The sequence below is a fragment of the Bordetella tumulicola genome, assembly GCF_054779135.1.
The window spans coordinates 57,672-113,722 of the sequence record NZ_BAAGYU010000005.1; the positions used below are offsets into that span (position 1 = coordinate 57,672).

General features: G+C 59.0%; 54 protein-coding genes, 2 tRNA genes and 1 pseudogene (2 of these 57 cut by a window edge). 28 read left to right on the top strand and 29 right to left on the bottom strand.

The genetic code is table 11. From position 1 onward, the window contains the following. The 3 genes in view from ACYVDM_RS03530 to ACYVDM_RS03540 are tightly spaced (at most 16 nt apart) and all read right to left on the bottom strand, a layout consistent with a single transcriptional unit that may run on beyond the window. Positions 1-773, bottom strand: the 5' portion of a protein-coding gene (locus tag ACYVDM_RS03530; protein ID WP_415792188.1) for a DUF3526 domain-containing protein. The gene continues 643 nt to the left of window position 1, outside the view; 773 of the gene's 1,416 nt are visible here — the first part of the coding sequence; it begins with the start codon at positions 771-773; its stop codon lies off the left edge, out of view. Next, complete coding sequence (locus ACYVDM_RS03535) at positions 770-1,492, bottom strand: ABC transporter ATP-binding protein (protein WP_415792187.1); 723 nt, start codon at positions 1,490-1,492, stop codon at positions 770-772. The genes ACYVDM_RS03530 and ACYVDM_RS03535 overlap by 4 nt, the downstream gene beginning before the upstream one ends. Positions 1,493-1,508: 16 nt before the next feature. Then, positions 1,509-3,656, bottom strand: a complete 2,148-nt coding sequence (locus tag ACYVDM_RS03540) for a TonB-dependent receptor (protein ID WP_415792185.1) — start codon at positions 3,654-3,656, stop codon at positions 1,509-1,511. A 358-nt stretch (positions 3,657-4,014) separates the two neighbouring features. Here ACYVDM_RS03540 and nadC point away from each other — a divergent pair, with 358 nt between their 5' ends. From nadC to ACYVDM_RS03560, 4 genes are all read left to right on the top strand, one after another. Next, complete coding sequence (gene nadC / locus ACYVDM_RS03545; protein WP_415792184.1) at positions 4,015-4,878, top strand: carboxylating nicotinate-nucleotide diphosphorylase; 864 nt, start codon at positions 4,015-4,017, stop codon at positions 4,876-4,878. A 54-nt stretch (positions 4,879-4,932) separates the two neighbouring features. After that, complete coding sequence (locus tag ACYVDM_RS03550; protein ID WP_415792183.1) at positions 4,933-5,946, top strand: Bug family tripartite tricarboxylate transporter substrate binding protein; 1,014 nt, start codon at positions 4,933-4,935, stop codon at positions 5,944-5,946. 150 nt (positions 5,947-6,096) lie between these two features. Continuing rightward, positions 6,097-7,035, top strand: a complete 939-nt coding sequence (lhpI, locus tag ACYVDM_RS03555) for a bifunctional Delta(1)-pyrroline-2-carboxylate/Delta(1)-piperideine-2-carboxylate reductase (protein WP_415792182.1) — start codon at positions 6,097-6,099, stop codon at positions 7,033-7,035. A 107-nt stretch (positions 7,036-7,142) separates the two neighbouring features. Next, positions 7,143-7,721, top strand: coding sequence for a YceI family protein (locus tag ACYVDM_RS03560; RefSeq protein WP_415792181.1), 579 nt, complete (start codon positions 7,143-7,145; stop codon positions 7,719-7,721). A gap of 96 nt (positions 7,722-7,817) precedes the next feature. Here the strand turns inward: ACYVDM_RS03560 and ACYVDM_RS03565 are convergent, their stop codons facing one another. After that, the gene (locus ACYVDM_RS03565) at positions 7,818-8,483 is read right to left on the bottom strand and encodes a GntR family transcriptional regulator (protein ID WP_415792180.1); all 666 of its coding nucleotides are present in this window, start codon (positions 8,481-8,483) and stop codon (positions 7,818-7,820) included. 492 nt (positions 8,484-8,975) lie between these two features. Here ACYVDM_RS03565 and ACYVDM_RS03570 point away from each other — a divergent pair, with 492 nt between their 5' ends. The 3 genes from ACYVDM_RS03570 to ACYVDM_RS03580 are packed head-to-tail and all read left to right on the top strand — an operon-like array spanning position 8,976 to position 11,308. Then, on the top strand, positions 8,976-9,611 hold the full coding sequence (locus ACYVDM_RS03570; protein WP_415792179.1) for a hypothetical protein: 636 nt from the start codon (positions 8,976-8,978) through the stop codon (positions 9,609-9,611). Positions 9,612-9,668: 57 nt separating this feature from the next. Beyond that, positions 9,669-10,535 (top strand): cytochrome b/b6 domain-containing protein, encoded by an 867-nt coding sequence (locus ACYVDM_RS03575; protein ID WP_415792299.1) that lies wholly within the window; start codon positions 9,669-9,671, stop codon positions 10,533-10,535. Next, positions 10,532-11,308: a molybdopterin-binding protein gene (locus ACYVDM_RS03580; RefSeq protein WP_415792178.1), complete on the top strand. Its 777-nt coding sequence runs from the start codon at positions 10,532-10,534 to the stop codon at positions 11,306-11,308. The genes ACYVDM_RS03575 and ACYVDM_RS03580 overlap by 4 nt, the downstream gene beginning before the upstream one ends. Before the next feature lie 75 nt (positions 11,309-11,383). On the opposite strand, the gene ACYVDM_RS03585 is transcribed toward ACYVDM_RS03580, so the two are convergent. Next, positions 11,384-12,655 (bottom strand): putative Na+/H+ antiporter, encoded by a 1,272-nt coding sequence (locus ACYVDM_RS03585; protein WP_415792177.1) that lies wholly within the window; start codon positions 12,653-12,655, stop codon positions 11,384-11,386. 211 nt (positions 12,656-12,866) lie between these two features. Further along, positions 12,867-13,073, bottom strand: coding sequence for a hypothetical protein (locus ACYVDM_RS03590; protein WP_415792176.1), 207 nt, complete (start codon positions 13,071-13,073; stop codon positions 12,867-12,869). A 426-nt stretch (positions 13,074-13,499) separates the two neighbouring features. Between ACYVDM_RS03590 and ACYVDM_RS03595 the strand changes: the two genes are divergently transcribed. Both ACYVDM_RS03595 and ACYVDM_RS03600 read left to right on the top strand, forming a co-directional pair. Further along, complete coding sequence (locus ACYVDM_RS03595) at positions 13,500-14,222, top strand: hypothetical protein (protein WP_415792175.1); 723 nt, start codon at positions 13,500-13,502, stop codon at positions 14,220-14,222. A 171-nt stretch (positions 14,223-14,393) separates the two neighbouring features. Beyond that, positions 14,394-15,071 carry a hypothetical protein gene (locus tag ACYVDM_RS03600; protein ID WP_415792174.1) on the top strand — a complete coding sequence of 226 codons (678 nt, stop codon included), beginning with the start codon at positions 14,394-14,396 and terminating at the stop codon, positions 15,069-15,071. A gap of 72 nt (positions 15,072-15,143) precedes the next feature. Here ACYVDM_RS03600 and ACYVDM_RS03605 read toward each other — a convergent pair whose 3' ends face one another. The 7 genes from ACYVDM_RS03605 to ACYVDM_RS03635 all read right to left on the bottom strand — a co-directional run bounded on the left by ACYVDM_RS03605 (position 15,144) and on the right by ACYVDM_RS03635 (position 22,453). Next, positions 15,144-15,611 (bottom strand): hypothetical protein, encoded by a 468-nt coding sequence (locus tag ACYVDM_RS03605; protein ID WP_415792173.1) that lies wholly within the window; start codon positions 15,609-15,611, stop codon positions 15,144-15,146. Positions 15,612-15,674: 63 nt separating this feature from the next. Further along, positions 15,675-15,875: a hypothetical protein gene (locus tag ACYVDM_RS03610; RefSeq protein ID WP_415792172.1), complete on the bottom strand. Its 201-nt coding sequence runs from the start codon at positions 15,873-15,875 to the stop codon at positions 15,675-15,677. A 318-nt stretch (positions 15,876-16,193) separates the two neighbouring features. After that, positions 16,194-18,002 (bottom strand): IlvD/Edd family dehydratase, encoded by a 1,809-nt coding sequence (locus tag ACYVDM_RS03615; protein ID WP_415792171.1) that lies wholly within the window; start codon positions 18,000-18,002, stop codon positions 16,194-16,196. Next, positions 17,999-19,006: a 2-hydroxyacid dehydrogenase gene (locus ACYVDM_RS03620; protein WP_415792170.1), complete on the bottom strand. Its 1,008-nt coding sequence runs from the start codon at positions 19,004-19,006 to the stop codon at positions 17,999-18,001. Before ACYVDM_RS03620 ends, ACYVDM_RS03615 begins: the two co-directional genes overlap by 4 nt. 30 nt (positions 19,007-19,036) lie before the next feature. Beyond that, a complete protein-coding gene (locus ACYVDM_RS03625) occupies positions 19,037-20,374 on the bottom strand; it encodes an MFS transporter (RefSeq protein WP_415792169.1) in 1,338 nt (445 codons plus the stop codon). 69 nt (positions 20,375-20,443) lie between these two features. Further along, positions 20,444-21,235: an SDR family oxidoreductase gene (locus ACYVDM_RS03630; protein ID WP_415792168.1), complete on the bottom strand. Its 792-nt coding sequence runs from the start codon at positions 21,233-21,235 to the stop codon at positions 20,444-20,446. Positions 21,236-21,313: 78 nt separating this feature from the next. Next, positions 21,314-22,453 (bottom strand): iron-containing alcohol dehydrogenase, encoded by a 1,140-nt coding sequence (locus ACYVDM_RS03635; RefSeq protein WP_415792167.1) that lies wholly within the window; start codon positions 22,451-22,453, stop codon positions 21,314-21,316. Positions 22,454-22,634: 181 nt separating this feature from the next. Between ACYVDM_RS03635 and ACYVDM_RS03640 the strand changes: the two genes are divergently transcribed. Further along, positions 22,635-23,552: a LysR family transcriptional regulator gene (locus tag ACYVDM_RS03640; RefSeq protein ID WP_415792166.1), complete on the top strand. Its 918-nt coding sequence runs from the start codon at positions 22,635-22,637 to the stop codon at positions 23,550-23,552. A gap of 152 nt (positions 23,553-23,704) precedes the next feature. Here ACYVDM_RS03640 and ACYVDM_RS03645 read toward each other — a convergent pair. After that, positions 23,705-23,795 (bottom strand) — tRNA-Ser (locus ACYVDM_RS03645). 372 nt (positions 23,796-24,167) lie between these two features. Between ACYVDM_RS03645 and ACYVDM_RS03650 the strand changes: the two genes are divergently transcribed. Beyond that, positions 24,168-25,367, top strand: a complete 1,200-nt coding sequence (locus tag ACYVDM_RS03650; RefSeq protein WP_415792165.1) for a multidrug effflux MFS transporter — start codon at positions 24,168-24,170, stop codon at positions 25,365-25,367. Between the two features lie 63 nt (positions 25,368-25,430). Here the strand turns inward: ACYVDM_RS03650 and ACYVDM_RS03655 are convergent. Continuing rightward, positions 25,431-25,589, bottom strand: a pseudogene (locus ACYVDM_RS03655) (response regulator transcription factor); the annotation flags it as partial. Between the two features lie 258 nt (positions 25,590-25,847). Between ACYVDM_RS03655 and ACYVDM_RS03660 the strand changes: the two are divergent. The 5 genes from ACYVDM_RS03660 (at position 25,848) to ACYVDM_RS03680 (ending at position 30,047) form a co-directional block, all read left to right on the top strand. Next, complete coding sequence (locus ACYVDM_RS03660) at positions 25,848-26,375, top strand: 2,4'-dihydroxyacetophenone dioxygenase family protein (protein WP_415792164.1); 528 nt, start codon at positions 25,848-25,850, stop codon at positions 26,373-26,375. Between the two features lie 106 nt (positions 26,376-26,481). Then, positions 26,482-27,456, top strand: a complete 975-nt coding sequence (locus ACYVDM_RS03665; protein WP_415792163.1) for a Bug family tripartite tricarboxylate transporter substrate binding protein — start codon at positions 26,482-26,484, stop codon at positions 27,454-27,456. 40 nt (positions 27,457-27,496) lie between these two features. Continuing rightward, entirely contained in the window at positions 27,497-28,288 is a 792-nt protein-coding gene (locus tag ACYVDM_RS03670) for an SDR family oxidoreductase (RefSeq protein WP_415792162.1), read from the top strand. Between the two features lie 10 nt (positions 28,289-28,298). Beyond that, complete coding sequence (locus ACYVDM_RS03675; protein ID WP_415792161.1) at positions 28,299-29,018, top strand: SDR family NAD(P)-dependent oxidoreductase; 720 nt, start codon at positions 28,299-28,301, stop codon at positions 29,016-29,018. A 198-nt stretch (positions 29,019-29,216) separates the two neighbouring features. Continuing rightward, positions 29,217-30,047 carry an IclR family transcriptional regulator gene (locus tag ACYVDM_RS03680; RefSeq protein WP_415792298.1) on the top strand — a complete coding sequence of 277 codons (831 nt, stop codon included), beginning with the start codon at positions 29,217-29,219 and terminating at the stop codon, positions 30,045-30,047. A 235-nt stretch (positions 30,048-30,282) separates the two neighbouring features. On the opposite strand, the gene ACYVDM_RS03685 is transcribed toward ACYVDM_RS03680, so the two are convergent. Then, positions 30,283-30,996 (bottom strand): tellurite resistance TerB family protein, encoded by a 714-nt coding sequence (locus tag ACYVDM_RS03685; RefSeq protein ID WP_415792160.1) that lies wholly within the window; start codon positions 30,994-30,996, stop codon positions 30,283-30,285. A 174-nt stretch (positions 30,997-31,170) separates the two neighbouring features. Here ACYVDM_RS03685 and ACYVDM_RS03690 point away from each other — a divergent pair, with 174 nt between their 5' ends. Beyond that, positions 31,171-31,569, top strand: coding sequence for an OsmC family protein (locus ACYVDM_RS03690; RefSeq protein WP_415792297.1), 399 nt, complete (start codon positions 31,171-31,173; stop codon positions 31,567-31,569). 130 nt (positions 31,570-31,699) lie between these two features. On the opposite strand, the gene fabI is transcribed toward ACYVDM_RS03690, so the two are convergent. The 3 genes from fabI to gloB are packed head-to-tail and all read right to left on the bottom strand — an operon-like array spanning position 31,700 to position 34,730. Beyond that, positions 31,700-32,482 carry an enoyl-ACP reductase FabI gene (gene fabI, locus ACYVDM_RS03695; RefSeq protein ID WP_415792159.1) on the bottom strand — a complete coding sequence of 261 codons (783 nt, stop codon included), beginning with the start codon at positions 32,480-32,482 and terminating at the stop codon, positions 31,700-31,702. 54 nt (positions 32,483-32,536) lie between these two features. Then, positions 32,537-33,907, bottom strand: a complete 1,371-nt coding sequence (locus ACYVDM_RS03700) for a transglycosylase SLT domain-containing protein (RefSeq protein ID WP_415792158.1) — start codon at positions 33,905-33,907, stop codon at positions 32,537-32,539. A gap of 10 nt (positions 33,908-33,917) precedes the next feature. Beyond that, on the bottom strand, positions 33,918-34,730 hold the full coding sequence (gene gloB / locus ACYVDM_RS03705; protein ID WP_415792296.1) for a hydroxyacylglutathione hydrolase: 813 nt from the start codon (positions 34,728-34,730) through the stop codon (positions 33,918-33,920). An 18-nt stretch (positions 34,731-34,748) separates the two neighbouring features. On the opposite strand from gloB, the gene ACYVDM_RS03710 reads away from it, so the two are divergent. From ACYVDM_RS03710 to ACYVDM_RS03740, 7 genes are all read left to right on the top strand, one after another. After that, on the top strand, positions 34,749-35,522 hold the full coding sequence (locus tag ACYVDM_RS03710) for a class I SAM-dependent methyltransferase (protein ID WP_415792157.1): 774 nt from the start codon (positions 34,749-34,751) through the stop codon (positions 35,520-35,522). 65 nt (positions 35,523-35,587) lie between these two features. Beyond that, positions 35,588-36,049 (top strand): ribonuclease HI, encoded by a 462-nt coding sequence (gene rnhA / locus ACYVDM_RS03715; protein ID WP_415792156.1) that lies wholly within the window; start codon positions 35,588-35,590, stop codon positions 36,047-36,049. Between the two features lie 276 nt (positions 36,050-36,325). Then, a complete protein-coding gene (locus ACYVDM_RS03720; RefSeq protein WP_415792155.1) occupies positions 36,326-37,474 on the top strand; it encodes an efflux RND transporter periplasmic adaptor subunit in 1,149 nt (382 codons plus the stop codon). Further along, complete coding sequence (locus ACYVDM_RS03725; RefSeq protein ID WP_415792154.1) at positions 37,471-40,566, top strand: efflux RND transporter permease subunit; 3,096 nt, start codon at positions 37,471-37,473, stop codon at positions 40,564-40,566. The genes ACYVDM_RS03720 and ACYVDM_RS03725 overlap by 4 nt, the downstream gene beginning before the upstream one ends. Before the next feature lie 5 nt (positions 40,567-40,571). Then, entirely contained in the window at positions 40,572-41,288 is a 717-nt protein-coding gene (gene dnaQ, locus ACYVDM_RS03730; protein WP_415792153.1) for a DNA polymerase III subunit epsilon, read from the top strand. A 46-nt stretch (positions 41,289-41,334) separates the two neighbouring features. Next, positions 41,335-41,409, top strand: a tRNA-Val gene (locus tag ACYVDM_RS03735). A gap of 123 nt (positions 41,410-41,532) precedes the next feature. Continuing rightward, complete coding sequence (locus ACYVDM_RS03740; RefSeq protein WP_415792152.1) at positions 41,533-42,438, top strand: ChbG/HpnK family deacetylase; 906 nt, start codon at positions 41,533-41,535, stop codon at positions 42,436-42,438. Here ACYVDM_RS03740 and ACYVDM_RS03745 read toward each other — a convergent pair. The 7 genes from ACYVDM_RS03745 to ACYVDM_RS03775 all read right to left on the bottom strand — a co-directional run bounded on the left by ACYVDM_RS03745 (position 42,435) and on the right by ACYVDM_RS03775 (position 49,695). Then, the gene (locus ACYVDM_RS03745) at positions 42,435-43,205 is read right to left on the bottom strand and encodes an enoyl-CoA hydratase/isomerase family protein (protein ID WP_415792151.1); all 771 of its coding nucleotides are present in this window, start codon (positions 43,203-43,205) and stop codon (positions 42,435-42,437) included. The genes ACYVDM_RS03740 and ACYVDM_RS03745 overlap by 4 nt on opposite strands. Next, positions 43,198-44,346, bottom strand: a complete 1,149-nt coding sequence (locus ACYVDM_RS03750; RefSeq protein ID WP_415792150.1) for a type 2 periplasmic-binding domain-containing protein — start codon at positions 44,344-44,346, stop codon at positions 43,198-43,200. Before ACYVDM_RS03750 ends, ACYVDM_RS03745 begins: the two co-directional genes overlap by 8 nt. Next, positions 44,343-45,539, bottom strand: coding sequence for a CaiB/BaiF CoA transferase family protein (locus ACYVDM_RS03755; RefSeq protein WP_415792149.1), 1,197 nt, complete (start codon positions 45,537-45,539; stop codon positions 44,343-44,345). Before ACYVDM_RS03755 ends, ACYVDM_RS03750 begins: the two co-directional genes overlap by 4 nt. A gap of 11 nt (positions 45,540-45,550) precedes the next feature. Next, complete coding sequence (locus ACYVDM_RS03760) at positions 45,551-46,321, bottom strand: SDR family NAD(P)-dependent oxidoreductase (protein WP_415792148.1); 771 nt, start codon at positions 46,319-46,321, stop codon at positions 45,551-45,553. Between the two features lie 2 nt (positions 46,322-46,323). Next, the gene (locus ACYVDM_RS03765; protein WP_415792147.1) at positions 46,324-47,517 is read right to left on the bottom strand and encodes an aldose 1-epimerase family protein; all 1,194 of its coding nucleotides are present in this window, start codon (positions 47,515-47,517) and stop codon (positions 46,324-46,326) included. A 70-nt stretch (positions 47,518-47,587) separates the two neighbouring features. After that, positions 47,588-48,502, bottom strand: coding sequence for a sugar phosphate isomerase/epimerase family protein (locus ACYVDM_RS03770; RefSeq protein WP_415792146.1), 915 nt, complete (start codon positions 48,500-48,502; stop codon positions 47,588-47,590). A gap of 80 nt (positions 48,503-48,582) precedes the next feature. Further along, positions 48,583-49,695: a Gfo/Idh/MocA family protein gene (locus ACYVDM_RS03775; protein WP_415792145.1), complete on the bottom strand. Its 1,113-nt coding sequence runs from the start codon at positions 49,693-49,695 to the stop codon at positions 48,583-48,585. A 359-nt stretch (positions 49,696-50,054) separates the two neighbouring features. Between ACYVDM_RS03775 and ACYVDM_RS03780 the strand changes: the two genes are divergently transcribed. Then, positions 50,055-51,065 (top strand): LacI family DNA-binding transcriptional regulator, encoded by a 1,011-nt coding sequence (locus ACYVDM_RS03780; protein WP_415792144.1) that lies wholly within the window; start codon positions 50,055-50,057, stop codon positions 51,063-51,065. 25 nt (positions 51,066-51,090) lie between these two features. Here the strand turns inward: ACYVDM_RS03780 and ACYVDM_RS03785 are convergent, their stop codons facing one another. From ACYVDM_RS03785 to ACYVDM_RS03795, 3 genes are all read right to left on the bottom strand, one after another. Next, positions 51,091-52,005, bottom strand: a complete 915-nt coding sequence (locus ACYVDM_RS03785; RefSeq protein WP_415792143.1) for an alpha/beta hydrolase — start codon at positions 52,003-52,005, stop codon at positions 51,091-51,093. Between the two features lie 125 nt (positions 52,006-52,130). Beyond that, the gene (locus ACYVDM_RS03790) at positions 52,131-52,766 is read right to left on the bottom strand and encodes a LysE family translocator (RefSeq protein WP_415792142.1); all 636 of its coding nucleotides are present in this window, start codon (positions 52,764-52,766) and stop codon (positions 52,131-52,133) included. Positions 52,767-52,783: 17 nt separating this feature from the next. Then, on the bottom strand, positions 52,784-53,704 hold the full coding sequence (locus ACYVDM_RS03795; RefSeq protein WP_415792141.1) for a DMT family transporter: 921 nt from the start codon (positions 53,702-53,704) through the stop codon (positions 52,784-52,786). Positions 53,705-53,864: 160 nt separating this feature from the next. Between ACYVDM_RS03795 and ACYVDM_RS03800 the strand changes: the two genes are divergently transcribed. The 3 genes from ACYVDM_RS03800 to ACYVDM_RS03810 form a co-directional block, all read left to right on the top strand. Further along, positions 53,865-55,304: an aminotransferase-like domain-containing protein gene (locus tag ACYVDM_RS03800; RefSeq protein WP_415792140.1), complete on the top strand. Its 1,440-nt coding sequence runs from the start codon at positions 53,865-53,867 to the stop codon at positions 55,302-55,304. Positions 55,305-55,403: 99 nt separating this feature from the next. Beyond that, entirely contained in the window at positions 55,404-55,751 is a 348-nt protein-coding gene (locus tag ACYVDM_RS03805) for a protein tyrosine phosphatase family protein (protein WP_415792139.1), read from the top strand. Positions 55,752-55,841: 90 nt separating this feature from the next. Further along, positions 55,842-56,051, top strand: partial view of a universal stress protein gene (locus tag ACYVDM_RS03810; protein WP_415792138.1) — the start only. It continues 258 nt past the right edge of the window; the window shows 210 of its 468 coding nt (coding positions 1-210); its start codon is at positions 55,842-55,844; its stop codon lies off the right edge, out of view.

Sequence of the window (56,051 nt, forward strand, 5' to 3'; positions counted from 1 at the left end):
CGCGGCGCCGCGAGTACGAAGACCGCCCACACCACGACCAGTACGAACAGCGCGCTGCGCCCGCCCGTGCTGAGCGCGCCGACGGCCAGACCGAGCGCCGCGGTGATGAGGTAGTAGAGTAGGTAGACCGCGGCCAATCCGGCGATGCGGGGCAGCAGGGCGGCCGACGCCGGATCCCGGATGGCGCCGACGGCCAGCAAGGCAAATACCGGCAGGAATACCGCCACCAGGCAGGCAGCGATGGCCAGCAGCTTGCCCGCAAGAAGTGCGCGATTCGAAACTCCCATGCTTTGCAGCATGCGCAGGCTGCCTTGCTCACGTTCCTGCGTGGCCTGGCTGAAAGCCAGCGCCATGATCAGCAAGGGAAAAAGACTGGCCAAGAGAAAGGCCGGGGTGATATAGCCGAAGCGGGAGCCGGGCCCGCCGTCGGCGGTCGGATTGAAGCGGGCCATGTTGCGGCGATGGGGTTCCAACCAGAGGGCTTGTCCCACATGCGGTTCAATGCCTGGGTCAAAGGCCGACAAGGACACGTCGGGTCGGAACACGTACATGCCGAAATGCGCGCCGCGGTGTGGATGCTTGATGCCCTGCTTGTCCCATTGCGCACGGGTAGTTTCCCCGATTTCCGTGCGCTCGGCCTGCTGGCGCTGTTGCTGCCCCAGCGCGGCCACGTACAGCATGGCCCACATGGCAAGCAGGCCCAGCCCCAGGATCAATACACGTCGGTCGCGACAAAGCGCGAGCAATTCTTTGCGGACAATGATGGCAATCATGGCATGCCCCGGGCGTGGGCCAGATACGTCGCTTCCAGTTCTGCATGGCTGACGCGATGTGCGTCGAACTCTTCCAGCAGGCGGCCGGCCCGCATGATGCCGATGCGATCGGCCACCTGGAGTGCGTTGAACAAATCATGCGTGGCCATGAGAATGCCCAGACCATCGCGCGCGGCGCGCTGCAGTTGTGTCGAGAAATCGTTGGTGGCGGCGGGATCCAGGCCCGAAGTGGGTTCGTCCAGCAGCATGGCGACGGCGCCTTTCGCATAGGCAATCGCCAGCCCGACTTTTTGTCGCATGCCTTTGGAATAGCGCTGCACCCGCACGCCATGCGCATCGAGTTGCAGGCCGGCTTGGGCCAACCGCGCCGCCGCTTCGTTGGCGGACAAGCGCAGCCCGGCCAGTGCGCAGAAGTAGCGTAGGTTTTCCAGGCCAGTCAGGTATGGGTACAGTGCGACATTTTCAGGCAGATAAGACACACGGTCCCGAGCGGCTTCCGGTTGCTGGTCGACACGCCGCCCGCCGACATAGATTTCGCCGGCGGCGGGTCGTACGAAGCCCAGGAAGACGCTCAACGTCGTGGTCTTGCCCGCACCATTGCCGCCCAGCAAGGCATAGATGCAGCCGGCGGGCACGGTCAGGCAGAGACGGTCGATGGCCCGTTTTGCGCCGAAGTTCACGGTCAAGTCGTGCGTTTGCAGTGCAGCGGGTATCGTCATGTTTCGCTGCGCCACGTCAGAAGAAATAACGCATATTCACGCCAACCAGATGCTTGGGTTGCGGCGCGATCCACAGGCCCGCGCTAGTGGCGTAGGCGGCTTCGCTCGCGTAGCGATGCGGCTGCAAGATCCAGTAGGCCGACAGTTGATAGTCCTGGTAGTCGTAGGTGGCCCGAAAGTCGTAGCGAGTGTAGGTGGGCATGGTTTTTTCAGCCAGTGGCGACCCGCTGTAGTACGGAATGTCACGCGTCAGGTAAGCATCGGCGTTCAGGGTGATCCGGCCACCCGCCAGCGGCGTGCCGTATTCCAGGCCAGCCTTGATGATGTCTTTGGGCACGGATAGTCGCGCCCCGGTGCCTGGCAACGGATTCTTGATCTCGGCCTCGATGATGCGGCCGTAGCTGGCATATACGCTGAAGCCCGGATTGAAGCGGTAGCGCGCTTCCAGTTCGAAACCTTTGCGGGTGGTCTCGCCCACCGATGAATACGTATCGGGCGCGGTCAGCACGATCTCGTCTTCATTCTCGGTGTAGTACACGGCGCCGGCAATGGCCCAGTTCTCGCTTGGTGATGCGGTAAATCCCAGATCGTACGATCGGACCTTGGAAGGCGCGATCGAGGTATTGGCCACCCCGCCCGGTGCGCCTAGCGGCCCCAGCGTGCCGCTAGGGCTGATTTGCTGCGCCGCTGGTGAGCGAAAGCCTTCTGCCATGTTTGCATAGATATCCAGGGCGGGTAACGCGCTCCACACAAAACCGAGTTTCGGTGTCACGACGGAGTCGCGATAGCGGGTCGACGCGTCGGGTAGCTTGCGGTTTTCGATGTCATAGTCGAACGCGTCGTAGCGCAGGCCCGCCAGCAGTTTCAGGTTCTCCATTGGTTTGTACTGCCCTTGGGCAAATAAGCCGTACGTGACCAGGTCCATGTTCAAGTTGACCAGGTAGTTGTCGGTAGGATCGCCGTTCGCATAGCGCTGGCGAATGCCATCGCCTTTGTCGCGGCGGAAATCGGCGCCTACGAACAACGCCGCCTTGTCGCCAAAGACGAAGTTGTTGGCGATGCGACCGCCCGCGAAATACCGGTCGTCGCTGCCTACGTTGTGCTGGTCCACCCCGGATGCGGCGCCACGCTCGCGCTTCAGTTGCTGCGCGTACAAAGTGGTATAGAAGCCGGCCTCGCTATTGAGCGGACTGCGATTGAACACGAGGCCAGTCTGCGTATTCTTGCCGAACGCCGGCGTGTCGTACTGCACGTCGCGGAAACCGGCCGCTCCGGACTTCAGATCCGAATACAGCAAATAGCCCGCGGCGTGGTAGCGTGCATGGTAGTGGTTGACGCTCAGACTGTAGCGCCCGCCTTCATAAGGCATCGACAGTTTCCAGAAAAAATTCTGACGCTCGGTGTTGGCGTCATCGCGGTAGCTGTCGGCGCGATAGACATCGGCCACGAAAAGGGATTGGATGTCTTTGTACTGGCCCGAATGGACCAACGTCGCGCGCTGCCCGCCATAGCTTTCAACCGTCGCGCCGATGCTGGACGGAACCTCGTCCCAAGGCGAACTGATGTCGATCGCGCCAGCACGATTCTGGTCGCCGTACAGGGCCGATACAGGGCCTTTGATCACGGTGATATTGCCGATCATGTCGGGAGTCAACCATTCCAGATAGGCCGGCCCGTGCCCCGCTCCGGCTTCGCTGGAAGGCAGGTTTTGCGGTACGCCGTCCACGTACACCGCGGTGTCCGCCCCATGCGTGCCCTGGGTAGCGAAGCCGCGCATCCTGAAGCCGTTGCCGGTATCACCCTGATCGATGTTGTTGGCCACCACCCCGGGCACGCGCCGGAATACGTTCGAGATGTCACGGCCCACATTGATGGTTTGGAGTTCGGACGGCGTAATGACTGTCATGGCCGCGGGCAAACCGGTGCTGTCCACTGTCACGCGATCTCTGGCACCCAACAATTCACGAGACACGTCTTCGCCGCTGACTTCGATAGGGGCGAGCGTCGTCGTCGCGGGCGGTGGCTCATTGGACGGCGCGCCTGAGATTCCCTCGGTTGCGTTCGCTTCGCCAGATGTCAAGCCGGCAGCCACGGCGAAGGCGGCAAAGGCGGGACGCCAAGGAGCGCTGCGAGCAGGAGTGATACTGAGAGGAGGCGTAGACATATTGTTCGGTTTGGTTCGAGCCCAGAGGGGATATATAGAAAAGAAATGTTATATCATAACAATATTGATGAAAAACCCGCCCCGCTTCGCCGTGAAACACCTCCCGCATCCGCCCTGAAACGTTCCACGCGAAAGAAACTAACAAAGAACCACACTGGCGGTTCTTTTCGCATATTCGGGAAAACCGAAGCAATGACTGTTGAGCGACCTTGTTGCTCTCCTGGCCAGGTAACGCCATCGCACCGCGATGGCGTGTCGCAGCGCACCATCGAAAGTGCTTGACACTTACTTATGCTCAAAACTAGCATAATTACTTCTTGCCTGTTTGGCGCTTTTTTTGGTTTCATAAATACTCAAAATGAGCATATTTAACTTTCCCTCCGTTCCTTCGTTGCCGGCCGTTCTTTTGGAACCGCTGGTTCGCAATGCGCTGATCGAAGATCTCGGGCGCGCGGGTGACATCACGACTGACGCCATCGTGCCTGCCGATGCCATAGCAGAAACGCGACTTGTCGCCCGTCAGGAGGGTGTGCTGGCGGGCCTGGATCTGGCGCGCATTGCCTTTGAGTTGGTGGATCCACGGATTCAATTTCAGGCCCGCCTCAATGACGGCGCCGTCTTAAGCCCCGGGGTTGAAATTGCCGTCATTAGCGGACCAGCGCGGGGCATGCTGACCGCAGAGCGCGTGGCGCTGAACTTTCTGTGTCACTTGAGCGGTGTGGCCTCGGCGACCGCGTCGATCGTGCAATCGATACGCGACTATCGCGCTCGCGTGACCTGCACCCGCAAGACTATGCCGGGCCTGCGCGCCGTTCAGAAATACGCGGTGCGAGTCGGAGGTGGCAGCAATCACCGTTTTGGTCTGGACGACGCCGTCCTGATCAAGGACAACCACATCGCGATTGCTGGCGGGGTACATCAGGCCGTTGAGCGTGCTCGCGCCGCCATCGGGCATCTGGTCAAGATCGAACTGGAGGTCGACACGCTGGCGCAACTGAGCACCGCACTGGAGGTGGGGGTAGAGGTGGTCCTGCTGGACAACATGGGACCCGAGATGCTGCGTGAGGCCGTGCGCATGGTCGATGGCCGCGCAATTACCGAGGCCTCGGGCCGCATCACCCCCGAGACCGCGCCGGCGCTGGCCGCGACGGGCGTGGATTTGATGGCCATCGGCTGGCTGACTCACAGCGCGCGCGTGCTGGACATCGGCCTGGATAGTTAACTTCAATTCCTACTTGTCTGGCGCCGTCAATCACGCGCCAAGGACGTTAAGATCATGAATCTCCCGCGACGTATCGTCATTCCTCTGCTGTCCATATTGACGGGGCTGGCAACTGCGCTGGGCCTGACGGGCTGGCTATCGGCCACCGGTCTCAACGCCCACGCTGCCGAGGTTTTCCCCAATCGCCCCATCACCATCATCGTCACGTTCCCTCCCGGCGGCGGCACGGATCTGTTGGCGCGCAAACTGGGAGCGCTGATGCAGGAGCGCCTGGGTCAATCCGTCGTGGTCGAGAACCGGCCGGGCGCCAGTGGCAACATCGGTGCGCGTGCCGTCGCCGATGCGCCGGCCGACGGATACACCTTGCTGATGGTGAACAGTTCGTTTGCGATCAACCCGGGGGTGTATGGTCATCTGGGCTTCGACCCCAAGGCGGATTTTCGCGCCGTGATCAACGTGGCATTTGTGCCATCCGTGCTGGCAGTACTGCCTGACTCTCCGTATCACACGTTGGCCGACTGGATGGCCGCGGGCCGCAAGCCACAAGCGATACTGCCGTTCGCATCCTGCGGTAACGGTACTCCTCAGCATCTGGCTGGGGAAATGCTGAAGATGAAAGCGCACCTGCCCGTGCTGCACGTGCCCTATCGCGGCTGCGGTCCGGCGTTGAATGACGTTTTGGCGGGGCAGGTGCCAATGGGTATCGTGACGGCTTCCAGCGCATCTCCGTTCTTGCAGGCCGGCCGGCTGCGCGCCTTGGCGGTGACATCGCCCGAGCGTTCCGTGTTGATGTCCGATGTGGCTACCGTGGCAGAGCAGGGCATGCCGGGTTATGAGCTGGATCAATGGCATGGACTGCTGGTACCGGCAGGCACACCCGAGGATGTCGTCGCCAAACTCAATCGCACCGTCGCGCAGATCATGAAGCGATCCGACGTACGGCGCGATTTGCTGACATTGGGATTTAGCCCGACGACCAGCACGTCTGGGGAGTTCCAGTCGCTGATCAGCCAGGATATCGACCGGTTTGCTTCGTTGACGCAGAAAATAGGTCTCAGGGCTGACTAGCGCGTTGGCGCGTGTACCGCCGCCCGCATTTACCTTGATAGGGTCGCGGCTGGAGGGCGGCGAATTTTCCGATTGATGCCCACGCCGGGCGGCGATTGAGGTAGTCTCGTCAGTTGAATTCGCAAAAATAGCTGACCCTACAGGACCGCCATGCAAATTTTTGACAGTCGCCAGACCGCTGCGGGATTGCCGTTTGATGCCTTGATCACTGCGCTGGAGCGCGTCTTCATCGAAGGCTGCAATGTGCCGCGACGGCACATTCATTCGATTCAGAGTCAGGATGGCGAGGCGACGTTGCTGCTCATGCCGGCCTGGCAGGAAAACGGCTTGCTGGGTATCAAGCATGTCACGATCTACCCCCAAAACGGTAAGCGCGGGCTGCCCGGTCTGCATTCGACCTATACGCTGTTTGATGCGTCCAATGGTGTGCCCGTCGCGGTGCTGGACGGTGATCAAATTACCGTGCGCCGTACGGCTGCGGCATCGGCGCTGGCCGCGAGATATCTCGCGCGTGCAGAGGCATCTCGCTTGCTGATCGTGGGGGCTGGCAATGTGGCCGCCGCCATCGCGCCCGCTTACGCCGCCGTGCGGGATTTGCGGCGAGTCGACGTTTGGAACATTAACCCCGATAGAGCCAAGCAATTGGTGTCCCGCCTGCGTGATGAGGGATTTCAGGCAGAGGTCGCCATCGACCTGGAGCAAGCTGTCGCCCAAGCCGATATCGTAAGCTGCGCGACGCTGTCGACCCAGCCGCTGGTGTTGCGCAAATGGTTGCGGCCCGGGACTCATCTCGACTTGATCGGCAGTTTCAAGCCGGATATGAGAGAGTCTGACGATGCGACATTCTCGGGCACCTCCGTCTTTATCGATACCGAAGAGGCCCTGGATAAATCGGGTGACCTGCTTGCGCCGATTGCGGCAGGGCTATTTGCGCGCGATCGCGTGTTGGGCACGTTGGCGGACTTGTGCCATCAACGTCATCCCGGTCGAACGTCCGACGACGAGATCACGGTGTACAAGGCGGTAGGCGCTGCCTCCGAGGATCTCGCCGCCGCGGCCCTGGTCTATCAAGGCCAGTCCGGCCAGTGACCCGCTATCGGCCCAGTTCGAAGGCGGCTTCGACCAACGGCTTTGCCCAATCTGGCGTCGCGCGCTTGATGCCCCGACTTTACGACTTCACCCACTAGGATATGTGCATGAAACCTACTCAAATTTCCGCGATCGCCCTGGCTTTCTCTGCTCTCGTTGCAGGTTCGGCTATCGCCGCGCCGCAAACCTATGTGGTAGATCCCTCCCATACGTTTCCTCATTTTTCGTATACCCACATGGGGATGTCCAAACAGACGCTCAGCTTCAAAAAGACGTCCGGGACGGTCGTGCTGGACAAAGATACCCGCGAGGCTAAGGTCGACGTCACCATCGACATGAAGTCGGTGAATACGGGTGTCGACGACTTTGATGATCACATTCGGGACGCCGATTTTTTTGACACAGCCAAGTTCCCGACGGCCACTTTCAAATCAACAAAAGTGGTCTTCGATGGTGATCGTCCGGCCAGTATCGAAGGCGATCTGACGATTAAAGGCATTACCAAGCCGATCACGCTGACCGTGACGTCCTTTTACAGCGGTGAGCATCCCATGCTGAAAAAGCCGGCGATTGGCGCTAACGCGACGGCCGTGATCAAACGCACCGAATTTAACGCGGGCAAGTATGCGCCTGCCGTGAGTGATGAAGTGACGCTGAATATCGCACTCGAAGCCGTCACCGAGTAACGCCACCGAACGGTGGCAACAACCTAAGGCGCCCTGCTATGAGTGGGTGCTGTATTCAAGGCCAATCTGACGTAGCGTGATGGTGTTCATACGTATTCAGGACGCCAGTACTTCGCCCAAGCGCTCCAGCAAGTTGCTGCGCGCCCGGACCGTGTGCTGCTCCGTCAGTTGCACCGCACGTTCGGCATTGCGGGCATTGATGGCGTCGGCAATGTCCGCGTGTTCTTGCCAGATGGAGTCGCGCTGCGCCGACGATTGCAGCACGGCGCCCATCACGCGGCGCAAATGTACCCAGTGCAGGTGGGCGCTTTCGGCGATCAGCGGATTACCGCAGGCCCGATAAACGGCGTTGTGAAAGGCAATATCCGCATCAATCATGGCCTTGATGTCGTTGCCGCGCGAAGCCTCTCGGCCCTGGGCAATCAGGCTGCTATCTATCGTGCTGCCTCGTTGCGCGGCCAGCCTGGCCGCCAGCGCATCCAGCGCACCACGGACTTCGTACAAATTGCCTATCCATTCGATATCCAATGGCGCTACCAGCACGCCACGGCCTGGCGCATCTTGTACCAGACCATCTTTTTTCAAAAGGCGAAGTGCCTGCAGGACGGGAGAGCGGGACACGGCAAACTGTTCGGCGATTTCCTCTTGTGTGAGGCGCGTACCGGGGGCGAGCGAGCCATCGCTGATTGCGTCGAGCAAGACCCCGTAGACCTCGTCCACATAGTCGGGACGAACCTGAACTTTGTCGAATTTAAGCGCCATGAAGGTCACCGTTTGTACTTTGGATTCAGAGTATAGGGGTGGTGGGGTGGCGTCAATTTAGACATGTCGTGGGCCAAGAGTGAGCGGCATGTATTGGATTTGTCGCCAGCGCTGGGTTGAGTCCGATCCTGCGAAGCTGAACGTTAACGGCACCGAAAATTCTGGATTCAACAAGGCTTGACATTCAATCAACCAACTAGTAGATTGACAGCCATTGCAGAGGCAAAGCACAGCACGGTCTTATGGATCTGCTGATCGATTAGCCGATTGAACGCAGCGAGTCCCTTGATAGCAAGGGCAGGCCTCGCGTTTTTTTGAGTTAATTAAACGATCAACTAGTTGGTTGTTTATCGAGGGCGACACTGTCGCTCCTCCGGAACTATCTGCTTTGTTGGTCCTTTCGAAAGTTGATTTGGCGCGGCTTTCGATAGTTTTTCACCCGTGCGCCATGTCGTTGCAGTGCGATGGTTGCATCGCCCAAGGAAATTCAACATGTTTATTTCTCAAATTCGAAAGCTTGCTGTCTGCGGCCTGACCGGTCTGGCAATGACTGCCGGGGGCCTGGCCACCGTGTATGCCGCAGGTCCGGCGGATCAGATGGTTCGTGTACGGGGGGCGGTGACCTCGCTCGCCGGGGATCAACTTCAGGTGATGTCGCGTGAAGGTAAAAACGTCACCATTACACTCAAGGAAGGCTGGAGAGCATCGGCGGTGCAAAAGGCGAGCATCAGCGATATCAAGCAGGGTGATTTTGTGGGCATTGCTTCACTTCCCAAATCGGATGGCGGCGACGGCGCACTGGAGGTCCTGATCTTCCCGCCCGCGTTGAAAGGGACGGGAGAGGGTAGTTACGGCTGGGACTTGAAGCCCAACAGCACGATGACCAACGCGACCGTGGGCGATGCCGTCAAATCGGTGGACGGCAGCGTCGTGACCGTGAATTACCACGGCAAAGACAAGAAAATCTCTATTCCCAAGGGCACACCGGTTGTCACCTTGGCTCCTGCGACCGTTGACGACGTAAAGCCCGGCGCTGCCGTATTTATCCCCGCCGAGAAAGGCATTGACGGCATGTTGTCCACCGCTCAGTTGATCGTTGGCAAGAACGGCGTCGTTCCCCCGATGTAATGCGGTCAACCCGCCATGCCGGCTGGCGGTATCGGCCAGCCGGCGCGAGGATTTTTTGTGAAGACTCCTGATTCAAAGCATCCGTCAGCGGTGTCCATCCAGCCCGCCGAACGTCAGTTTATTCGTCGGCATTCAGTGATCGTGCGAATCACTCACTGGGTCAACGTGATGTGTCTGTCTATTCTGTTGCTGAGCGGACTGCAGATTTTCAACGCTCATCCACGGTTGTATTGGGGCAAGTATGGCGCGGATGCGGACCAGGCCTTTATCGTCGTCGGCGCTCAAAAACAGGACGATGGGCTACACGGTTTTTTCCAGGTGGGTCCGCTACGCGTCGATACGACGGGCATTCTGGGCGCCTCGGCCGAGAATGGTGTCGTTACCGCACGGGCGTTTCCCGATTGGCTCACGATCCCTTCTTATCATGACCTCGGCGCCGGCAGGAACTGGCACTTTTTATTTGCCTGGTTGCTCGTCATCAATGGCTTGATTTACCTCATGCACGGCTTTCTTCGGGGGCATATTCGTCGTGATTTGGCCCCGAACCGGGACCAGTTGCGGCCACGGCACCTGTGGCATGAAGTGGTCGATCATGTGCGATTGCGCTTCGCCAAAGGCGACGAGGCGCGGCGCTACAACGCCTTGCAGAAAATCACCTATCTGCTTGTCGCGCTGGGGCTGCTGCCGTTGATGGTGCTGACCGGCTTGACGATGTCCCCGGGTCTTAACGCGGTTTTTCCCTTCTTGCCTGACCTGTTTGGCGGACGTCCCTCCGCGCGCACGTTGCACTTCATCACCGCATCCATGCTCGTGCTGTTTGTCGTGGTCCATGTGCTGATGGTGGTCCTGTCAGGGTTCTGGAACAACATTCGATCGATGATCACCGGCCGCTACGCTATCGATCACTCAGGAGACGAAAAATGAAACCTAGTTCCTCACGTCGGCGAATATTGGCCGGACTGCTGTCCGGTGTGGGCGTCTCGTTGCTAGCAGGGTGCGATCGACTGACGCAAAGCAACGAGATGGGCGCCGTGCTGCGCAATACCGAGAAACTCACGATGCGCGCGCAGCGGCTATTACTCGATCGCCAGGCCTTGGCGCCGGAATATAGTCTGGCTGACCTTTCGCCCGTGTTCCGCGCCAATGGGTCGCAAATGCCCGATTCTGACGAGTATGCGCGCCTGCTCGAGAATCAATTCGCGGATTGGAAACTGCAGGTGGACGGGCTCGTGCAGCAGCCGCTCAGCTTGTCGCTTTCGGACTTAAAGCGTCTGCCATCTCGCACGCAGATCACCCGGCATGATTGTGTCGAAGGCTGGAGCGCCATCGGGCAATGGCAGGGTGTGGCACTGGGGCGCGTGCTCGATCTCGCCCGCCTGAAACCGGGCGCACGCTATGTCGTCTTTCATTGCGCCGACGAGTTGGAACTGACGCTCGACGGCAGCGGTCGCTATTATGAAAGCATCGACTTGCTCGACGCCTATCATCCCCAAACCCTGCTTGCCTATGCCATGAATGGCAAAGACTTGCCGGTGGCACACGGCGCGCCATTGCGCCTGCGGGTTGAACGACAGCTGGGCTATAAGCACGCCAAGTACGTAATGCGCATCGAAGTCGTATCCGCCTATGACACGTTGTGGGGCGGCCGAGGCGGCTACTGGGAAGACCGCGGCTACGAATGGTATGCGGGCATTTGAAACGCTGCGTTTGCGATCAGCGTATCGCGATTGACGACGTCAATTGAGCGACATGCTGCACGCGGCAGGGCAAAATCACAAAAATAACAGGGCGGCCGCCGCGATCGTCGTTGGCGCCAGTGCGCCCAGCAGCAAGCCGCCAATGCTGATGGTCTCGTCGGAAAAACCACGCTTGAGCAACGCCACGCCTGCCGGATTGGGCGCATTGGCGATGACGGTCAACCCGCCGCCGGCCACAGCACCGGCAACCAACATGTACTTTGACTCGTCGGATATTCCGTCGATCAACGAGCCGAGATAGGTCAACGCAGCGTTATCCGTGATCGCCGTCAGCCCCAGCGCCCCGAAGAACAAGGCAATAGGCTCCAGGCTGGAAACAATCGGTTGTAGCCACCAGGCCTGCATTCCGCCCAGAACGACAAGACCGGCAAGAAAGAACCCCACCAATAGCGCTTCTTTAATGATCAACGGATCTTGATGGCGTTCATAAGCCTGCGTAAATCCCAGGAACAACAAGAAAAGGCCGATGAATGCTACCGGGTGGTGGGCAAGTATCACAACGCCCGCCAGCACCGCGAGATGCACGGCGACGACCGTGACCGAAACAGGGGTGTTATTCGATGCGGGCGAGTCATCGGTGGATGAGGCGTTCAAATGCTTGCGCAGCATAAACGTCGCAATTGTTGCGTTTACGACGACGGCCAATGCGGCCTTCCAGCCGAAGGTGGCCAGCATGAAAGCGGAGTCCCACTGCCATGTCGTGGCCACCATCAACACGGGCGGCGCGGCATAGGCGGTCAATGTCCCGCCGATCGATATATTGACGAACAGCACACCCAACGCCAGATACTTTGGAATAACGGGTACGTCGGGCCTGAATATCTGTGGTGCCAGCATCAATGCCGCAATCGTCATGGCCGCTGGCTCCGTGATCAGAGATCCCAAAAGCGGAACCGCAGCGAGACCTAACCATGCAGTGGCGGTCGCTGTGGGCAGAGGGACGACCCGCGCGATGAGACTCACCGTCGTCATGACTGTTTGGAGCACTGGCCTGGACGCGGCAACCACCATCACGACAAACACAAATAACGGTTCGGTGTAGTTGCGTGACTCCGCATAGGCGAGCGCTTCCTTGCCGCCCGCCCCAATGGCCATGACGACAAGCAGTATGGAGGCCCAGAAGCCAAAGACGATCTCCACCTCGCCGAGCAGGTGGAACAGGCCCGCGTGGCGGGGGAATCGATGCGACATTCGCTCAAACTGCTTGGCGGCGAATGTGTGGATGAGGGCCAACGCAAAGATCGTGGCGGCGGCTACTTCGATGGCAGAGCCGAAGCTGGGGTGCATAGTCGCGATTGCTCCGCGTGGCGGCCCGACCAGCGCATAACCTGCCAGGCAAGAAAAAAGGCTGCCTGACACCCAACTAAAAATTGTACCAAACTATCGAACCGCGTCGGGCGCCGAAAATGCGTACTTAGGGGCGAGCGCTAACGAGGGCATCTTGGTCCGCCATGTTCCCGCCGCCCGCCCAAGGCGGGCGGCTTCGGTGTACGCAGGGTCACCGGCTACCGCCTGAGGCGGGATACTCGGGGCTTGGCGTGTTGCTATTGCCGTCAGGCATGCTGGCAGGGGGCGGCGCAGGGGTCGTGCTTTGCGTCTGTGGGGGATCATAGGTAGAGCCGCTGTCGTGGTTGCGGTGGCCACCACAACCTCCCAAAATCAGGCTGGCAGCGACGACGGGCAGGGCAAACATGCTTAGTTTCATAAGAACCTCCTGTTAAGTAGGTGTAGTGTCAGCAGCACGTAGCGTGCCAGCGTCCGGGCGCGTCTTTGGGCTGGGAGGAGCGCCCGATTGATCGGTAGCAATTGCCGGGCTTGTAAGTTTGGCCTTTGCGTCACCGGACTTCATTCCAGGCAAGATCGAGAAACGTCAGCAGCAAATCGAGCAGAGCATTCAACGTTATCTGGATGCCCTAGAGACGATTGATCGTACGCAGCTGCGCAAGATGGCCAAATTCAGCAGGGCATGTACCTGGGGGCATCGAGATGAGCTTCTGACGCAACGCGCTTGCTATCATCATAGAATTGTCCGCATCTTTTGCCTGACTGAGCGGGCGAAGTTCTTCCTGATCGGAGTGCGACGACGAAGATGGAAATTTTGACATGACCGCTGCTAAACCGATGGTGCAGCATGCCTGATCGTTTGAAATCCCACGAAGTGCAAGCGCTCCGGGAAAAACTTCGCCAGGCAGGTACGTTCAGGCTGGTAAATGCTGTTCCCTTTGTTGTTTTATTTAGTGGCGCTGCCCTGCTAGTGGGTGGCTACGGGTTTCATCGGCTGCTATTGTGGCTGATTCGCACAGGTAGCTCTGGGGTCGTCGTTGAAAATTCAGTTGCCTCGGGCGTGGCAATGTGCACTTTGCTTAGCGTGGTGGGTTTAGGCGGGTGCCTTGCTCTCATCGTCTTGTTGGATTCCAGTCCGACCGCGCGAGGGGCCAGAATCTTTCTTGGCAGCCTCATATTCTTCTGCGTGGTGATCTACGCATGGTCGTTGCGACCGCATTATCGCGTTCATCCCGATCGGCTCGATGTCGTGTCCTGGCTCTCCAGTCGGTCCTTGCACTTTGCCAGCATCGATGGCGCGCTTGTCACGTCCGGCCTCAGCAAATACAACACGCGATCCTATGTGCTGAGACTCACGTCCGAGGGCCGCGAGATCGAGTCATTGTCAATCACGCCATCTGAGCTGACGATCGTTCTTGCACAATTACCCCAAGATATTGATTGCCAAATTGACAGAAAATCTGAAAACCGAGGTGACATACAACGAGAACTCGGGCAGGCCTTTGCTGAAGGAAAGGACGCAAAAGATCTTCGGTTGCCCCCTGCCTGCCATGCCGCGTTGTCGCTGTGAGCACAACAAGAACAATGCATATATCTGCCGAAACGAGGGCGCTGCGTGCCTGATTTTTTGCTCTCCCTTGCTGCCCTGGCCGGACTTGCTTGCCTGATCCTGCCCCCTCGTTGGGGGATACGTATCTGGTTGACAGGATGCTGCTTCGTGGCCTGCTGGTATCTCAGTAGAATGCAAAACGACTTTGGCGAGGGGTTGATCGATAGTGTTGGCGGTGGCTGGGTCTCGGTCTTTACCATCTGGGGGCTTCTAGGCGGTTTTGCGGGGCTGATGCTACGGGCGGGAATTGGCGCGGTACTTATCGGCGACGGAGGTTTTCGAGCACCTCCCGGACGTTTTCGTGACGGCATCGATAGCGCTCTTGCCGCTGTTGCCATGTTGCCTATTGGCAGCTTCATCATCAGCACGGGCAGTCTGTTGCTGGCCGGTAGCGGGCATCCGTTGATCTGGCATTTTGGCCTCCTGGTTTTGTTAGTCTTGTGGGGAGCGCTAGCGCTGTTCAGGCTTCGGGGCCTGTGGCAGGGCATCACTGTGGGTCTGCTGGTTTCGACGCTTTGGGCCACGGTCGATTCCATGCACTTTGAGCAGGAAATTCTTGCCAACATGAATAGCTGGTATGACAGGCCAGGCGTGGCGAAATGTCTGGGAACGGGGGCAGAAGGCCGTTCGCTGACTGATCAGCGTCCGCTGATGAAGCTGACAGTTGAGCGACCGGTGATGCTGCGCGTGCTCGATGAGACAGAACTTGGCGCGCAATACTGGTCATTCGGGGACCGGGCTTTCGTCGGCCTGAATCCGCCACCATCGATGCCCGAATGCCAGCCGTCGGAAACACCGATCCTACCTTAGCAGATGCGTGAACCCTTTCGTCATCTCATCAGGATGCTTTGCCTTCACGTGCGCCCAGATTTCGCGACCTGATTAGTCACCCGCCTGCATCATACTGCCGTGACAATATCTTCGATAAATCGGTGAAGGATTTCGCGCGCGCTCTTTGATGTCGGCTAGGAGCTGGGGTGGTGGTTCGTTCGACCAACCCCATCCGCAGATGGCATCGAATTGCCGCAGGAGGGCCGACATATCCTCCTCGCTCAGAAGATTGTAGGGAAGGCCGAAAACGACATGCGTATCGGGTCGCAGGCAGATCATAAAATGCCGATCGGATGGGTCGAGAAGATACAGATCGACGCCAGCGTGCTCGACAGCGTCGAGATGCCAAAGCCAGCCAGGTTGCCCATTCTGCGGAACATGTCGCTCGGTCAAAGGCGTCAAAACTTCCGAGTGCGAATTCGGGCGTAGCGTAAATCGGGTAACGAATGCCTCAAGTCTTTCGCCAATCCCTCGGCAAAGGAAAAAGAAGTCCGAATCGTCAAAAAAGCTGTCACTCATGATCGACTGCTGTGCGAATGCGTCGAACGCCCGGCGCCCGTACTGACGTGGCACCGGGCCGGCTCACTCGTTCAACGCCTGCCGTGCGGCCTCTTCCGGCGTTAACCCATCATAGAACAGGTCGGTAAACCATTCGGCCTGTTCTTCGATATGATCCTGTGCCTGGCGCAACGTGGCACCGGCGGCCACTAGAAAACCCTCGACCTCGGTGCACCACTGGATCAAGGCTTCGACTTCAGGGTCCGGGGTATTTTTCTTGGCCATTTTCGTCTTCCTGTTAGAACAACCGCATCATAGCGCCAAGAATGGCCTCCGTCTGTGTCCTACGCTGCAAAATGGCTCTACCTCATAAACGGGGGACACCGACATTCATTAGACTTGTTTTTGCGAAGAACACGTTTAATGGAGGCAATGCCGATGTCCCCAATCGATTCTATCTTAGGGATCAGAGATTTAGTAGTTCAGCGCGTCGAGCGGCGCCGAGACATTCACGTCTGGGCCAAGCCCGCCACGCGGCCTGTGTGCGAGTACTGTGCGCATGAGGTTGTGCGTATCAAAGCGACACATCAGCGTACTCTCAAGTCAATGATTATGACGCGACTCACCCCGTGTCTCCAAGATGTTCACATAAAGCGTGGCTGGCTCCAGGCATGCGCCGCTGCCGTGCTGCCCCACGAGGCTGCGGTAAATCTCCTCCCACGGAGTCTGGTGCTGCAACGTGGGGGCGACCCACGCATCGCGCCTGCGGGCGAACTCATCCTCCGGCAATATCACGTCCACCTTGCGCGATTTCAGATCAATGCGAATCTTGTCGCCCGTTTTGAGCAACGCAATGCCACCGCCGACAGCCGCCTCCGGCGACACGTTTAGGATCGATGGACTCGCCGAAGTGCCGCTCTGTCTGCCATCGCCTATGGTCGGTAACGTCTTGACTCCGCGCTTAAGTAATTCGGCGGGCGGCTGCATATTGACGACTTCCGCGCCGCCCGGATAACCGACGGGCCCGCAGTTACGGATGATAAGAATGGAGCGCTCGTCGATGCTAAATTCCGGATCATCGATGTGCGCATGATAATCCTCTGGCCCCTCGAATACGACAGCCCTACCCTCGAACACATCTGGATTGTCTGGGTCGGACAGAAACTGTTTGCGGAAAGTGGAATCGATAACGCTAATCTTCATCACGGCGCTGTCGAAAAAGTTGCCCGACATGACGACGTAACCTGCCGCCTCCTTCAACGGATTGTCGAAGGCGCGAATGACCGTACGGTCTGGTTCTTGGACAGCTGCCAAGTCTTCGGCGAGTGTACGCCCCGTGACCGTCCTGACCTCCGTATGAAGACGTCCAGCTAACATCAGTTCCTTCATGACCGCCGCTACACCTCCCGCACGGTGAAACGCCTCGCCAAGAAACCGGCCGGCCGGCTGACAGTCGACGAGTAGCGGAATCTCCGGCCCAAGGCGCTGCCAATCGTCGAGCGTGTGGTTGACACCCATGTGCCTTGCGATTGCGACCACATGAATCGGACAGTTCGACGATGCGCCGAGTGCCGCTGCGGCGACGACCGCATTCTCGAACGCGGTCTGGGTCATGATGTCGGACGGCCGCAGATTCTCGGCGACCATCTCGACGATCCGTTCCCCGGTGCGATACGCCATCCAGCCACGCTCGCGATAAGGCGCGGGAATCGCGGCGCACCCGGGCAGTGACATGCCAAGGACCTCGGAGAGCGAGTTCATCGAAAGCGCGGTGCCCATCGTATTGCAGTGCCCCGCCGACGGGGCAGACGACGCCACCATGTTCATAAAAGCGTCATAGTCGATTTCGCCCGTGGCGAACCGCTTGCGCGCATCCCACACGACAGTGCCAGAGCCCGCCAGGCGCCCCTGGTACCAACCATCGAGCATCGGTCCACCCGAAAGAACGATCGATGGAATATTCACGGTGGCCGCCGCCATCAGACAGGCCGGCGTGGTCTTGTCGCAGCCGGTAGTGAGCACCACGCCGTCGATGGGATAGCCGTGCAGAATCTCCACGAGGCCAAGATACGCGAGGTTGCGGTCGATCGCGGCCGTCGGGCGCTTACCGGTTTCCTGGATCGGATGAACCGGAAATTCGAGAGGAATTCCACCTGCATCGCGGATGCCGTCCCTGACGCGCTTGGCCAGGTCGAGGTGATGCCTATTGCACGGCGCAAGGTCCGAACCGGTTTGCGCGATGCCAATGATTGGTTTGCCCGACTGCAGTTCGTTGCGCGTGATACCGAAGTTCATGTATCGCTCGATATACAGAGCGGTCATGCCCGGGTCGGAGGGATCGTCAAACCAGCGGCGGCTGCGCAGGCGGGGGCGATCCCCCGTTGCCACCGAGGGGTGCTTTTCTGTCGTCATTGCGCACATGTTCCTAATGGAGTCTCAGTCGCGCGAGTTGGGGCGCGACGCCCAATGGTTGGCCCAGGAAATTCCGTCAGCAACGGCCGACCAGCGAAGTAAGCGCTCAGATTGTCGCGCACGAGAGCCCCCATGGCGGCGCGCGTTTCCCTCGTTGCACTCGCTTGATGGGGCTGCAGAATGACATTGTCGAGTTCGCTGAACTCCTGTGCGATATCGGGCTCATTGTGAAAGACGTCAAGCGCGGCTCCAGCGATCAGGCGCTCGCGCAAGTACGTTAGCAAGACAGGTTCGTCAACGATCGCACCCCGGCCAACATTCACTAACATTCCATCGTGTCCCAATGCGTCGAGCACAGGTTTGCCGATCAGGCCGCGCGTGTCAGTATCAGCGGACGCGCAGATCACGAAGAAGTCGACTTCAGCAGCTAACGCGACCACGTCGTCGAAATACCGATAGTGCACATCGTCGAAGCGGCATCGATCGTGGTATGCGACTTCAAGCTTGAATGCTTCTGCACGCGTGGCCACCGCGCGCCCCACGCGGCCGAGTCCCAATATGCCGACACGCTTGCCCCATACGCGTGTTGTCAGGCCCGGGCCTCCCTCGGGCCAGCGCCCCTGCCTCACGTAGCTATCACACTGCGGAATACGGCGAGCGCACGCGAGCAGCAAGCCGAACGCCATGTCTGCGACATCCTCTGTTAGCACATCTGGCGTGTGGGTCACGCGGATATTTCGGTGCCGTGCGTGCGCGAGGTCGATTGCGTCGAGTCCTACACCAAAGCTCGCGATGAGCTCGAGGTCCGGGAGCAAATCCATCGTCGCTGCGTCGGCGCCGTACTCACCGTCAGTCGCCAGCACGCGCACACCTGACCCAAATGTCCGAAGGAAGCTTACCTTGTCGGGTGCCTCCCACAAACGGTGAACGTCATATGTTTGTTCGAGAATCGCCATATCGGTCGGCGTATATGGCCGAACAAGAATCAAGGGTTGCTTGCTCATAAGGTCGTAATCAGTAGAAGACGTGGGTATTTATCGTCGCTGCGCGCCGACATCGCGGAAGCGAATGTTTCGCGGTATCGCATAGGCGATGAGTAAAGCCGTTACTGCGCAGGTCAGTGCGATCGTGTAGAGACCCATTGATGCGCTGCCGGTCACCTCCTTGACCTTGCCCACCATATACGGTGCGATGAGCCCGCCGATCTGCCCGATCGAGTTAATGAGCGCCACACCCGCAGCGGCCGCCGCCCCCGTCAATACGCGCGCGGGGAAAATCCAGAAAATGCCAAACGATGCGATCACGCCGGTCGCCGCGATCATCATGCCAATGACGAGAATTACCGTGTTATTTCCGTACGCCGCGCTGAGCACATAGCCGATTGCCGCCGCCAATGCGCAACCCGTCAGGTGCCAGCGGCGCTCACCGGTACGGTCCGACGTCCTGCCCAGCAAAATCGTGCCAATCAACGCCACGATGTACGGCAGTGACGTAAGCAGGCCGATCATGAACGGATCGGTGGTGCCGGCTGTCTTGATCAATTGCGGCATCCAGAACAGAAAGCCGTAGATGCCCATGCACAGTCCGAAATAAATGAGCGAGAACAGATACGTGATTGGCAGCTTCAGCGCCGCAGCGAACGAATGTGTATTGCCCACTTGGGAGTCGCGCGCAAGGATCTCGCTCAGGCGCCGCTTCTCGTCTTGCGTGAGCCATTTCGCATCCTTGACGTGATCGTCGAGCACCAGCAGCACGACCACGCCCAGCAAGATCGACGGCACGCCTTCCAGCAGAAACAGCCACTGCCATCCTGGCAAGCCGTGCGCGCCGTCGAAGAACTTGAGAATCCCGCCTGAAACCGGCCCTGCGATAATGCCGCACAGCGCGATGCTGCCGAAAAATAGATTATTGATCCGTCCACGGCGCTCGGCCGGAAACCACCGTGTGAAGTAATAGAGCACACCCGGCACGAAACCCGCTTCCAGTACACCGAGCAGGAAACGCAAAAAGTAGAACATATTTTCCGAGCGCACGAACATCATCCCAGCCGAGACGAGGCCCCACGTAATCATGATCCGTGCGATCCAGAGGCGCGGACCCACCTTCACCAAAATGGCATTACTCGGAATTTCGAATAGTAGGTAGCCGATAAAAAAAGCACTGGCGCCGAGACCATAGGCGGCGTCGCTCAGGCCGATATCCGACTGCATCTGCAGTTTGGCGAAGCTGACATTTACCCGGTCCAAGTAAGCGACGACGAAACAGGCGAGGATTAAAGGAACAATACGCCAACTAACCTTGTTAAGAATTCTGGCCTCGTCGAGCAGATCGGCAGGCTGTTCGCTTGCCACCAATGATGCTTGCGCTTGCATTTTGTGTCTCCAATTTGTTTTGTAGTGCTGCTTAAAACAACCCACGTCTAACGGCTACACCTGCTCGCGCTAACCACGTCCTATAAAAGGCATCGCGGTCGCCATGACGGTCATGAACTGGACGTTCGCTTCCAGCGGCAGGCTCGCCATGTAGGCGACTGAACGCGCCGCGTGCGACACGTCCATGACCGGCTCAAGCGCAAGTTCGCCATTCGCCTGAAGCGTGCCTGCCCCCATCTTCGCCGTCATGTCAGTCTGCGCGTTGCCGAAATCGATCTGGCAAACCGCTATGCCGTATTGGCGTCCGTCCAACGCGCAAGCCTTAGTCAAGCCACTGACCGCGTGTTTGCTTGCGGTGTAATCGGCAGAATGCAACCGTGGAACGTGTGCGGAGAGCGAGCCGTTATTGATGATGCGCCCGCCTCTAGGGCTCTGTGCGCGCATCTGTCGGAACGCGGCCTGCGTGCAAAGCAGCGTCCCCGTCACGTTGACGTCCATCAATTGCTTCCACCGATCGATGGACAATGCCTCTACCGACACCCCTTCCACGCCAAGGCCAGCATTATTAAAGAGCAGGTCAAGGCGCCCGAACGCCTCCCGAGTCACGTCAAACAGTTGCTGCACCGACGCCGGATCGGACACGTCAGTGGGTACCGCGATCGCGCGGGCCCGATCGCCCCTCGCTTCACAATATGCATGCACCACTTCATTGAGCGCATCCACGCGTCGGCTGGCCAGTGCAACGCACCAGCCATCATCGAGCAACGCACGTGTAGTGGCTCGGCCAATTCCGGTGCTCGCCCCGGTCACGATTGCTACCCGGCTAGCCTTCGTACCTTCGGTTGTTGTTCCTTGCTCCATGTCATACCCTCCTCTTGTTGGCAGGCGCGCGACGGCAAGCCCGCGCTGCGCGTCCCGGCCATGCTCCACCCGCGCGCCTCAAAGCGACGCTTCAAGCATGGCGCGGTAATCCGCCTCGGACGCCTCGCGCGGATTGGTCTTGTGGCTATGGTCCTTGAGCGCGCCCGTGATGATGTCCGGAAACATCGCGGGCGTGACGCCCAGCTGTGCGAGCCCGGTGGGCAAGCCGAGCCGCTGTGTCATAGTGCGCACCGACGAAGCCACCTCATTGCCATTGCTCATACCCATTGCCATTGCGATGCGGTCAAGCTTGTTCTCGTTGCGCACGGAAGGTGCTTCCTGATTAAAAGCGAGCACAGCCGGCAGAAAGATCGCGTTTAGCGTGCCGTGATGAAGTCGCGGATTGATGCCGCCGAGCGAATGGCTCAGGCTGTGCACACAACCGAGGCCCTTCTGGAATGCGAGTGCGCCCTGCATCGACGCGCTCATCATGTTCATGCGCGCGACGCGGTCACTGGGCTCGCGCGTCGCGCGCTCGATATGGCGCCACGCGCGCCACAATCCGTCGAGCGCGATGCCGTCTGCAGGCGGGTTAAAAGCGGGAGCAAGGAACGTTTCGATGCAGTGTGCGACGGCATCCATGCCCGTTGCCGCCGTCAATGAGCTCGGCAAGCCTAATGTCAGTTCGGGATCGCAGATCGCAACACGAGGCACTACGAAGGGCGAGATGACGCCGACTTTGCGGCCATCGTCAAGAATCAGGATTGCGCCGCGGCCCACTTCGCTACCGGTCCCGGCCGTCGTCGGCACTGCGATGACCGGCGCGGTTTTCACGGTGATGTTTGCCACGCCTCCTTCGATCACAGCGAAGCGCTGCAGCGGACCATCGTGCGTTGCGCAAACGGCCACGCCCTTGGCCAGGTCAATGGAGGACCCGCCGCCTACGGCGATGATGCCGTCGCACGCGCCGGCCCCATAAACCGCTACGGCTTCGCGCACGGCGGCCTCGTTCGGATTCGGCGGCGTGCCGTCATAGATCGTTGCCGGCACGGCGCCCGCAAGCGCCTCGAGCACGGTATCGATAATGCCTGCAGCGCGCACCCCCTTATCGGTGACAATCAATGGTCGGAGTATGCCCACGCGTTCGCATTCACTCTTGAGCAAACGGACGGCACCAAAGTCGAACTGAATCTGCGTGATGTAGTTGATGAGAGGCATGGCAATAAGCTTTAGTTATAATGAATGAATCAATGAAAGCAGTGCTGTGGCGTAAGATGCCGACCGTCTGGACTCATGTTGCGCTGTGACGCCTAAAAAGCCTGCGTGGATCCAGTATAGGAAAAAGGTTGCTGCGCAGTAATTGAGAAGATCTGATACGGGTATAACTTTTCTTCAACCCATGATTCCACCGCTCAATTCCATCGTTTCCCGATTGCACTTGAAGCAATTGCGGCTTTTGATCGCGCTCGGCGACCACGGATCACTGCTTAAAGCCGCGCAGCAGGTCGCGCTTACGCAGCCGGGCGCCAGCAAGGCATTGCAGGAAATCGAAACCACCTTCGACACGCCGCTATTCAAGCGCACCAATCGCGGGCTCGAACCCAATGAGGCCGGGCATTGCGCGATCCGTTATGCGCGCGTGATCTACACAGAGCTTTCGCAGATGCGCGAGGAAATGGTGGGGATCCAGGGTGGGCGCGTGTCGGTTGGCGTCATCATGGGCGCGGTGCCGCTCCTTACCGATGCGATCACAGCGCTCAACCCGGATCTGTCGGTCGAGATCGTGGAAGACACAAGCGCAGCCCTGCTGAGCCTGATCGATGTGGGTCGGCTCGATCTCGCGATCTGTCGTACGACAATCAGCCAAACGCCACAAATTTACGATTCGCTCAAGCTGCAGGACGAAACACTCGCGGTGGTTGCCAACGTGCAGCATCCACTCAGGGGGGAGAAGCGGCTCACGCTACATGATCTCGCGGAATATCGTTGGGTGGTGTATCGCGCAAACATGCCGATGCGCCTGCTTCTCGAGCGCGAGTTCCGGGACGCCGAAATCCGCTTTCCGAGACATCTGCTCGAAACGACCTCCGTGTTCGCCACCCTCGCGATTCTGCGAAGTAATCCGTCATTCGTCGCGCTCGTGTCCATCGACGTCGCGCAGTTTTTTGCCCGTCACGAGATGACCTGCATTCTTTCGCTGGATCTAGCCTCCCGCAGTGAACCCTACGAACTCGTTACGCGAAAAGGCGCGCCGCTCTCACACGGAGCAAAACTGCTAATCGAAGCGCTGAGCCGCGACCATGGGATTAAAAAATGAAGCGGGGCGCGAACGAGGCCGACAGCGGGACTACGTGACGTATCCGAGCCAGTGTTCATCCCCCGAAAATGGGGTAGAGCCCGACAACAAAAAACCCCGTAGAGCTTTGTTTCTACGAGGTTTTTATCGTGTCTCGGACTATATGAGAGTAATGGCGGACAGAGGGGGATTCGAACCCCCGATACGTTTATCACGTATACACGCTTTCCAGGCGTGCGCCTTCAACCGCTCGGCCACCTGTCCTGATCTGGATGCTGATGCAGCAAAACCGGGCCATACCGGCATCGTGCAAATGCGAATCAGCGATTCTAGCAGAATTGGATGACGGGCGCTGGTTATGGCGACCTTCTTGCGCATGAGCCGGGGCTGGATCGGTGCAGATTTGGCGACGGATCCGCCGCCGGGCGGCCGCAATAGCGGAAACAGGTTTGCCTATCAGCGCCGAACGACCATTCCTGGGGCCGGGTTGTTACTTTTGCGACGGCTACAATGGCCGCGACCCTGGCCCGCCCTGTGTCGCAGTTCCCCTATTGCTTTGTCCTCATGCCCTATGCTTGATGGCATGGTGTTTCCGTTGCTCTATTAGGGGCGTCTTTTACTAGTATGAGTTGATTGATGACCCCACTTCGCACCTTGACGATCATCCTGGCCTGTCTGGCCATGTTGGGTCCTTTTGCGACTGACGCTTATTTGCCCTCTTTTTTGAGCATTGGTGACGAGTTCGGCGCCAGTCAAGCCATGGTGCAGCAGACGCTCAGTCTTTACCTGACGGGTTTCGCGGTCATGAGCCTGTTCTGGGGAACCTTGTCGGACAGTTTTGGGCGTCGTCCGGTCATCATCGCTTCCCTGGTGCTGTTTGGTATCGGCTCAGTAGGCTCCGCGCTGGCGCCATCCTTTGGTTGGCTGCTGTTCTTTCGCACCATGCAAGGCTGTTCGGCGGGGGCGGGGCGCGTGGTGGGCCAGGCGCTGGTACGTGATCGCTTTCACGGGGCTGATGCGCAGCGGCTGTTTGCGAATATCACGATGGTCTTCAGCCTGGCACCCGCCATTGCGCCGGTGATCGGGGGGTATCTGAATAACTACGCCGGGTGGAGATCGACGTTTGGCCTGTTGGTCATCCTGACGATGGTGCTGCTATGGGTATGCGTGCGCAAGCTGCCTGAAAGTCTGCCGCCCGAAGCCCGTCAACCCTTTAAGCTGGGCTCGATTCTGCGCAATTATCTCAAGGCGTTGCGTAGCCTCCAGTTCGTTCTGGCCATCCTGGGCGTTGGCTTTGCCTTTGCCGGATTCTCGCTCTATATCTCCTCGGCGGCCAGCTTCATTATGGGCATCCTGAAACTGCCCGAGACGGCATTCGGCTGGCTGTTTATCCCATTCATCACGGGTATGGTGGGCGGCGCCATGATCAATTCCCGGTTGGCGGGGCGGGTACGAGCTGACGTGATGATCCGGGTGGGTATGTTGATTATGGCGACCGGTGGCGTGATCAACGTGCTCTATAACCTGATTTGGCAAGCCGAGGTGCCCTGGGCGGTCATTCCAATTTTCGTCTACGCGCTGGGTATGTCCATCGTCTTGCCCAGCATGACGGTGATGGTGCTTGGCATCTTTCCGCAGATGCGAGGCTTGGCCTCGTCGTTGCAAAGTTCCGTGCAGATGACGATCTTTGCCTCGGTGTCGGGGCTGGTGGCGCCGTTGTTGTTCGATAGCCCCTTATTGCTCGCGTTGGGCATGGCTACCAGTTCGGCATTGTGCATTGGGTTCTGGACCGCGAGCCAGGCGGTTGCGCTGCGGCGCAAACCCTCCGAGGCTTGATTTATCCGGGCACGCCCCACTTGGTGAACTGAGGCCTCGAGGCACGAGGCTTTTGTCGCCGGCCTAGACGTGGTGCATATGCTTCATCGTCAGCGCGGTCGCCGCCGCGCGCGTTTCGACACCGAGCTTCACAAAGATATGCTCTAGGTGCTTGTTGACGGTGCGTGGCGCGATTCCCAGAGTCTCGCCGATATCGCGATTGGTCTTGCCCTTGGTCATCCAGCGTGACGACGGCGGTATCCAGGCGTTCCAGGGCGGTGTGATACTGCGCATGATGTTTGAGGGTGCGCTTTGATACTGGCCGAGTTGAAAGTTCTGGGTTGGCAGCTGGCGAACGCGAACTGCCGCTCAGCAGAACCCGTAGAAATCTTCCCACTCTTGAACCCGGGTAAACCCTTGGCTTGTGCATCGCAGAGCTATGTCTATAATTGTCCATAAAATAAACAATAAGACCATATTATGGACAATTACGGAGATGATATGCCTATCGATAAGCCTGATGCCGAGCCGTTGACGCCCTATCAGCATCCCAATCCACCCGACGCGTTGCCGGAGATAGTGATTCCACATGCGATCCCGACAGATGAGCGCCTATGGGTGCCTCAGGCCGAGAATGTCTGGTTTCGCCCGCTCTGTTTGAACGCCAGCCAGGGCTACTGGATGAACCTGTTGCGGGTGCGCAAGTCTGGGGTGTTGAGCCGCCACCGCCATCCGCAGGCCGTGCACGGTTTTGTGCTGAAAGGTCGTTGGCGCTATCTGGAGCATGACTGGGAGGCGACTGAGGGCAGCTACGTGTTTGAGCCGCCGGGCGAAACGCACACGCTGTACGTCCCGCCCGATGTGGAGGAAATGATCACGTACTTTCAGGTGAACGGAGTCATGTACTACACGGATCCGTGGGGCAAGGGTATGGGGTACGAGGACGTCTTTACCAAGATCGATATGTGCCGCAAGCATTTCACCGGGGTGGGTTTGGGTGAAGACTATGTGCAGCAATTTATTCGCTAAACAAATAGCCGCATCAATGCGGTGATCCAGCGTCCATGAGTATCGAGGGACGCCCCTTGAACTCAAGGTGATGCGGCATAACTAAAACTTCATGTGGAGAGAGGCTATGAAACGCCGTGCATTTAATCGCTGTATCGTTTCTGCCTTGCTAGGCGGCGCTGCGGCGCTGGCTGCGATTCCGGTCGCGCAAGCACAGAATTTCCCTAGTCGTCCGGTTGAATTGGTGGTGACGTTTGCTGCAGGTGGCGGTACCGATGCTTTGGCGAGAGCCATGGCAGATGCGTCGCGCAAGCATTTTCCCCAGACGATTGTGGTGTTGAACAAGCCTGGAGCAGCAGGGGGAATTGGTTTGACCGATGTCGCCCATAGCAAGCCCGATGGCTACAAGCTCGCGTTGGTGACGGCAGATATGGTGATCATTCCCCATCTGGGGTTAACCAAGACCACCTACGAAAATTTCACGCCTATCATCCAGCTTAATGCTGATCCCTCGGCCATCACGGTTGCTGCTAATTCGCCGTACAACACGATCGAAGAGTTTCTGGACGCGGCGCGTGCAAAGCCAGAGATGATGCAGGTGGGGAACGCGGGTGTGGGATCGATCTGGCATTTGGCAGCCGCAGCGCTGGAGGACAAGACCGGTACTAAATTCAATCACATTCCTTTTAATGGCGGAAATCCGGCAGTATTAGCACTGTTGGGGGGGCACATTGATGCGGTAGCCGTCAGTCCGGCCGAAGTCATTCAGTATGTGAAAGCCGGCAAACTGAAGACACTCGCGGTGATGGCCGACAAGCGTGTGGAAGGCTTTGAAAATGTGCCGACGCTGAAAGAGCGCAACATTGATCTGTCCATTGGGACGTGGCGAGGGATTGCAGCACCAAAAGGTACACCTCAGCCCGTGTTGGACACTTTGGGCGATGCTTTCCGCAAGGCCGCTGCAGAAGACAGCCTGAAGAAATTCATGGCCGAGCAGAATCTGGGTTATGTCGTGGCGGATCAGAAAAATTTTACAGAGCAGATCGAGCGTGACAATGCTACGTTTAAGGCTTTGATCGAAAAATTCAATATGCGACCGTGAGTCTGTTGTCGGTCGACTTTTTTAGTGACGAGGAATAAACATGGATCTGGGAATCTCGGGCAAAACTGCCCTAGTCGGTGGGGCAAGCAAGGGTTTGGGCTACGGCTGCGCGCTGGCGTTGGTGCGTGCGGGCGTTAACGTGGTGATTGTGGCGCGTGGTGCCGATGCATTAAACCTGGCACAGCAACAGCTATTGCAGGAGCGCTCGAATAGCGAGAGTTTTGTCAAAGCGGTCGCCGTTGATATCACGACGCCACAAGGCCGCGAGGCCGTGTTCGCGGAACGTGGGGATTACGACATTGTCGTGACGAATGCGGGGGGACCACCGCCGGGTGATTTTCGTGATTGGGACCGAGATCAGTGGATTAAGGCCGTTGACGCAAACATGTTGACGCCGATTGAGCTAATCAAGGCGACGGTGGATGGCATGGCGCAGCGTGGCTTTGGGCGCATCGTCAATATCACCTCCAGTTCGGTGAAAGCGCCTATTGACGTGCTGGGTTTGTCCAATGGTGCGCGTAGTGGTCTGAGTGGCTTTGTGGCAGGCGTCGCACGCAGTGGTATCGCTGCGCACGGCGTGACGATCAATAACTTGTTGCCCGGTGCGTTTGAGACCGATCGATTGAAGTCGACCATGGCGGCTTCAGCGGCCAAAACGGGCAAAGATGTGGACGCATTGCGGGCTGCGCGTTTGGCGGGAATTCCTGCTAAACGTTTCGGCCAGGCCGAAGAGTTTGGTGCCATCTGCGCGTTTCTGTGCAGTGTGCAAGCAGGCTATATGACAGGGCAAAACGTGTTGGCCGACGGCGGCGCTTACCCGGGGACTTTCTGAGTGTGAGGATATGACGTATCAGGCTGATTTATTTGCGGGGAAAACTGTCTTAGTGACTGGCGCGACACAGGGGATTGGTGCCGCCATTGCCAATCGCCTGGCGTCGCTGGGCGCACGCACGATCGCAGCGGGGTTGAGCTCTGACTCGACCGATCTGAGTTCGGATATCGAGGTGCGTATCGGGGATGTCAGCAAAGCGGAGGATGTCGAGACTTTGCTGGTCGGTCTGGATGCGTTAGATATTGTGGTGAACTGCGCCGGCATTATTCGACGTGGCGCAGAGCATGATCCCGCCGTGTTTGAGCAGGTGCTGGCAGTGAATCTGACAGGCACGATGCGTGTTTGCAGTGCGGCACGTGAACGTTTGGCACGGCGCAGGGGGTGCATTGTGAACACCGCTTCCATGCTGAGTTTTTTTGGCGGATCCCTGGTGCCGGCTTATGCCGCCAGTAAAGGGGGCGTGGCACAATTGACGAAGTCGCTTGCGCTGGCTTATGCAGAGGATGGCATCCGTGTGAATGCGATTGCGCCGGGTTGGATTGCGACACCGTTGACACGGGCGTTGCAGGAAGATCCGGTGCGGTCGGCACCGATTCTGTCGCGTACTCCGCTGGGTCGCTGGGGCACGCCGCAGGACGTGGCCGAAGGAGCGGTATTTTTGTGCACGCCGGCTGCGGCCTTTATGACGGGTGTGATTCTGCCCGTGGATGGGGGGTATCTGGTGGCCTAACACCGATGGCGGCACCCGTCGATGAGAGACCTGGATGACTATGAGCAGAGAGCCTCGAGTCGGCAATGGGTTGTCTGACGGACGCTGTGCTGCATGGCGTAGATTAATCCGGGGATAATGCTGTTGTTGGTGCACCCCGGTGTGCTTGCGCGTGGCAAGCCTCTTGCCGCCTTTCTTTTGATTTACTCATTCGTTGCGATGTCAGCCTCTACATCCGTTGCTTCTCCCCCGACTGCTCAGGTAGCCGGCACCGCTGCGTTTTCGAAGTTCATGCATGTGCTGCAGTTGGTAGCGGATACGGCAGAGCCCATGACGATTGCCGAGCTCAGCAAGCTCAGCGGTTATCCGCGTCCCACCGTGTACCGTACGGTCGCGGCGTTGCTCGCCGAGCGCTTGTTGGCCGAGCATCCTCACTCCGGAAAACTGACCCTGGGGCCTCGTTTGATCCAATTGGCCAGCCGTAGCTGGGGGCGTTCTGAGTTGCGCCTGGCAGCCGTTGAAGAACTCAAGCAGCTACGTGATCTGACCGGCGAAACGGTGCATCTGGCGGTGCCGAACGGCCAGCACATGGTCTATATCGAAAAGCTGGAAAGCCCTAGCGCGGTGCAAATGCATTCGCGCATCGGGACCAATGTTTCCCTGCATTCGACGTCGGTGGGCAAGGCCTATCTCGCGCTGCTAGACGAGGTCGCGCAGCGGACGGCGCTGGATGCTTTGCCGCAACCGCTGCCGCACTATATGCCTAACACGGTGAAAGATCTGCAGGCTTTGCGTGCGCAACTTAAACAAGTGCGTCAGCGCGGATGGGCCGTAGATGACGAGGAAAACGAGGCGGGTATTTATTGCTTCGGCGCGCCTATATTTGGACGCAATGGTATTCCGGTCGCCGCCATCAGTGTCAGTACCTTGCGCTTTCGGCAAAAGCCCGACCCAGAGGCGGCCTATGTCGCACCGTTGTTGCAAGCCTGCCGGGCGATTACGCAGCGTTTGGCCGAGACGCCAGCACTGTCGTCGGCGGACATGTTGTAGGTCGCGCCGCGGTTCCCTTTTTTACTTGATTTGACAGCTATCAGGTGGCCAGTACGGCACCAATGATGGCGTTGCAGTAAACCGAAACACCATTTTTGCCAGAAATGGCCTACCGCCGGATAGGCGGAAAGTGACGCCTGTGGAGATATAAGTAGCGCGGTAAGGCGCCCAGCCCAGGAGACCCACCGAAGCGACAGCGCAAATCACCGCGTAGCGCCGTAGGAATCCCCGTCCTTCAGGAAGGGGGGGATGTCATTTGGCTTTCCAATTGGGCCTTCAGATCGGGCGCCAACTTCAGTTGGCGTGCCAGCTCGTCCAGATAGGCGCGTTCCATATAGCTTTCTTCGTCGACCACAATCAAACTTGCCAGATACATTTCCGCACCCATTTCGGGGCTCTGCGCGGCAGTGGCAATGGCGGAGGGGTCCAGCGGACGGGCCAGTTCGGCCTCGAGCCACTGGCGATCGGCGGGGTCGGAGGATAGCTTACCCAGTTCGGTTTCCAGGAGTTGACGCTCGTCGGGGCCAATGTGGCCGTCGGCTTTGGCGGCGCCGATCATGGCGGTCAGGACGGCCGTGCTGTGCTGCTCGAGCTGGGCGGCGGGCAGGGACTGGAACGTCTCGGCCGTCAAGGCTGGGGGCGTTGTCGCAGCAGGAGCGCCGGCAGGTTGGGCTGCCTGTTTTTTCTGCCAGTCGCCATACGTGCGATAGGCAAGTGCGCCCAGGGCGGCCAACCCGCCGTACATGGCGACCTTGCCGCCGACTTTGCGGACCTTTTTGCTACCGAGCAACATGCCTAATGCGCCGGCGCCCAATGCGCCGCCGCCCAGACCGGTCAGAAAGGACGACGTATTGCCGCCGGATGTCGCGGATTGCACGCGTGCGCTGGCGTCGCGGGCCAAGCCCTGGCCTGATTGCAGAAGTTGTTCGAGTAACTGGCGGGCGCTCATAAAAAGGGTTCCTGTCGAGAATGCAGAACAAAGTCAGACTATCGTAATCGCTAAAAGTTCAGCAATTTGTCAGTATTCTGCGTGATTCAACGATGAGACGATATGCTGGAAATGCTACAAAGAGCAAAGTGGCCCGCCGGGCCGCATATTGCACCGCACAGCAGGAGATCATCGATGACGATTCGTATCCGCCAAAATGCACCGACGACTTTGGAGTTTACGGCTAATGCCGAGGGCCATACTTTGCCGCTTGCCCTGCCCCAGCCGCAAGGGGATGGGCCCGATCCGCATGATTACTTCGATACCGCATTGGGCGGATGCAAAGCATTGACGGTGATGATCTACGCGCAGCGCAAGGAAATCCCGCTGCAATGGGTCGATGTCGATGTGGTGCGCGACGCGGGCGAAGAACGCAAGGGGATTTATCGTCTGACAGCGAAGCTGACGCTACACGGTGAGCTCAGCGATCCGCAGATTGATGAGTTGCTGGCGGTTGCCGAGAAATGCCCTGTACATAAGCTGATGACTGCGGTGGACGTGCAGGTGTCAACCTTGATTGTGCGGCCGGAATAGCTCAGGAGCAGCCCGACGCAGGTCGGCATCGCCGTAGCAAAACCCGCAGCAAAACGCCATCGCAGTAAAGCAAAGGGGTGGTTCATGTGAGCACATGAACCACCCCTTTGCGCGGTCTGGATCGGAGGACTTATTCCATGCCGGGGGTGACGGTCGAGAAACCGGCGTCGACGTGGGTGATTTCCCCGGTAACACCCGCCGCCAGATCCGACATCAGGAAAGCCGCGACGTTGCCGACTTCCTCGATGGTCACGTTGCGACGCAGCGGCGCATGGGCTTCGACGAATTTCAGGATCGACGAGAAATCCTTAATGCCGCTGGCGGCCAGGGTCTTGATCGGGCCGGCCGAGATGCCGTTGGCACGGATGCCGCGCGGGCCGAGCGCCGTGGCCAGGTAGCGCACGCTGGCCTCTAGCGAGGCCTTGGCCAAACCCATGGTGTTGTAGTTGGGGACCACGCGTTCGGCGCCCAGATACGTCAGGGTCAGCACGGATGCCTTGCGGCCCTCCATGAGGGGCAGCGCGGCTTTGGCGAGTGCGGGAAAGCTGTAGGCCGAGATGTCGTGTGCGATGCGAAAGCCCTCGCGTGACAGTCCACCGAGGAAATCACCGGCGATGGCCTCGCGGGGGGCAAAACCAATCGAGTGCACCAGCCCGTCCAGGCCATCCCAGCGCTGGCCGAGTTCGGCGAAGGCCGCCTCAATCTGGCTGTCTTCGGCCACGTCGCAGGGCAGCACGATATTACTGCCAAACTGCGTGGCAAATTCGCTGACACGGTCTTTGAAGCGGTCGCCGACATAGGTGAATGCCAGTTCCGCACCTTGTTGGTGACAGGCTTGTGCGATGCCGTAGGCGATGGAACGGTTGGAGAGCACTCCGGTGACCAGAATGCGTTTGCCGGCGAGAAAGCCCATGAGTCTTGTCCTTAGAATTCCGTGCGGAAAGGCAGCTATTTTAAAGCGTAACGATTAGCCGCGTGTCCCGGTGCCGGGCACGCGCAGTTGTGCGCCGACTTTCAGGTTACTGCCTTTCAGGTTGTTCAGGGCGCGCAGGGCGTTGACCGAGGTGCCATAGCGCCGGGCCAAGCTGCTCAAGGTGTCGCCCGGCCGCACTTTGTGCGTACGCACGTTCAGACGGGCGCTGCGGCGATTGGTCGCGCGAGAAGGGGGCGCGATGGCACCGGCCGGGGCTTCGAGCGAGGCCAGTTGCACACCCGGCTGGCTGCTGGTGGGTACCAGCAGCGCGACGCCACTGGCTGATTTGCTGCGGCGAGAGACCCCGTTAGCGCCGCGCAGCGCCGCTTCGGTGACGCCAAAGCGTTTGGCAATCGAGGCGTAAGACTCGCCGCGGCGAGGTTGATAGACCTTCCAGGAGGTCAAGTCACCTTTGTAGGCCAGCAAGTTGGCGTTAAAGGTTGCGACGCGATTGGTGGGCAACAGCAAGGTAGGCTGGTGTTCGCCACGAATCAGGGGACGGTTGAATGAGGGGTTGAGCGCCTTGAATTCCTCAAGCGGCATCTCTGCCAGTTGGGCGGCGATCTCGAGGTCAATGTCGCGATCCTTGCGCACCATGGCGAAATACGGCGAGTTCTCGACGTGAGGCAGAGCGATGGCATATTTGCCGGGATTGGCGATCAGGTTCTTGATGGCCTGAAGCTTGGGAACGTAGTTGCGCGTTTCCTCGGGCAGATTGAGCGACAGGTAGTCGGTGGGTAGGCTGGCGGCTTCGTTTCGGGCCATGGCGCGCTGGATGGAGCCTTCGCCCCAGTTGTACGAGGCCAGGGCCAGATACCAGTCGCCCTGCATTTCAAATAACTTTTCGAGATAGTCCAGGGCCGCGTAGGTCGAGGCGATGGGGTCGCGCCGCTCGTCACGCCACCAGTCTTGTTTGAGATTGAAGTATTGGCCGGTCGTGGGAACAAACTGCCAGAGGCCCGCGGCTTTTGAGCGAGACAGGGCGGTCGGGTTGTAGGCGCTTTCCACAAAGGGCAGCAGCGCAAGCTCTGTCGGCAGGCCGCGACGATTGACCTCGTCGACAATGAAATACAGGTATTTGCCGGCACGCTCGGCCATGCGCTGAACGGCTTCGGGGTGCGCCGCGTAGTAGTCTGTCCATTCACGGGACAGATCGGTGTTCAGGTTGGGGATGGCGAAACCGCGGCGGATGCGATCCCAGGCATCGGCGGGCGGATTGGTGAGGTCGACAGTACGCGAAGTATCCTGGGCGACATACTGCTGCTTGTTGTTGGGGGGGCTCGTCGTCGCTGACTGGCGGGGAGTGCCGGCGCAGCCGGCAAGTATGGCGAGAACAACAGGTAGCAGAAGTCTTGTCAGGGTCATCGGGTCATTGTCACTTGAAATCGTTTTTCCATTCACGCAAAGCGGCAAAAGTGGCTACAGGCGTATCCAGCGTCTGACCTGACTGCTGGCGCACGGCCTGAATCACATCGGCTTGGCGGGTTCGCAAGAACGGATTGGTGTCCAGCTCCAGTGCCAACGTTGTTGGCACGGTAGGACAGCCTTTTGCACGTACTTCTTGGGCCCGCTGATACCACTGCTGCAGAGCATTATTGGCTGGTTCAACAGCCATGGCCCAGCGTAAGTTCGCTAGAGTGTACTCGTGCGCACAGCAAACCAGTGTATCGGCGGGTAAGGACTTGAATTTTGCCAGAGACGCGTGCATTTGTGCGGGCGTCCCCTCGAAAAGTCGCCCGCAGCCACCCGCAAACAGTGTGTCGCCACAGAAGAGCACCGGCGCGGGATGACCGGCGGCCCTGCCATGGTAAGCAATGTGACCAGAGGTATGGCCGGGCACGTCCAGTACGGTCATGTCCAGATCCACGTCGGGCAGGGTGACACGATCGCCTTCGACCAGGCGTACGTCACAATGAGGCAAGCGCTCGTGTGCGGGGCCGTACACGGGGACAGAGGCATGGCGCAGTAATTCCATCACTCCCCCGACGTGGTCACCGTGGTGATGAGTGAGTAGAATGGCGCGCAACTGCAGATCACGTTGTTCGAGTAGATCGAGTACCGGACCGGCCTCGCCCGGATCGACGACGACGACGTTGCGTTGGCGAATAATCGCCCATATATAGTTGTCGGAAAAAGCGGGCAACGGCAGGAGAGTCCTGTCGTCAACGGTAGCGGGTATGGCTTGCATCATTTCAGGAATGTCGAAGTGACCGAAGAAACTTCGCCGATTGTAGAACTAGCCGAGTGGTTTCAGACACCCCCGGGACAACACGTCCTGGCGTGGGAGCGCGCGCAGTTCGATGCCATCCTGGTGGATGTGTTCGGATATTACGCTTGGCAGGTCGGTTTGGCAGAAATAAATTTCCTGCAGGCCAATCGCATGCCTTTCAAAGGCTGGGTGGGCTCGCAGATGCCGACGCCCGACGAGGCCGCACGTTGGCGACGGTGCGTGGTGGCGCAACCCGATGCGTTGCCGTTCGAGTCGCAAAGCGTGGATCTGCTGGTGTTGCCGCACGCGTTTGAATGTACGAACTCGCCGCACGAGGTGCTGCGCGAAGCAGAGCGGGTGCTGATGCCCGAGGGGCGGCTGGTGATTTCGGGGTTTAACCCCTGGAGCCTCTGGGGTGCGCGTAACCGGATGCCGGGGATGGAACCCTGGTTGCCGCATCCCCCGTCGGCTCAGGTATCCTTGCCGCGCTTGAAAGATTGGCTGAAGCTGCTGTCGTTCGAGGTCGGGCCGGGGCGTTTCGGATGCTATACCCCAGCGTGCCGTACCGAAAAATGGCTGCAGCGATGGCATTTCATGGAAACCTACGGAAAGCGGTGGTGGGCACTGGGCGGCGCGGTGTACGTGGTATCCGCCGTCAAGCACGTCGCGGGGATGCGCTTGGTCGGCCCCGCATGGAAGACTAAAAAACGTCGGCGTACCCGTGCAGCGTCGGTCGTGGTGAATCGTCAGGCGGGATCAGGTAAAACGTGACCCCTGGCACGTCGCCCTTCGGTCGCGCCGCCGGTCGGCCCAATGAATATAAATTAGTAGGAACAATGCAAATAAACAATGACGGCGACCAGCAGGTCGAAATGTGGACGGACGGCGCTTGCAAAGGCAATCCGGGGCCGGGTGGTTGGGGGGTGTTGATGCGCGCCGGCGCGCACGAGAAAACCTTGCACGGCGGTCAGGCCGGCACGACCAACAACCGCATGGAGCTGTTGGCCGTGATCGAAGGCCTGCGCGCACTCAAACGATCGTGCCGGGTGCGGATCCATACCGACTCGCAGTACGTCATGAAAGGCATGACGGAATGGCTGGTCAACTGGAAGCGCCGGGGGTGGATGACCGCCGATAAAAAACCGGTGAAAAATGCAGAACTCTGGCAAGCATTGGATGAGCAGGTCTCCCGGCATCAGGTCGAGTGGCGGTGGGTGCGTGGCCATGCGGGCGACCCGGGCAATGAGCGTGCCGATGCGCTGGCGAACCAGGGCGTGGAGAGTGTGCGCAAGGGCTGACGTTCGTAAGCGCTTAGCATGATGGCGATGGCCGGCTCGCGCTGACTCGCCGCTTAGCATCGGTCCAGTGGGCGCGACCTTGGGCCTGGCATAGGCAACCCGTCTTTTTTTATTCGGGAATACCCTGGAAATGCCAGTCAACTACTCCCGCTGTGACAAGTTTGTGCCAGTGTGTAAACCGCTGGTGCTAAAGTGCTAGGTCCATAGCTTGTCTCCACCCCGTCGGGCTGCGCAACGCGCGTGCCCCGGCTTATTGACGCACCGCGATTATTGCGCATGAAGAAAGCTGTACTGCTGACCGCGATTGCGGCCGGGCTCGCCGCGGGCGCGGCCTTGGGGTTCTGGGTGCCGCGCTGGTTGGCGACGTCTACGGGACAAGTCGCGGATGCTGCCGCAACAGCGGCATCGGCCACACCGAAGACCCGGCCCATGGACACGGTGCGCGTAGAAATCGCTCGCGTCCAGCAACTGCAATTCACACGCGGCATCGCCGCCGTGGGAAGCCTGCGCTCAGACGAGTCGGTCGTGTTGCGTCCCGAAGTCGTGGGCCGTATTCAGGCAATCGATTTCAAAGAAGGCCAGCCAGTCGAACGCGGACAAGTGCTGGTTCGTCTGGATGACTCCGTGTCGCGGGCTGAATTCGATCAGGCGCGTGCCAATTTGGCGTTGGCACAAACGCATTATCGTCGCGCCGTCGAGTTGCAGGGACGGGGGTTTGTCAGCCAGCAGGCACGCGACGAGGCCGCCAGCAACCTGAAAGTGCAACAGGCGGCGACGGCATTGGCTCAGGCGCGGCTCGACAAGATGACCATACGCGCGCCATTTGCGGGTATCGTCGGGCTGCGTAGCGTGTCGGTAGGCGATTATGTCGATCAGGGACAGGATCTCGCGCCTCTGGAGGCGATTGATCCCCTCAAGGTCGATTTTCGCGTGCCCGAGATGTATTTCAACAAAATCCGGGTGGGCCAGACCTTGACTATCCGTCTGGATGCCCTGCCGGGTTCAGAACGCCAGGGACAGGTGTACGCTGTCAGCCCCTTGGTCGATGCCGGGGGCCGTTCGATTTTGTTGCGCGCGACGATTCCCAATCCGGATTCGCGTTTGCGGCCGGGCATGTTTGCCCGCGTGCAACTCTCGTTCGGGGCCGACGAGGTATTGGCCGTCCCGGAGGCGGCACTCGCGCCGTCGGGCCAGGCGCAGTATGTTTTCAAGGTACGAGAAGGGCATGCCCATCGTACCGAGGTCACCCTGGGTGAGCGCCGGGATGGTCAGGTCGAAATCCTGACGGGCGTCGCTGCAGGAGACCAAGTCGTGGTGGCTGGATTCCAGCGGCTGACCGATGGGGCGCCGGTCGAGGTGGCCCCCACTGCCGCCACGACGCCGCCGCAGAGCAAGGCCCAGGGACCACAGGCGACGCGATCATGATTCTGTCCGAGATCTGCATCAAGCGACCGGTGTTTGCTTCGGTCTTGTCGTTGATCATTGTGTTGATCGGCCTGATCTCGTATTCACGCTTGACGGTGCGAGAGTACCCCAACATCGACGAACCGATCATCTCTGTCAGTACGACCTACAAAGGGGCGTCTCCCGAGGTCATTGAGTCGCAAGTCACCAAACCTCTCGAAGACCAACTGGCCGGTATCGAGGGAGTGAACGTGATGACCTCGCGCAGTCGGTCCGAACGCAGCTATATCAATATCAAATTCAATCTATCGCGGGATCCGGATGCCGCCGCAGCCGAGGTACGTGACAAAGTGTCCCGCGCGCGTCGCTATCTGCCGGATGAAATCGACGAGCCCATCATCGGCAAGGTCGAGGCCGACGCGACGCCCGTCATCTATCTCGCCGTGGAGTCGGGCTCGCTTTCGGTGATCCAGACCTCGGACTATATCAATCGCTACATCAAGACACGCTTGTCTGTGCTGCCCGGCGCGGCAGAAGTCCGCGTGTATGGCGAACGCCTGCCATCAATGCGGATATACGTCGATCGTGGCAAGTTGGCGGCCTATCAATTAACCGTTCAGGACGTTGAGACCGCGCTTGCCAGCCAGAATGTGGAGATTCCGGCGGGCCGTATCGAGTCGCGCGATCGCGAGTTTACGGTCGTGTCATCAACGGACTTGCAGACGCCAGAGCAGTTTGCGGACATCGTGGTGGCCAGCGTCAAGGGCTATCCCGTACGGATCCGTGATGTGGCCAAGGTTGAGGTCGGCGCGGCGGATGACCGCATATTGTCGCGATTTAATGGCAAGGCTGCGATCAATATCGGATTGACCAAACAATCCACGGCGAATCCCCTGGATTTGTCCAAGGCGGTGCGTGATGAGGTGGCGTTATTGAATGAGACCTTGCCTGATGGAATGCGGCTGAATGTTGCCTACGATACGTCGACATTTATTGAGCGTTCCATCAGCTCGGTATATCACACCATCATCGAAGCTATTGTGCTGGTGGTGCTGGTCATCTTCTTTTTCCTGCGGAATTTGCGGGCCAGCATCATTCCCATTGTGACCATTCCGGTCTCGCTCATTGGCGCGTGTGGCCTGATGTACCTGTTTGGCTTTTCGGTCAATACCTTGACTTTGTTGGCCATGGTGTTGGCGATCGGTCTGGTGGTCGATGACGCCATCGTGGTGCTCGAAAACATTTTCCGCCATATCGAGGACGGCATGCCACGCCGTGAGGCGGCATTGCGGGGATCGAAAGAAATCGGTTTTGCCGTGGTGGCGATGACACTGACCTTGGTCACGGTGTACGCCCCGTTGGCGTTCGCAACGGGGCGTACCGGCAAGCTCTTCATCGAGTTTGCGCTGACGTTGGCCGGTGCGGTATTGGTGTCGGGTTTTGTTGCGCTGACCCTGACGCCCATGATGTGTTCGGTCTTGTTGCGCCATCAATCCAGCCACAGCCGCTGGTACAACCTGATCGAGGGATGGCTCGATAGCTTGGCGAGCGGTTATCGGCGGAGTTTGCTTTGGGCCTTGCATCATCGGGCATTGATCGTGATCATCGGGCTCGCGGTGGCGGCGAGCAGCGGTGTCTTGTTTTCCGTGGTCAAAAGTGAGCTTGCCCCAGTCGAAGATCGCGGGGCGATTTATGGCAGAGTCACATCCCCCGAGGGCGCTACCCTGGGTTACATGCTCGATAGCGTACGGCAGATCGAACAGTTCTATACCCAGATTCCCGAAACCGAGGCGTACCAGTCGTCGATCGGCTTTCCGACCGTCACTGACGGAACGGTGATTTTGCGGCTGGCCCCCTGGGAACAGCGTGATCGGAAACAGCAGGAGATCGCGCGCGAGCTGCAGGCCAAGTTCGCCACATTGCCCGGCGTCAAGGCCTTTCCAACGAATCCGCCCTCATTGGGTCAGTCCTCTCGTTCCAAACCAGTCGAGTTCATCATCATGAGCCAGGCCTCGTATGCCGAGTTGGACAGGCTCGTGGACGTGTATCTGAACGCGTTGCGTGATTATCCGGGCTTGGTCAATCTGGATACGGACTTGCGCTTGAATACCCCGGAGCTGCGTGTGCAGGTGGATCGCGACAAAATGGCCGATGTGGGGGCAGGGGTGGATGTCGTGGGCCGTACGCTAGAGTCCATGCTGGGTGGACGGCAAGTGACACGCTACAAAGACGATGGCGAACAGTACGACGTAATTGTGCAAGTGTTGCCGCAAGATCGCAGCAACCCGGCGGACATCTCGGGGATTTATGTCCGTACGCGCGACGGCAGCATGGTGCAGTTGGACAACCTGTTGTCGGTGCATGAGAGTGTGTCCCCCCAGTCGCTGAATCACTTTAATCGCCTGCGCGCGGTGAAGATCGAGGCCGAGGTGGCACCTGGCTACGCGTTGGGCGAAGTCCTCGACCATATGCAAGAGGTGGCGCGCCAAGTACTCCCCCACACATTGCAGACCGATCTGGATGGACAGTCGCGCGAGTTCCGGGACTCGTCGGGCAGTATTTATCTGGTGTTCGCCATGGCCCTGGCCTTTATCTACCTGGTGATGGCCGCGCAATTTGAAAGCTGGCGCAATCCGTTCATCATCATGCTGTCAGTGCCTTTGTCCATGACGGGGGCATTGCTGGCGCTCTGGTTGACGGGCGGAACCCTGTCTATTTACAGTCAGATTGGCTTGATCACGCTGGTCGGGTTGATCACGAAACACGGTATTTTGATTGTTGAATTTGCCAATCAACTGCGCGACGAGGGACGTGAGCTTTTCGACGCGGTCGTCGAGGCCAGCGTGCTGCGGTTGCGGCCGATTTTGATGACGACGGGGGCAATGGTGTTGGGGACATTACCCTTGGCAGTCTCGACCGGCGCAGGAGCGGAATCCCGTCAACAGATCGGCTGGGTGCTGGTCGGCGGGCTGACCCTCGGTACACTATTGACTTTGTTTGTGGTGCCGGTGGCCTATACGTTGATTGCAACGGTGCGCCACAAACCGGGCCATCAAGTCACGCCGGATACGGCGGCCGGGGCAGATACCCATGCTGCATCGGCGACGGAGTAGTCTTTATGCGTCAAATTATTTTCGATACGGAAACCACGGGCCTGGATCCCTCTCAAGGGCATCGCATCATTGAGATCGGATGTATCGAGGTCGTCAATCGGACGGTGACGGGCAATAACCTGCATCTTTACCTGAATCCGGACCGTGATAGCGACCCCGAGGCCCTGGCGGTGCACGGGCTGACCACCGATTTCCTGGCGGACAAACCGCGGTTTAACGAGGTGGCGGCCGAATTTCTGGCGTTCATTCAGGGGGCGGAGCTTATCGCCCACAACGCGGCGTTTGACGTCAAGTTTTTCAATGCCGAACTAAAGCGCATCGGCCAGGGCGAACTCGCCGGGCAGTGCGGCAAGATCACTGATTCGCTGATGATGGCCCGCACGCTATATCCGGGCAAGCGAAACTCGCTGGATGCCTTGTGCGATCGCCTCGGCATCTCCAACGCGCATCGGACGCTGCACGGCGCTTTACTCGACTCGCAACTGCTGGCCGAGGTTTGGCTGGCCATGACGCGCGGGCAAGACGCGCTGCTCATCGACGTGGACGACAACGGGCCGTCCAGTGGTGCGGGCACGGCCGTGGGCTCCTTCGACGGCACGGTACTTCGGGTACTGAGCGCATCGACCGATGAACTGGCCGCGCATGACGAGTATTTGGCTGGCCTGGGGGATGCCTGCGTATGGCGCGCCCTGGATGCTCCCGCAGAGGTTGCCGACGCCTGAAGCGTTTGCCGACCCCGATTTTTCTATGCTAGAATTCCGCTTCTTTGGGTGGTTAGCTCAGTGGTAGAGCACTGCCTTCACACGGCAGGGGTCACAAGTTCGAACCTTGTACCACCCACCAGAATCCAAAGACAAAGGCCGCCTTCGGGCGGCCTTTGTCTTTGGCGTCACCATTCTGAAATCTGTATGACATTCTGCACTGTTAAGGTTTAGGAGACCGTTTTGTGACGGGGGTGAGACCAGAATGTCCGACGGCGATATATCGGCCAAGCTATTTGATCAAGGTACCTCGGCATACACAAATCACGTTTCATCATCTGACGAGGGACAGTGGTGGAAGCGCATTGTGATGTGTGGCGAGGATTTCGGGTTGAACGCCGACGTCGACGCGGCCGTAATGCGGTTGGCCCATATGGGGCGTTTGAGCGCTGTCAGTTGCTTGACGCAAGGCCCGACGTTTGTAGAGCATGGCCCGGATTTACGCGGACTGGACCTGGATTTGGGCGTGCATCTCAATCTGACGGAGTGTCTCGGCCAAGCAGGGCAGGCGTCAATGACGTCTTTGCCGACCTTGATCGCGCGCGCTTACGCGGGACGTATTGATGACGCTTGGCTGAATCTGCATCTGGTGCGTCAGTTTGATGCGTTCGAGGATGTTATGGGGCGAGCGCCGGATTATGTGGACGGGCGCCAGCATGTGCACCAATTGCCCGGGGTGTTGCCGCGTCTGCTGCAACTGCTCGCGCATCGCTATGGTTCCCGAGGACCCTGGTTGCGTCATACGGCGCCGGGGGCGCAAGACGGTATTCCTTTGCGCGAATCGGCGAAGGCACGCCTCGTCGGTGCACTGGGCGCGAGCGCTGTGTCGCGTATCGCGCGTCTTGACGGGTGGCGAACGAATCGCCGGTTGTTCGGCGTCTATGATCAGCAGGGTGGCGCGCGGCGCTATGCGCGATTGTTGCAGCGCTGGTTGCACAATGCGCGAGACGGGGATCTCGTCATGTGCCGTCCAGCACTGCCGGGCAGCGCCGGTACGCTCGCGTCGCAGCGGGTGGCAGAGTTTGAAGTGCTGGCTCGCCCAGAGTTTGGGGATTGGATGCGCTGCAATGGCGTACGCGTGGCGCGCCCCATAAGTTGCCAGGCTTCTTAGCGGCGCCGGAACGTGGGCGTGCGCTTTTCCTGAAAGGCTTTTCGGCCCTCCATGGCATCTTCGGTCGCAAAGCAGATGGTTTGCAGATCGCGTTCGTAAGCGGTGGCCTGCTCCACGGGCATACTTAGCGCGGCGCGTAGATTCACCTTGGCGGTTTCGGCAGCGATGGGCGCGCGCGCGGCGATCGCCGCGGCAATCGTTGCCACGCGATCACGTAGGGCGTCCAGTGCGACGACTTCGCTGATTAATCCCCACGCCATGGCCTGCTGAGCAGAGACGGGGTCTCCCGTCATCACCATCAGCGCCGCATTGGATGCGCCAATGGAGTGCAGCAATTGCGCGGTCATGCCTCCTCCGCCTATCCAGCCGAGTTTGATTTCAGGTGAGCCGAGTTTTGCATTCTCTGCGGCGATGCGAATGTCGCAGGCCAGCGCCATTTCCAGGCCGCCGCCAAAGGCATAGCCATTGATCGCGGCGATCGCAGGTTTTTTGAGTGCGCGGATCAAATCGCAGTAATCGCGTCGATTGCGAAAATCCCAAGGCGTGGCATAGCTGTCGAGTTCCACGATGTCTGAGCCCGCGCAGAAAGACTTGGGTCCAGCGCCCGTCAGCACGACGACGCGCACGTCATCGCTTTCATTGCAGGTCTGGACTGCTTGAGTCAGCAACTGCGCCATGTCGGGCGTCATGGCATTGAGCTTTTCTGGCCGATTGAGTTCGATCCAGGCGACATGATCTTGAATGTGTAGATTGACGAGGCTAGTCACTAGTTACCCTTTCAGAAATCGTATTGTGTGGCGCGCACAGCGTGTTCAACCCATCGGCGAGTTCGGCCGAGCTGGCACCGCGCAGAAGGCCATCGCGCAAAAATAGCGAGGCACGCGTTTGTGTCGCAATAAATCCGTTGTGTCGGGGACGCAGGCTGGCCGCGCGCAAGGTGTCGGCCGTGCTGCGATAGAAATCGTTGCTCGCCGCATTGACGGCCGGATCATTCCAACCGGCTACATGACTGGGCTGGCCCGCATGCCGGGGAATAAAACGCGTCTGGGCGTTTTCGCCGAGTAGCCACAAGAGGTGGTCGATGAGTGCCGTGTCGACCTGGCAACGCTGAGATATCGCGATACCGGTACCGCCGAGAATGGAGCCGGGCGGATTGGCGTCAACACGGGGTGCATTCTGGAAGACCAGAGGCGTGCCATCCTGTACGCATGTGTAGTTCACGTAGCCATAGACAAGCGGACACAGCAGCACGTCTTCATGCGTCGTCATATGGTGCAGCAAGGCGATGGGATTGGCCTCTCGTACCGACATCGGGCTGAGTGTGGCCAGCGTGATGAGCCACTCGCAGGCTTGCCGCAACACGTGAGGTTGGTGCCAGCGTTTGCCGTCGCCCAGCGCCAGAGCAGGGTCCAGTGCCGCGCACATTGATAACAGGGTCAGGAATGCATGCGGTCCAGCCAGGGACAACGCGACCCGTCCGGTCTGGCGCGATAGCGTCAGGACATCCTGCCATTGCTCTGGAACGGCGTGACCCGCTTGGACTAGCAAGTCGGGGCGCAACGCCATCACCTGGGTCGCGGCATCGAGCGGCAACGCCCATTGATGACCGTTCATGCGGTAACTGGCGTGCGTCAGGCCAATGCTGTTGCGTTCAATCATGTCGAGCGAACCCAATGGCAACAACGCATCCAGCGGTTGGAGGCAACCTTGCGCCAAGGCTTCGCCCAAATGCGGATGATCCAGCACGATCAAATCGTATTGCTCGCAAAGTTGGGCGATGGGGGCGGACTCGAACCCTTCTAGCGAATGAATATGCCAGTCGATCAGTCCGGTCTGATCGGCGGCGGCTTGCAAGGCGGCATAGCCACGCGGGTGATCCCAGGTCAGCCCGCGCCAACGTCGACTCATGGCTGCGCTGCGCAGACGATCGCGCCATGGGCTTCAAATGCCGCGATATGATTCGCGTCAAAGCCATATTCGCGCAGGATCTCCGCGCTATGTTGGCCGGGCAGTGGCGCACCTCGTTCAATACGCGCCGGAGTCTTGGTAAAACGGATGGGAAACCCCGGCGTTTTGACGTGGCCTTCGGTTGGATGGTCGTATTCGACAAAGGTCCCGTTGTGGGCGATTTGAGGGTCAGCCACGAGCTCGGCATAGCCATAGACCGGGCTGCACCAGATACCTGCGGCGTTGAATCGCTCAAGCCAATCCTGCGTACCGCGTTTTGTCATGGCTTCGCGCACCAGACGGAAAATGTCATCGCGCTGATCCCATCCAGCGGCCTCGTCGACATAATCCAGCAGGGCGGGTTGTTCCAGTTCGCGTGCCAGGATCGTCATGTCAGGCATCGCCAGCGCTAAATAGCCGTCCTGGGTGGCAAAGGTGCCATAGGGGGCGCGGATGTAGCTGTGCGCGTGCGGTTCGGCGCTGCGGGTCTGCGCCTTGCCGCCTACGGTAAAGACCGACAGTTCCTGCATTTGCAGGGTCGTGATGGCGTCCAGCATATTGACTTCGACTTTTTGCCCTTCGCCCGTGCGTTCACGATGCAATAGCGCACCCAATACACCTTCAAAGGCGCAATAAGCGGTGACTGCATCCACCAGATATTGCCCCGCTGCACGCGGCGCTTCACCGTCGCAACCTGTCGACAGCATGGCGCCGGACATGGCTTGCAACAGCAGGTCCTGGCCGGGCCTGCGGGCATAGGGGCCGTCTTCGCCAAAACCTGACATCGAGACGTAGATCAGTCGCGGATTAAAGGCGGAGAGGCTTTCATAGTCCACACCCAAGCGTTGGGCGACGCCGGGGCGGTAGTTTTGAATAAACACATCGGCCTGGCTCGCCATTTGACGAATGATCGCCTGGCCGTCTTCGCTTTTTAGATCGACCGCGAGTGAACGCTTGTTGCGGTTGAGGGACAGAAACGACACATTGATTTTGTTGCCCTTGATGCCGCCGGCAGGCGCGTGACGTTGCCATTCACCTTCTTTGGGCTCGATCTTTACGACATCGGCTCCCAGGTCGCCGAGCCGCTGCGCGGCAAAAGGACCCGCCATAGCGATCGAGCAGTCCAGAACTTTATAACCCGTCAAAATTCCCATGATGAAACCTTTTAATGCATGACCCAGCCGCCATCGACGGAAAGGGTCTGGCCGGTGATGAAACCTGCCTCGGTAGAGGCAAGAAATAGAATGGCTGCTGCAATATCATCGGCATGCCCACGTCGCTTGATGGACTGGCGCGCCAGGACCATGCGTTCGTAGCCCGGTAGATCGGGATGGATGGCTTCGGCGGCTGTGGGGAATGCTCCGGGCGAGATGGCATTGCAGGTGATACCCGTCGCGCCGAACTCCCTAGCCATGGCGCGTGTATTGCCCAGCATGGCACCCTTGGATTCGACATAGGGCTGTAGCAGTTCCCAGCCGCCTGACAGGGTGATCGACACCACATTGATAATGCGGCCCCATTGCTGTTGCCGCATGCCGGGTAAAGCAGTCCGCACGATTTGCAACGCCGCGGACACGTTGATGCGGTGGATCAGCGCGCGATCTTCATCCGTGTAATCTTCGAAGCGCTTGGAGGGATAGATGGCGGCATTATTGATCACCACGTCAATGGCCTGATCCGCCGTCAGGCGATCCAGGGTGTGCTGCAAAGCCGTCTCGTCGGCCAAGTCAACGGGCAGAATCTGCAATTGATCGGCAAATGCGTCAGGCACGGTCTCCCGCAGTTTTTGCAAGGCGTCTGTGTCGCGATCCAGGGCCAGCAAATGCGCGCCTTGGCGCAGCAGCGCGAGGCTCGCGCCGAGCCCCAGGCCGCCACCTGCCCCCGTCAATAGAACGCGACGGTTCTGTAAAGAAAACGACATGCCTTGTGCGCTCATGTCTATGCGCCTCCTTTTTGTGGAGGAGGGCTCAAAGGCCGAAACTGGCCCGAGAGCGCCGGATATGCCTCGCTGGGCTGGGGCGAGATGGCGCGGATGCGTTGCTCGCATTGGGCGATATCGTTGGCATCGGCCAGGATGCGAATGCGGGTGTCGTAATGGCGTTCTTCGCCATGCTCCAGCCAGATAAGTTCGCCGCGTTCGCGCGCTGCGCCTTCGCCGAGCACATGGTTGGTAGAGGGCTCAATGCCCATCGCATATTGACCGGCTTGAAAATTTTGCCATTGATACTGGCACGGAAATTGATCTTTGCGAGTGGTGACCTCTATGCCTAGACCCAGGCGATCATTGACCAGCGCGACCGGCACGTGTCCTTGATCGTCCGCTTTCATTTCGTGCTGCCAAACTTGTTCATGAAAGCCCATTTGAGGCTCGGGCATCTGTTGGTAACCCACGCCCTGCGTGCGGTATTCATCGGCGTGCGCCGCCCAGACCACATCCTGAATAGGGGCGAGATAGCGCGAAGCGGTGTCCAGTACGGGATAGCCAACGTTCAAGTGATAGCAGAACATGTGGGGGGTGCGATAAAACCCGCGATTGACGACCCGGTCGTGCAATTGGATATCGTTGGTTCCCACTTCGATTTCAATGCGTCGGTAAAGCTCCAGGTGCTCTCCAAAGACGGTGCCCTGTGACACCACGCCTTCCGCCCAGAGAAAGCAGCGATCATCCTCCCAGCGTTCCCCATAACCGGTGAGGCGCGCCGGAATCGTTCCGACGCGACCATGAATGGAGTGTTGGATTTTTTGACGTGGTTGATAAACATAATTGTCCGCGGGCGACTCATGCATGAACAGAATGTGATCCAGTCCGCACGTGATCATCAGGCCGGAGAACGAGCGCATCCATCCGAGGCCGGACTCCCCCTCGTACTCATGCAGGCCGGGATGCCGAAAGCCCGCCGGTGAGTGCCAGCCGACCGCATAGCCGCGAAACTCGCATTCGGCGATATCCATGGCGCGATCGATCAGCACGGTAAAACGCAGGCCCGTGCCGCTGCGAAACTCCAGCATTCGGATGCCTCGCTCTACACCATCTTGCAGCGTGACCAACCGTACACCGGCAAACTGTGCCAGTTGTCCGCAGCGCGATTCGATTTGTTGCCTGTTCATGGCGGTGGCATATAACTGTGCCATGGATGCTTCGACTCCAGAAACCGGTGCATTGAGCGACCGGGGGTAGGGAATGGGGGAAAAGGGGGTGGCGTCAGACGCCGTTGGCCTGCAATTTGCCATCCAGGAATGCCTTGGCGCGCGGTACATCGTCCTCGGTCAGGTGTTCGATGATGATGGGAATGTTGGGGTGACGCTTGGCCAGGCGTTGCAAATACAGGTCGTAGTTCAGACTGCCCAATCCCGGCGCCGGCAACTCGATTTCGCCCACGCCTCGGAACGTATGGCTTTCGGCCGCGTCGGCGTCGCCAATATCGCTGTGTTTTTCTGATTTATCGCCTTCGGCACGTTTGACGTCCTTGGCGTGCGCAATGCAGATTTTGTCGGACAGCGCGTCGAATACATGGTTGAGTGTGCGATCCATGTCGTCGATGTTGTGATCTTCGAAGTAGTTGGTGGGATCCATCAGTAGACCCAGACCCGGATGGTTGACTTCAGCGAACATGCGCAGTGTTTCCTCGACCGAACCGACGACGTTATTCACATAGGTCTCGAGCAAAAAGACGGCGCCATGGTCGTATGCATGTTGTGCCAATTCTTGAATGACGGCGCGGCATTGCTCCCAGCCTTCTTCCGTTTTGTTCTTCGGGTGATGAACCCAGTCGCTGTCGGTGGCGAATGTCCCCGTTTCAGAGATCACATAAGGAGAACCAAGATATTGGGCATGCGACAGGATCTCTTTCAAATAGCCATTGCGACGTTGTCGCTCGGCCGGTTCGGGATGCACGATGTTGGTGTAGGCGGAGATGCAGGAAATGGGCAGATTATGTTCGCGGAAGGTATCGCGAATGCGCTGGCACTTATCGAGTGTGATCTGGCCCGCGCTGAGATCCATATTCTTGAAATGAAGATCCAGTTGTACGGTGTTGAACCCTTGTGCGCGGATCTTGGCTGCCGAGGTAGCCAGGTCGTAGGGAAAATAGCCTGAAAAAATACCGGTTTGAATCACGTTTGTCTCCTTGGTGGCGGGCTGTTTTTTTGCCCTTGGGGGTTCTTGTCATGCGCCCGATGGCGGCGCCGTCGGGCGCGTCAATCGGATTGGGCAGGGAACTCGTCTGTGGTCGAAATCTCATCGATGCGTACCGTGCGGCGTTCGGCAATCGATAAGTACGCGGCTTCGACCAAGGCCATCGTTTTCACGTTATCCGCTACGGTTAACGCTGGCTCGGTGCCGTTGATCAAGGCGTATTGCAGCTGTTCCATGACACCGATGAAGGCCTGCGGAAACCACATCGACGACCACTCAGGCGTGACCCATTGGCCTTGTGTGGCCTGCTTCGAGGTGTAAGAGAGCGTAGAGGGTTTGCCATGCGGCCATCCGATCGTGCCCTTGGCGACGCCCTCCGTGCCTTCGACACGCCAATGAATGTATTGGTCATCCGCGTGGCCGTCGCCGCGCGGACCCGCCCAGACGTCCTCTAGCGCCAGGGCGAGTAACCCCGATTCAAATCGTAGAGTCGTCGCCACAATGCCGTCTTGATGAGGAAACGGCGTGCGAGGGTCGTCGCGGGTTACGGTGGTGACCTCGGTGGGCTCGCCGAAAAGATGGCGCAGGACGTCCAGGTGATGCACGCTCATGTTCGAAAGCGTAAGTCGATCGTAGTCCGCCAAGAACCCCTGCCAGTGAGGAATGGCGTGCATATCAATCTGCGCCAGCACCGGCTTGCCCAGTACGTTCTGATCCAGCAATTGCTTGAGCACGCGCATGGATTGGTCATAGCGCATGTTCTGGTTGACCGAGAGCAGCTTGCCGGCGCGACGCGCCTCGTCACGTAGCGCGACGGCTTCGGGTAACGACAAGGCTAATGGCTTTTGCGCCAGGACCGCCTTGACGTGAGGGGCCGCGAGTGCGGCGCGGATGAGCGCTGGTTGTTGATCGGGAGGGAACGCAATGTCGACGATGTCCACCTCGGGATCGTCAATCAACGACTGGGGGGTGTCATGGGTGCGTCCGATGGACCAGCGTTGTGCGACGGCTTGCGCATTGGCAGGCGTGCGTGAGGCGATGGCGACGACCTGAAATCCTGCTTCGCGGTAGGCGGCGAGGTGGCACTCTGCCATGATCATGCCGGCGCCGATGCAACCAATACGAAACCGGCGTTCGCGCACAGGTGGGTCGGGTTCAAGGGTAAGGGGGGCCATGGCTGTCTCCGATTGCGACTCGCCTGCAAGCCTAGCGTGTGGCAGGGATTGAGGCGCGCTTAGCTGATCTATTTGGATGTCATTATTACATCAATTAAATCTTTTTATTAAATCAATATACATCAGAAATTGCCCCTATTGACACGGTTTATGCCTTTCATTTATTCGCGTCACGCGCGTATAGGGCTATTTTTATGTGCCGAAAAACGGCTATTTCTATTCTGTGCGAAGACATTAAGAGGGAAATTTGCGTATGCTATGAATATTGATGTATTCACATCATTTTGATTTAATTAAATCAAAATGATGTGATATGATCGATCGCTATACCGACTCATCAGAAAATTAAGGTGACCAGGATGGCCCGAGCCACCATCACGACTATTGCCGAGGCGGCGGGTGTTTCTACCGCCACTGTGGATCGTGTCCTGAACGGGCGCGAGGGGGTGCGTCGTCAAACCCGGGATCATGTGCTGGCTGTCGCGCGCAAGCTGGGCTATGGCGCAGAGCTCGGTTCCAGTGATACGGCTGCTCCGCAGGTGGATTTTTTGCTGCCTGCGGGCGACAACAGTTTCATGTCGCTATTTCGTCAATATTTATTGGCCGAAGCGCAATGCCGGCCCGATATCCAGGTGAAATTACACTTGGTCGAGGGCTTCAATGCGGAAAAACTGGCAGCGCAGCTCTATCAGCTCAAGGGCAACACCGATGGGGTTGGCCTCGTGGGGCTGGACGACCCACAAGTGCGCGATGCCATCGCGGCACTGCAGGCCAGTGGCGTGCCTGTGTGTACGTTGGTCTCCGATATTCCCACGTCGTCTCGTATTGGTTATGTAGGCATTGATAATCGCGCGGCGGGCCGCCTGGCGGCCAGTTTATTGGGGCGTTTCTTGCCATCGGATGTGCCGCAGGGGGTAACGGTGTTTCTGGGCTCCCTGGCCTATCGCGGACATGAGGAGCGCGAAATGGGCTTTCGCGCTTTGCTCACCGAGGAGTTTCCTCATCTCAAAATTGACCGCATGCTCGAGATCGGGGATGACCGCGCGCGCGCCTATGCGTTGACCCGGGAACTGTTGCAACAGGTGACCCCTGGCGGTATCTACAACATTGGGGCGGGCAACTCGGGTATCGGGCGGGCATTGCAAGAGGCCGGGTTGCAGCGGCAGGTCGTGTTTGTGGGCCACGATCTGACCACGATTTCCCGGCAGTTCTTGCTGGATCGCACGATGGATGCCGTGATTGATCAGAATCCTCGGGTCCAGGCGCGCGAAGCCATCCGTATGCTTGCCGCCGCCGTGCGAGGTCAGTCCGAGCCAACCTATATGCCGCGCCTGCAGGTTATTTTTCGCGAAAACATCCCGACGCATTGACGCATCGAGATGTCCATCTGATGATTTATCCCGCTGTGGGTGGGGTCACATGATCCGCTGTGGGCGCAGGGTAGGCTTTGCTGGCGTCGCGGATAAAGTTGTGGACGGCAGTTTCATAGACTTTGCCGCTGCGGATCGCGCCAGAGTGCGAAGCGCCTTCGATTTTCACGACGCGTTTCAGGTCGGCGGGAACCTTCAGGGCCGCCTCAAAAAGCTCATCGCTCATCGTGTGCGGCACGACGCGATCCTCTGTGCCGTGCAGGAACAGCATCGGGGTGGTCAGCGTCGCCAGTTTTTCCACGGACGCAAACGGCTGTGTCACCAGCAAGCTCGCTCCGGGCAGCTTTCCCCATCGCAATGTCTGCAGCATCGCGGCCATGCTGGTGAAACTGGATTCGACGATCAGTCCGGCAAAGGCAGGCATCTCGGGGCGCGAGGCGAGGTCGATGGCAATCGCCCCGCCCAGGCTATGGCCGTAGATAAAACGTCTGGATGGATCAGGTTGGCGGCGCGCGAGTTCACGTAGCGCGGCCGAGGCATCCTGCGTCGCGGTGTCCTCTGATGGCAGGAGCGCGGTCGATTGCCCGAACCCCCGATAGTCGATGGCAAGCACCGAATACCCCATGCGAGTCCAACCCGACATGCGGAACGCGCTGCCGTTCAGATTCCAGCGCGCACCATGCAGGTACAGCACAGTGGGCGCATCGGCATTGGAATGCTGCCAATACCAGGCGTGCACTTTATCGCCACCGGGCAGCGACAGATCGAAGGTTTCGGTGCCGGCAGGCGGCTCACTCCACCAACGCTGTGATTTGGTTTGAGGTGAAAAGATCGCCTCACGTTGCCAGGCATCGAGTTGCGTGCAACCCACCACGCTCGCAGCCGCAAGCGCACCGACCGCAAATAGGCGCCGCAAAGAAGATCGAGACCACTGGAACATAAGCAGGATAGTCGCTGTGTTTGCGACCGAGTACCAAATGCAAAAACGATCATACACCGCGCCCTGCCTGGAGCGCTGTCTGTCGTGATGCGGCGGCCCCGGCCTCTAGGCGGATAACTCGTTGATTATGAAATCAGGTCTTGTGCGATGGGGTAGAGCGATGCGACCAGCAGTAATGCCATGCCGATATTAAAAAGCCGTATGGCCTGGGGGCGATGCAGGAGTTTTTGCAGCGCTGCGCCAAAGGCGACCCAGACGCCCAGGCTGGGTAGATTGATCAGGCAGCAAACGGCGGCTGCGAGTATCAAGTTCCAATAAAAGCCAGTCTGCGGGGTGTAGGTCACGATCACGCCGACGCACATTACCCAGGCCTTGGGATTGACCCACTGAAACAAGGCCGCCTGCAAAAAGCTGAAGGGTTGGCTACGTTGCCGGCCGCCGTCCAGTGGCCCGGATTGGGCGATACTCCAGGCCAGATACAGCAGATAGGCCGCACCCACGTATTTCAGTACGGTATATAGCCACGGAAATTGATGAAAGACGGTATCCAGCCCCAATCCCACCAAGACCAGCATGAGTGTGAATCCCAGGTTCACGCCCAGCATATGCGGAATCGTGCGTCGAAAGCCAAAAGTCAGGCCCGACGAGGCCAGCATGATGTTGTTGGGCCCCGGTGTGATGGAAGTGACAAGGGCAAACAGCGACAGTGGGCCCAGTAAAAGCCAGATCTGTTCGCCAGAGGGGACGGTCGTGAGAGACATGACAGATGAGTTGGGGTTCAAGAGGTCTTAACAATGGCGCGGCGTCCACCTGCAATGATGGCAATAACGGCTAACGCGAATACATAAGTCAACGGTTCGACTGGCTCGTGAAATAACCAGGCCGCGGCCAGTACCGTCAGAAACGGTTGGAGCAATTGCACCTGTCCAACACGCGCGATGCCGCCGATGGCGAGGCCGCGATACCAGGCGAAGAACCCCAGGAACATCGATCCAAAGGCGAGATAAAGAAAGGCAAGAAGCACGGCGGAAGTCGGCCAGCCACGGGTCATGACCAGATCCGTACCTATCCATAATACCGGTGCGGCCAAGACTGGGGCGCTGATCGCTAATGCCCAACAAATCGTACGCGCGCCGCCCAAGGTGCGCGACGCCCTGGCACCCTCCGCATAGCCCATGCCGCCAAGGAGCACGGCCAACAGCAGCCATAGGTCGCCGACTTGCAAACTGCCGTGGCCCTGACGCAAGGCATAGGTCATGACCAGGATCGCACCAGTAGCGGACCAGGCCCAGAATGCACCCGAGGGGCGTTCGCCGCTGCGCCAGGCGGCAAAAATCGCGGTCGAGAGCGGTAGCAGCCCATTGAACACGGCCCCGTGCGAGGACGATACGGTTGCCATGGCCAGTGTCGAGGTCAGCGGCCAACCTACCACGATGCCCAGAGCCGCCAGTATGACGCCTGACCACTCACTGCGATTCGGGCGACGGCTGCGGGTCAGCCACAGGAGCAGTACTGCTGGCACCGAGGCCAGCAGTGCGCGTCCCAGGCCAATCAGCAACGGCGACATCTCGATGACCGCGATTCGCGTCATGGGCAAGGTGAGGGAAAACACCAGGACACCGATCAGGCCATAGCTATAGCCCTCCCAGAGGGGGGAGGCGACGGGAGTGGGAGCGGCATAGGCGGTTGGGCGCGACATGATTCTAAAGAGACGTAATAGAGAATGGAGAGGACGGCGTTGGGACGGGCTGCGACGGCACGGGGCAACGTTGCGATTTTCACCACTTTACGCACAGATAGCAGTACAGTACCGATACACTTATTCAGTTCACTTTGATGTCTGGCCCGGTAGAACAACCATGACAGTTGCGTCCTCACCTCAATCCGCGGGTTGGCGGCCCGTACGTCAGGCCGATGCCACGCTCGTGACGCAGTTGGCCGACGATGTTGCGCGTCGCATTGACGATCAGGGGCTGCGTCCTGGGACCCGGTTGCCGTCTATCCGGACGATGGCCGAGCAGGCCGGCGTGAGCCGCTTCACGGTCGTCGAGGCGTACGACCGTCTGGTGGCGCGTGGCCTGGTGCAGTCGCGCCGTGGCGCGGGCTTTTTTGTGCGGGCACGTCGCGAGCCGTTGATCGTCGAGCCAGAGGCGCCAGCGGACAGTTCGGCGCCACCCGTGCGCATCGATGTCACGTGGCTGCTGCGCAACATGTTTCGCGAGCCGTCTGCATCGGCCATGCCCGGCGGGGCAGGATTGCTTCCCGCTGAGTGGCTGGATCCCGAGATGGTCTCGGCGGCAGTGCGTGCGGTGGGGCGCTCGGTGCGCGGGACGCTGGTGTCTTATGGATCCCCACTGGGTTACGCGCCCTTGCGCCAGCAATTGGCTTCGCGACTGCAGGCCGAGGGCGTGCCGGCCCATCCAGAGCACAATTTATTGACGACCAATGGCGTGACGCACGGTCTGGATCTAATCGGGCGCCTGTTGGTTCAACCGGGTGACGCCGTGCTGGTCGAGGACCCTGCCTGGTTTGTTATTTTTGGTCGCCTGGCGGCTTTTGGTGCGCGGCTGATCGGTGTGCCACGCGGGCCCGACGGTCCGGATCTGGACCAGTTGGACAAGCTTGCCGCACTGCATAAGCCGCGCTTATTTATCACGAACACCACCGTGCACAATCCCACGGGCCACACGCTATCGGCAGGCGCGGCGTATGGCATTCTGCGTCTGGCCGAGCGGCACGATTTTTTGGTAGTCGAGGACGATACGTATGGGGAACTGCACCCCGGCGGTGCGATCAAGCTGGCCGCGCTGGATCGGCTGAATCGTGTCATTTTCGCGGGCGGTTTTTCAAAAATGCTGGCGGCGAGTCTGCGGGTCGGTTACCTGGCGGCCAGTGCCGACCTCGTGCGCAAACTAAGCGACCTGAAAATGCTAGCGGGCCTGACAACGCCCGAACTCGGCGAGCGGGTGGTTCACCGGGTACTGATCGAAGGGCAATACCGTCGGCACGTGGAGCGCGTCCGGGCGCGCGTGAATGCGGCACGCCAGCAATGCCTGGTTGCGTTGACGCAATTGGGTATGCGGATACCCCATGAGCCTCACGCGGGGATGTTCGTGTGGGCGGATTGCGGCCGTGATTCGGAGATTCTGGCGCGTGTCGCCGCCGATCGGGGATTGTTGCTGGCGCCGGGTAGTTTGTTTTCTCCTGCACAGGCACCGTCGGCCATGTTGCGGTTTTCGGTCGCGATGGTCGATACTCCGGGAATCTGGCCGGCGCTGGCGCAAGTTTTAAAGACCTAGTCCAGAGGCTTAATTTGGATACCTGAGTTGGCCCTATACTGATTACTGGGCCGACCGCGGCTTTGCTTTTTCATACGCTTTTACCCAAGGATTTTCCCCATGTCTGACGTCGCTATTCGCCCCTTGACCGAGCACTTCGCTGTTGCCCCGCAGTTGTCGCCTGCGGACATGGCAGGCGTGGCCGCGGCAGGCTATAAAAGTGTGATCATTAATCGGCCCGATTACGAGGGTGGCCCGGATCAACCCACGGCGGCGGATGTGTCCGAGGCGGCGCGTCAGGCCGGATTACAGGTGGAGTATCAGCCGGTGGTGGGTAGCGCGATGACAGCGGACGATGTGACGCGCTTTGCCGAGTTGCTGCGCACGCTGCCGGGTCCGGTACTGGCTTATTGCCGCACGGGGACGCGTTGCACGAATCTGTTCGTTGCATCGCAGCAGCTTTCTTGATCAAGATCAGTTATTGCGGAAAGCCCTCACTGTGGTAGCGTGGGTTTTCCAGTAGCATGTGTTTTCTTACTAGAAGACAGGAGCGGGCAAATGTTTAAGAAAATCCTGATTCCCACGGACGGTTCTCCTCTTTCGGCTCAGGCCGCCAATGCCGGTATCTGCTTTGCGCGTTCGGTGGGCGCCGAGGTCGTTGCCTTGCATGTGACGCAGCCGTTCGCGGCTACGATCGGTTTTGATGGCATGGCTGCAGCCTATGCGATTACGGACGAAGACTACGAAAAGGCGTCGGCAGATCAGGCG

Coding starts and splice junctions, on each gene's coding strand:
- ACYVDM_RS03540 (WP_415792185.1), bottom strand. CDS start 3,656: ATGTCTACGCCTCCTCTCAGTATCACTCCTGCTCGCAGCGCTCCTTGG.
- ACYVDM_RS03775 (WP_415792145.1), bottom strand. CDS start 49,695: ATGGCCCCCCTTACCCTTGAACCCGACCCACCTGTGCGCGAACGCCGG.
- ACYVDM_RS03665 (WP_415792163.1), top strand. CDS start 26,482: ATGAAACGCCGTGCATTTAATCGCTGTATCGTTTCTGCCTTGCTAGGC.
- ACYVDM_RS03765 (WP_415792147.1), bottom strand. CDS start 47,517: ATGGCACAGTTATATGCCACCGCCATGAACAGGCAACAAATCGAATCG.
- ACYVDM_RS03680 (WP_415792298.1), top strand. CDS start 29,217: ATGTCAGCCTCTACATCCGTTGCTTCTCCCCCGACTGCTCAGGTAGCC.
- ACYVDM_RS03690 (WP_415792297.1), top strand. CDS start 31,171: ATGACGATTCGTATCCGCCAAAATGCACCGACGACTTTGGAGTTTACG.
- ACYVDM_RS03720 (WP_415792155.1), top strand. CDS start 36,326: ATGAAGAAAGCTGTACTGCTGACCGCGATTGCGGCCGGGCTCGCCGCG.
- ACYVDM_RS03660 (WP_415792164.1), top strand. CDS start 25,848: ATGCCTATCGATAAGCCTGATGCCGAGCCGTTGACGCCCTATCAGCAT.
- ACYVDM_RS03760 (WP_415792148.1), bottom strand. CDS start 46,321: ATGAGCGCACAAGGCATGTCGTTTTCTTTACAGAACCGTCGCGTTCTA.
- ACYVDM_RS03800 (WP_415792140.1), top strand. CDS start 53,865: ATGACAGTTGCGTCCTCACCTCAATCCGCGGGTTGGCGGCCCGTACGT.
- rnhA (WP_415792156.1), top strand. CDS start 35,588: ATGCAAATAAACAATGACGGCGACCAGCAGGTCGAAATGTGGACGGAC.
- ACYVDM_RS03570 (WP_415792179.1), top strand. CDS start 8,976: ATGTTTATTTCTCAAATTCGAAAGCTTGCTGTCTGCGGCCTGACCGGT.
- ACYVDM_RS03740 (WP_415792152.1), top strand. CDS start 41,533: ATGTCCGACGGCGATATATCGGCCAAGCTATTTGATCAAGGTACCTCG.
- ACYVDM_RS03670 (WP_415792162.1), top strand. CDS start 27,497: ATGGATCTGGGAATCTCGGGCAAAACTGCCCTAGTCGGTGGGGCAAGC.
- ACYVDM_RS03685 (WP_415792160.1), bottom strand. CDS start 30,996: ATGAGCGCCCGCCAGTTACTCGAACAACTTCTGCAATCAGGCCAGGGC.
- ACYVDM_RS03785 (WP_415792143.1), bottom strand. CDS start 52,005: ATGTTCCAGTGGTCTCGATCTTCTTTGCGGCGCCTATTTGCGGTCGGT.
- ACYVDM_RS03550 (WP_415792183.1), top strand. CDS start 4,933: ATGAATCTCCCGCGACGTATCGTCATTCCTCTGCTGTCCATATTGACG.
- ACYVDM_RS03600 (WP_415792174.1), top strand. CDS start 14,394: ATGCAAAACGACTTTGGCGAGGGGTTGATCGATAGTGTTGGCGGTGGC.
- ACYVDM_RS03590 (WP_415792176.1), bottom strand. CDS start 13,073: ATGAAACTAAGCATGTTTGCCCTGCCCGTCGTCGCTGCCAGCCTGATT.
- ACYVDM_RS03675 (WP_415792161.1), top strand. CDS start 28,299: ATGACGTATCAGGCTGATTTATTTGCGGGGAAAACTGTCTTAGTGACT.
- ACYVDM_RS03750 (WP_415792150.1), bottom strand. CDS start 44,346: ATGAGTCGACGTTGGCGCGGGCTGACCTGGGATCACCCGCGTGGCTAT.
- ACYVDM_RS03535 (WP_415792187.1), bottom strand. CDS start 1,492: ATGACGATACCCGCTGCACTGCAAACGCACGACTTGACCGTGAACTTC.
- ACYVDM_RS03755 (WP_415792149.1), bottom strand. CDS start 45,539: ATGGGAATTTTGACGGGTTATAAAGTTCTGGACTGCTCGATCGCTATG.
- ACYVDM_RS03790 (WP_415792142.1), bottom strand. CDS start 52,766: ATGTCTCTCACGACCGTCCCCTCTGGCGAACAGATCTGGCTTTTACTG.
- ACYVDM_RS03565 (WP_415792180.1), bottom strand. CDS start 8,483: ATGGCGCTTAAATTCGACAAAGTTCAGGTTCGTCCCGACTATGTGGAC.
- ACYVDM_RS03700 (WP_415792158.1), bottom strand. CDS start 33,907: ATGACCCTGACAAGACTTCTGCTACCTGTTGTTCTCGCCATACTTGCC.
- fabI (WP_415792159.1), bottom strand. CDS start 32,482: ATGGGCTTTCTCGCCGGCAAACGCATTCTGGTCACCGGAGTGCTCTCC.
- ACYVDM_RS03605 (WP_415792173.1), bottom strand. CDS start 15,611: ATGAGTGACAGCTTTTTTGACGATTCGGACTTCTTTTTCCTTTGCCGA.
- ACYVDM_RS03620 (WP_415792170.1), bottom strand. CDS start 19,006: ATGAGCAAGCAACCCTTGATTCTTGTTCGGCCATATACGCCGACCGAT.
- ACYVDM_RS03795 (WP_415792141.1), bottom strand. CDS start 53,704: ATGTCGCGCCCAACCGCCTATGCCGCTCCCACTCCCGTCGCCTCCCCC.
- nadC (WP_415792184.1), top strand. CDS start 4,015: ATGAGCATATTTAACTTTCCCTCCGTTCCTTCGTTGCCGGCCGTTCTT.
- ACYVDM_RS03615 (WP_415792171.1), bottom strand. CDS start 18,002: ATGACGACAGAAAAGCACCCCTCGGTGGCAACGGGGGATCGCCCCCGC.
- lhpI (WP_415792182.1), top strand. CDS start 6,097: ATGCAAATTTTTGACAGTCGCCAGACCGCTGCGGGATTGCCGTTTGAT.
- gloB (WP_415792296.1), bottom strand. CDS start 34,730: ATGCAAGCCATACCCGCTACCGTTGACGACAGGACTCTCCTGCCGTTG.
- ACYVDM_RS03780 (WP_415792144.1), top strand. CDS start 50,055: ATGGCCCGAGCCACCATCACGACTATTGCCGAGGCGGCGGGTGTTTCT.
- ACYVDM_RS03640 (WP_415792166.1), top strand. CDS start 22,635: ATGATTCCACCGCTCAATTCCATCGTTTCCCGATTGCACTTGAAGCAA.
- ACYVDM_RS03585 (WP_415792177.1), bottom strand. CDS start 12,655: ATGCACCCCAGCTTCGGCTCTGCCATCGAAGTAGCCGCCGCCACGATC.
- ACYVDM_RS03610 (WP_415792172.1), bottom strand. CDS start 15,875: ATGGCCAAGAAAAATACCCCGGACCCTGAAGTCGAAGCCTTGATCCAG.
- dnaQ (WP_415792153.1), top strand. CDS start 40,572: ATGCGTCAAATTATTTTCGATACGGAAACCACGGGCCTGGATCCCTCT.
- ACYVDM_RS03625 (WP_415792169.1), bottom strand. CDS start 20,374: ATGCAAGCGCAAGCATCATTGGTGGCAAGCGAACAGCCTGCCGATCTG.
- ACYVDM_RS03635 (WP_415792167.1), bottom strand. CDS start 22,453: ATGCCTCTCATCAACTACATCACGCAGATTCAGTTCGACTTTGGTGCC.
- ACYVDM_RS03560 (WP_415792181.1), top strand. CDS start 7,143: ATGAAACCTACTCAAATTTCCGCGATCGCCCTGGCTTTCTCTGCTCTC.
- ACYVDM_RS03725 (WP_415792154.1), top strand. CDS start 37,471: ATGATTCTGTCCGAGATCTGCATCAAGCGACCGGTGTTTGCTTCGGTC.
- ACYVDM_RS03805 (WP_415792139.1), top strand. CDS start 55,404: ATGTCTGACGTCGCTATTCGCCCCTTGACCGAGCACTTCGCTGTTGCC.
- ACYVDM_RS03595 (WP_415792175.1), top strand. CDS start 13,500: ATGCCTGATCGTTTGAAATCCCACGAAGTGCAAGCGCTCCGGGAAAAA.
- ACYVDM_RS03630 (WP_415792168.1), bottom strand. CDS start 21,235: ATGGAGCAAGGAACAACAACCGAAGGTACGAAGGCTAGCCGGGTAGCA.
- ACYVDM_RS03580 (WP_415792178.1), top strand. CDS start 10,532: ATGAAACCTAGTTCCTCACGTCGGCGAATATTGGCCGGACTGCTGTCC.
- ACYVDM_RS03650 (WP_415792165.1), top strand. CDS start 24,168: ATGACCCCACTTCGCACCTTGACGATCATCCTGGCCTGTCTGGCCATG.